Source organism: Ruegeria sp. EL01 (assembly GCF_900313035.1).
In the GTDB taxonomy this organism is placed as follows: Bacteria; Pseudomonadota; Alphaproteobacteria; order Rhodobacterales; family Rhodobacteraceae; genus Ruegeria.
Genome location: NZ_OMPS01000016.1, coordinates 113,107 through 163,307 on the forward strand (window position 1 = coordinate 113,107; position 50,201 = coordinate 163,307).

General features: G+C 56.1%; 48 protein-coding genes (1 of these 48 running past the window's edge). 22 read left to right on the top strand and 26 right to left on the bottom strand.

The annotated features are described in order from the left end of the window. Positions 1-1,763: the 3' portion of a penicillin-binding protein 1A gene (locus D9K61_RS08840; protein ID WP_120632872.1), read on the top strand. It extends 727 nt beyond the left edge of the window; the window shows 1,763 of its 2,490 coding nt (coding positions 728-2,490); its start codon lies beyond the left edge, outside the window; it ends in the stop codon at positions 1,761-1,763. Here the strand turns inward: D9K61_RS08840 and D9K61_RS08845 are convergent. Continuing rightward, positions 1,757-2,590, bottom strand: coding sequence for an aminoglycoside phosphotransferase family protein (locus D9K61_RS08845; protein WP_120632873.1), 834 nt, complete (start codon positions 2,588-2,590; stop codon positions 1,757-1,759). The two genes, D9K61_RS08840 and D9K61_RS08845, sit on opposite strands and share 7 nt — an antisense overlap. Positions 2,591-2,667: 77 nt before the next feature. Here D9K61_RS08845 and prfB point away from each other — a divergent pair, with 77 nt between their 5' ends. From prfB to D9K61_RS08865, 4 genes are all read left to right on the top strand, one after another. Further along, positions 2,668-3,795, top strand: coding sequence for a peptide chain release factor 2 (gene prfB / locus D9K61_RS08850; RefSeq protein WP_120632874.1), 1,128 nt, complete (start codon positions 2,668-2,670; stop codon positions 3,793-3,795). A gap of 12 nt (positions 3,796-3,807) precedes the next feature. Continuing rightward, on the top strand, positions 3,808-4,503 hold the full coding sequence (locus D9K61_RS08855) for a M50 family metallopeptidase (RefSeq protein ID WP_254055728.1): 696 nt from the start codon (positions 3,808-3,810) through the stop codon (positions 4,501-4,503). Between the two features lie 129 nt (positions 4,504-4,632). After that, positions 4,633-6,033, top strand: a complete 1,401-nt coding sequence (locus D9K61_RS08860) for an amidase (protein WP_120632876.1) — start codon at positions 4,633-4,635, stop codon at positions 6,031-6,033. A gap of 27 nt (positions 6,034-6,060) precedes the next feature. Beyond that, positions 6,061-6,843: a DUF2189 domain-containing protein gene (locus D9K61_RS08865; RefSeq protein WP_120632877.1), complete on the top strand. Its 783-nt coding sequence runs from the start codon at positions 6,061-6,063 to the stop codon at positions 6,841-6,843. Between the two features lie 46 nt (positions 6,844-6,889). On the opposite strand, the gene D9K61_RS08870 is transcribed toward D9K61_RS08865, so the two are convergent. The 4 genes from D9K61_RS08870 to D9K61_RS08885 form a co-directional block, all read right to left on the bottom strand. After that, a complete protein-coding gene (locus tag D9K61_RS08870) occupies positions 6,890-7,585 on the bottom strand; it encodes a helix-turn-helix transcriptional regulator (RefSeq protein WP_254055730.1) in 696 nt (231 codons plus the stop codon). Between the two features lie 314 nt (positions 7,586-7,899). Continuing rightward, complete coding sequence (ilvN, locus tag D9K61_RS08875; protein WP_120632879.1) at positions 7,900-8,460, bottom strand: acetolactate synthase small subunit; 561 nt, start codon at positions 8,458-8,460, stop codon at positions 7,900-7,902. After that, positions 8,460-8,891, bottom strand: coding sequence for a hypothetical protein (locus tag D9K61_RS08880; RefSeq protein WP_120632880.1), 432 nt, complete (start codon positions 8,889-8,891; stop codon positions 8,460-8,462). Before D9K61_RS08880 ends, ilvN begins: the two co-directional genes overlap by 1 nt. A gap of 5 nt (positions 8,892-8,896) precedes the next feature. Further along, positions 8,897-10,648: an acetolactate synthase 3 large subunit gene (locus D9K61_RS08885; protein ID WP_120632933.1), complete on the bottom strand. Its 1,752-nt coding sequence runs from the start codon at positions 10,646-10,648 to the stop codon at positions 8,897-8,899. A gap of 422 nt (positions 10,649-11,070) precedes the next feature. On the opposite strand from D9K61_RS08885, the gene D9K61_RS08890 reads away from it, so the two are divergent. Together D9K61_RS08890 and D9K61_RS08895 are read left to right on the top strand one after the other, a co-directional pair. Beyond that, a complete protein-coding gene (locus tag D9K61_RS08890) occupies positions 11,071-11,916 on the top strand; it encodes a hypothetical protein (protein WP_120632881.1) in 846 nt (281 codons plus the stop codon). A gap of 46 nt (positions 11,917-11,962) precedes the next feature. Beyond that, positions 11,963-12,346 carry a VOC family protein gene (locus D9K61_RS08895; RefSeq protein WP_120632882.1) on the top strand — a complete coding sequence of 128 codons (384 nt, stop codon included), beginning with the start codon at positions 11,963-11,965 and terminating at the stop codon, positions 12,344-12,346. Between the two features lie 83 nt (positions 12,347-12,429). Here D9K61_RS08895 and D9K61_RS08900 read toward each other — a convergent pair whose 3' ends face one another. Together D9K61_RS08900 and D9K61_RS08905 are read right to left on the bottom strand one after the other, a co-directional pair. Beyond that, positions 12,430-13,077 (bottom strand): response regulator transcription factor, encoded by a 648-nt coding sequence (locus D9K61_RS08900; RefSeq protein ID WP_120632883.1) that lies wholly within the window; start codon positions 13,075-13,077, stop codon positions 12,430-12,432. Continuing rightward, entirely contained in the window at positions 13,074-14,507 is a 1,434-nt protein-coding gene (locus D9K61_RS08905) for a cache domain-containing protein (protein ID WP_120632934.1), read from the bottom strand. Before D9K61_RS08905 ends, D9K61_RS08900 begins: the two co-directional genes overlap by 4 nt. Positions 14,508-14,753: 246 nt before the next feature. Here D9K61_RS08905 and D9K61_RS08910 point away from each other — a divergent pair, with 246 nt between their 5' ends. The 3 genes from D9K61_RS08910 (at position 14,754) to D9K61_RS08920 (ending at position 19,254) form a co-directional block, all read left to right on the top strand. Next, positions 14,754-15,836: a TRAP transporter substrate-binding protein gene (locus D9K61_RS08910; protein WP_120632884.1), complete on the top strand. Its 1,083-nt coding sequence runs from the start codon at positions 14,754-14,756 to the stop codon at positions 15,834-15,836. A 119-nt stretch (positions 15,837-15,955) separates the two neighbouring features. Continuing rightward, a complete protein-coding gene (locus tag D9K61_RS08915) occupies positions 15,956-16,882 on the top strand; it encodes a TRAP transporter small permease subunit (RefSeq protein ID WP_120632885.1) in 927 nt (308 codons plus the stop codon). A 17-nt stretch (positions 16,883-16,899) separates the two neighbouring features. Continuing rightward, entirely contained in the window at positions 16,900-19,254 is a 2,355-nt protein-coding gene (locus tag D9K61_RS08920; protein ID WP_120632886.1) for a TRAP transporter large permease subunit, read from the top strand. A 140-nt stretch (positions 19,255-19,394) separates the two neighbouring features. On the opposite strand, the gene D9K61_RS08925 is transcribed toward D9K61_RS08920, so the two are convergent. From D9K61_RS08925 to D9K61_RS08940, 4 genes are all read right to left on the bottom strand, one after another. Then, complete coding sequence (locus D9K61_RS08925; protein WP_120632887.1) at positions 19,395-19,784, bottom strand: VOC family protein; 390 nt, start codon at positions 19,782-19,784, stop codon at positions 19,395-19,397. Between the two features lie 7 nt (positions 19,785-19,791). Next, positions 19,792-20,616 carry an arginyltransferase gene (locus D9K61_RS08930; protein ID WP_120632888.1) on the bottom strand — a complete coding sequence of 275 codons (825 nt, stop codon included), beginning with the start codon at positions 20,614-20,616 and terminating at the stop codon, positions 19,792-19,794. Between the two features lie 75 nt (positions 20,617-20,691). Beyond that, positions 20,692-21,123 (bottom strand): RDD family protein, encoded by a 432-nt coding sequence (locus tag D9K61_RS08935; protein WP_120632889.1) that lies wholly within the window; start codon positions 21,121-21,123, stop codon positions 20,692-20,694. A gap of 67 nt (positions 21,124-21,190) precedes the next feature. Continuing rightward, complete coding sequence (locus tag D9K61_RS08940; RefSeq protein ID WP_120632890.1) at positions 21,191-21,613, bottom strand: DUF2852 domain-containing protein; 423 nt, start codon at positions 21,611-21,613, stop codon at positions 21,191-21,193. 142 nt (positions 21,614-21,755) lie between these two features. Here D9K61_RS08940 and D9K61_RS08945 point away from each other — a divergent pair, with 142 nt between their 5' ends. From D9K61_RS08945 to D9K61_RS08965, 5 genes are read left to right on the top strand one after another with little or no spacing between them, the layout of a single operon-like run. Beyond that, positions 21,756-22,145, top strand: coding sequence for a nuclear transport factor 2 family protein (locus D9K61_RS08945; protein WP_254055731.1), 390 nt, complete (start codon positions 21,756-21,758; stop codon positions 22,143-22,145). A gap of 49 nt (positions 22,146-22,194) precedes the next feature. After that, a complete protein-coding gene (locus D9K61_RS08950; RefSeq protein ID WP_120632892.1) occupies positions 22,195-24,990 on the top strand; it encodes a glutamine-synthetase adenylyltransferase in 2,796 nt (931 codons plus the stop codon). Further along, complete coding sequence (locus D9K61_RS08955) at positions 24,974-25,252, top strand: hypothetical protein (protein WP_120632893.1); 279 nt, start codon at positions 24,974-24,976, stop codon at positions 25,250-25,252. Before D9K61_RS08950 ends, D9K61_RS08955 begins: the two co-directional genes overlap by 17 nt. A 39-nt stretch (positions 25,253-25,291) precedes the next feature. After that, positions 25,292-26,500 carry an RSP_2647 family RNA methyltransferase gene (locus D9K61_RS08960; RefSeq protein WP_120632894.1) on the top strand — a complete coding sequence of 403 codons (1,209 nt, stop codon included), beginning with the start codon at positions 25,292-25,294 and terminating at the stop codon, positions 26,498-26,500. Next, positions 26,497-27,045, top strand: coding sequence for an RSP_2648 family PIN domain-containing protein (locus D9K61_RS08965; protein ID WP_120632895.1), 549 nt, complete (start codon positions 26,497-26,499; stop codon positions 27,043-27,045). Before D9K61_RS08960 ends, D9K61_RS08965 begins: the two co-directional genes overlap by 4 nt. 63 nt (positions 27,046-27,108) lie before the next feature. Here the strand turns inward: D9K61_RS08965 and D9K61_RS08970 are convergent, their stop codons facing one another. From D9K61_RS08970 to D9K61_RS08995, 7 genes are all read right to left on the bottom strand, one after another. After that, complete coding sequence (locus D9K61_RS08970; RefSeq protein WP_120632896.1) at positions 27,109-27,795, bottom strand: M48 family metallopeptidase; 687 nt, start codon at positions 27,793-27,795, stop codon at positions 27,109-27,111. Between the two features lie 110 nt (positions 27,796-27,905). Continuing rightward, a complete protein-coding gene (locus tag D9K61_RS08975; RefSeq protein WP_162946813.1) occupies positions 27,906-28,508 on the bottom strand; it encodes an NAD(P)H-dependent oxidoreductase in 603 nt (200 codons plus the stop codon). A 111-nt stretch (positions 28,509-28,619) separates the two neighbouring features. Then, a complete protein-coding gene (locus tag D9K61_RS08980) occupies positions 28,620-29,804 on the bottom strand; it encodes a VWA domain-containing protein (protein WP_120632898.1) in 1,185 nt (394 codons plus the stop codon). A 4-nt stretch (positions 29,805-29,808) separates the two neighbouring features. Further along, entirely contained in the window at positions 29,809-29,979 is a 171-nt protein-coding gene (locus tag D9K61_RS26920) for a hypothetical protein (protein WP_162946814.1), read from the bottom strand. A 7-nt stretch (positions 29,980-29,986) separates the two neighbouring features. After that, a complete protein-coding gene (locus D9K61_RS08985; RefSeq protein WP_120632899.1) occupies positions 29,987-31,354 on the bottom strand; it encodes a DUF2927 domain-containing protein in 1,368 nt (455 codons plus the stop codon). Next, positions 31,351-31,800: an N-acetyltransferase family protein gene (locus D9K61_RS08990; protein WP_371688465.1), complete on the bottom strand. Its 450-nt coding sequence runs from the start codon at positions 31,798-31,800 to the stop codon at positions 31,351-31,353. Before D9K61_RS08990 ends, D9K61_RS08985 begins: the two co-directional genes overlap by 4 nt. A gap of 108 nt (positions 31,801-31,908) precedes the next feature. Continuing rightward, positions 31,909-32,754 (bottom strand): MoxR family ATPase, encoded by an 846-nt coding sequence (locus D9K61_RS08995; RefSeq protein WP_120632900.1) that lies wholly within the window; start codon positions 32,752-32,754, stop codon positions 31,909-31,911. A gap of 383 nt (positions 32,755-33,137) precedes the next feature. On the opposite strand from D9K61_RS08995, the gene dksA reads away from it, so the two are divergent. Continuing rightward, on the top strand, positions 33,138-33,560 hold the full coding sequence (dksA, locus tag D9K61_RS09000; RefSeq protein ID WP_120632936.1) for an RNA polymerase-binding protein DksA: 423 nt from the start codon (positions 33,138-33,140) through the stop codon (positions 33,558-33,560). A gap of 72 nt (positions 33,561-33,632) precedes the next feature. Then, a complete protein-coding gene (locus tag D9K61_RS09005; protein ID WP_120632901.1) occupies positions 33,633-34,781 on the top strand; it encodes an FAD-dependent monooxygenase in 1,149 nt (382 codons plus the stop codon). Positions 34,782-34,785: 4 nt separating this feature from the next. Here D9K61_RS09005 and xth read toward each other — a convergent pair whose 3' ends face one another. The 3 genes from xth to D9K61_RS09020 form a co-directional block, all read right to left on the bottom strand. After that, on the bottom strand, positions 34,786-35,565 hold the full coding sequence (gene xth, locus D9K61_RS09010; RefSeq protein ID WP_120632902.1) for an exodeoxyribonuclease III: 780 nt from the start codon (positions 35,563-35,565) through the stop codon (positions 34,786-34,788). 419 nt (positions 35,566-35,984) lie between these two features. Continuing rightward, positions 35,985-36,629 (bottom strand): HAD-IA family hydrolase, encoded by a 645-nt coding sequence (locus tag D9K61_RS09015; protein WP_120632903.1) that lies wholly within the window; start codon positions 36,627-36,629, stop codon positions 35,985-35,987. 351 nt (positions 36,630-36,980) lie between these two features. Next, the gene (locus D9K61_RS09020; RefSeq protein WP_162946815.1) at positions 36,981-37,532 is read right to left on the bottom strand and encodes a pyridoxal-dependent decarboxylase; all 552 of its coding nucleotides are present in this window, start codon (positions 37,530-37,532) and stop codon (positions 36,981-36,983) included. Positions 37,533-37,822: 290 nt separating this feature from the next. Between D9K61_RS09020 and D9K61_RS09025 the strand changes: the two genes are divergently transcribed. Further along, positions 37,823-38,572 carry an alpha/beta fold hydrolase gene (locus tag D9K61_RS09025; RefSeq protein WP_162946816.1) on the top strand — a complete coding sequence of 250 codons (750 nt, stop codon included), beginning with the start codon at positions 37,823-37,825 and terminating at the stop codon, positions 38,570-38,572. A gap of 299 nt (positions 38,573-38,871) precedes the next feature. On the opposite strand, the gene D9K61_RS09030 is transcribed toward D9K61_RS09025, so the two are convergent. After that, positions 38,872-40,563 (bottom strand): thiamine pyrophosphate-binding protein, encoded by a 1,692-nt coding sequence (locus D9K61_RS09030; protein WP_120632906.1) that lies wholly within the window; start codon positions 40,561-40,563, stop codon positions 38,872-38,874. 158 nt (positions 40,564-40,721) lie between these two features. On the opposite strand from D9K61_RS09030, the gene D9K61_RS27825 reads away from it, so the two are divergent. Genes D9K61_RS27825 through D9K61_RS09040 form a run of 3 tightly spaced genes read left to right on the top strand, consistent with a single transcriptional unit; the run spans position 40,722 to position 42,137 of the window. Continuing rightward, entirely contained in the window at positions 40,722-41,009 is a 288-nt protein-coding gene (locus tag D9K61_RS27825; RefSeq protein ID WP_371688466.1) for a transposase, read from the top strand. Continuing rightward, entirely contained in the window at positions 41,010-41,519 is a 510-nt protein-coding gene (locus tag D9K61_RS27830) for an IS5 family transposase (protein WP_371688467.1), read from the top strand. It abuts the gene before it with no gap. A 51-nt stretch (positions 41,520-41,570) separates the two neighbouring features. Continuing rightward, positions 41,571-42,137: a hypothetical protein gene (locus tag D9K61_RS09040; RefSeq protein WP_120632907.1), complete on the top strand. Its 567-nt coding sequence runs from the start codon at positions 41,571-41,573 to the stop codon at positions 42,135-42,137. 849 nt (positions 42,138-42,986) lie between these two features. Here the strand turns inward: D9K61_RS09040 and D9K61_RS09045 are convergent. Continuing rightward, positions 42,987-43,856, bottom strand: coding sequence for a transporter substrate-binding domain-containing protein (locus D9K61_RS09045; protein WP_120632908.1), 870 nt, complete (start codon positions 43,854-43,856; stop codon positions 42,987-42,989). Positions 43,857-43,974: 118 nt separating this feature from the next. Then, positions 43,975-45,309 carry a hypothetical protein gene (locus D9K61_RS09050; protein ID WP_162946818.1) on the bottom strand — a complete coding sequence of 445 codons (1,335 nt, stop codon included), beginning with the start codon at positions 45,307-45,309 and terminating at the stop codon, positions 43,975-43,977. 413 nt (positions 45,310-45,722) lie between these two features. Here D9K61_RS09050 and D9K61_RS09055 point away from each other — a divergent pair, with 413 nt between their 5' ends. Further along, positions 45,723-49,034, top strand: a complete 3,312-nt coding sequence (locus D9K61_RS09055) for a hypothetical protein (RefSeq protein ID WP_162946819.1) — start codon at positions 45,723-45,725, stop codon at positions 49,032-49,034. Between the two features lie 60 nt (positions 49,035-49,094). Here the strand turns inward: D9K61_RS09055 and D9K61_RS09060 are convergent, their stop codons facing one another. Beyond that, positions 49,095-49,781: a hypothetical protein gene (locus D9K61_RS09060; protein WP_120632911.1), complete on the bottom strand. Its 687-nt coding sequence runs from the start codon at positions 49,779-49,781 to the stop codon at positions 49,095-49,097. Positions 49,782-50,013: 232 nt separating this feature from the next. After that, on the bottom strand, positions 50,014-50,201 hold a 188-nt coding region (locus tag D9K61_RS27290), incomplete at its 5' end, for a hypothetical protein (RefSeq protein ID WP_216825775.1).

A 50,201-nucleotide genomic window follows, 5' to 3' on the forward strand; every position in this document is an offset into this window, starting at 1 on the left:
AGGCGACCTATGAGGTTGAGGTCGAACAGCCGTTGCGCTCGGTCCAGAATGGCGACTTTGAAAGCTTCCGGACGGCACTGCCGCCACGGGATTACTTTACCGACGAAATCCGCCGCCAGCTGAGCGAGGATTTTGGCGAAGGCGAATTCTTCACCGGGGGGTTCACGGTGCGCGCTTCGGTCGACGAAGAAATGCAGGTCGAAGCCGCCCGATCTCTGCGTGAAGCCTTGCAGAAATACGACCGCTCACGCGGGAAGTGGCGGGGCACCGGCGAAGTAATCGCCGAGGAAACCTTGGCAGATGAAGCGCAGTGGCGCGAAACGCTGTCCATTATGGAAATTCCGCGTGATGTGGTTCTGCCCACCAAGTGGTATCCGGCGGTTGTGATGGATGTTGCGGAACAGTCCATGACGGTTGGAATCGAAGATGGCCCGGCAGATGGCGTCATCCCGCGTTCGGACATCAAGTGGATGCAGGGCGATTTCGCGGCGAATTTCAAACGTGGTGACGTGATACTTGTCGTCGCCGGGGAAGAGGGCCAATGGTCTGCGCGACAGGTGCCCGAAGTGCAGGGCGGCTTTGTCGCGATGGACGTGAACTCGGGTCGTGTTTTGGCGATGCAGGGCGGGTTCTCGTATCAGGACACGGTGTTCAACCGGGCCACACAGGCACAACGACAGCCGGGCTCAAGCTTTAAGCCCTTTGTCTATGCTGCTGCATTGGACAGCGGATACAGTCCCGCGACCATTGTTGTGGATGCGCCGATTGAAGTGAACACGCCCCAAGGGCTGTGGCGCCCCAAGAATTCGTCCAACAAATTCTATGGTCCGACGCCGCTGCGCACCGGGATCGAACAATCGCGAAACCTGATGACGATTCGTCTGGCGCAAGAGGTGACGATGCCTGTTGTCGCCGGGTATGCGGAACGGTTCGGTGTCTATGATCGTATGGGCGCGTTTCTGGCCAACTCGCTAGGGGCTGAAGAAACCACCCTGTACAAGATGGTGGCTGCCTATGCGATGTTCGCCAACGGGGGTGAGCGGGTCGAACCCACCCTGGTCGACCGTATTCAGGATCGGTTTGGCAAGACAATCTATCGGCACGACGACCGTCAGTGTCTGGATTGCAACTCCAACTGGTTGGCACCGGATGAGGCCCCGACCATTGAAACCAACCGCAGCCAGGTCATGGATGCCGTCACGGCGTATCAGTTGACGTCCATGATGAAAGGCGTTGTGGATCGCGGAACGGCCTCGCGTGTCGTAAATCTGCCGGTTCCTACCGCAGGCAAGACAGGAACGACGAATGAATCGAAGGACGCCTGGTTTATCGGCTTTACCTCAAACATCGTGGCGGGTTGCTACATCGGTTATGACCGTCCACGCCCGATGGGACGCGGCGCATATGGTGGTACGTTGTGCGGGCCGGTCTTCCAAAGCTTTATGGAACAGGCCGTTGAAAAATATGGTGGCGGTCCCTTCGACGTACCGCCGGGCGGGCGTTTCATAAAGATCGACCGTTTCAGTGGTGCACGTCTGCCAGACAACGCCAGTGGCGACTATGTCGTGGCCGAGTATTTTCGCGATGGCGTCGATGGCTTTATTGACCGGATCTACGATGGCGGTTTTGCTATCGGATCTGACTTGCCCCTGTTCGAAGAGGTGCAGCGAGCGGGCGTTGAGGTGCAGACATCTACCGGTGAGACTGTGACAGTCGGGCCCAAAGCCACGCAGGGCGATCTATCCACCGGTGGACTTTACTGATCCACTATTTTTAACAGCAAGTGCAACAGATCGGCTTCGGCATCTTCGGTGACGAGGCCGCTTGCTCGCCAGAATATTGACAAAGCGCATTTTGCTGCCGCCCATTTTGCAAGACGCTGGCGCGGTACAGCCATCGCATCAGCATAGAGTGTCAGGCACCGGTCGATTTGCTGAGTTCGGCGGACGAGGTCTTTCATGCCTTTGGGATGACGCAGCGCATTTGCCAACTCGAACGCGGGATCCCCCAGATATCCTTTGGCATCTATCACACGCGGCCCGGTTTGGGTTTGAATGACGTTGTCATGATGCAGGTCCCCATGCAGTGGAATTTGCACGGTTTGCTTATCCAAAAGAGCGCGGGCCAATCCAATCGCGTGTCTGATATCCCTTGCCAGCGGTGGGGCGCAGCGCTCGGCAAACCGACACTCAAACAGCGGGGCAAATACTTGGGCCATTGGCTTCAATCCGGTGCAGTCAATCAGTGGACCTTGGTGCAGCAGGCGCGCAGTATCCGCCAACGTTTGAACCGCTTTTTCCGGCTGTCCGGATCGTGCAATGTCGCCAAGGGTCGGCCCGTCCAGCCACTCCATCAGCACTGCGTTTTCGGCGACGTCAAGAATTCTGACCGCACCGCGATCCTGCCAAGCGGATAACAACTGGGTCCCTGGCGCTTCGTTGCCGCGATCCGGTCGGTGATACAGCTTGAACGCTCCCTGCGTTCCATCGGTGCGCTGCACTTTCCAAATCCGCGCGGCGCCGGTATCTGCAACGGCGTCAAGCGGGATAAGTGCCCATCTGTCCAGAAACTCTTGTGGTGCGCCTTGCATTCGCGCCTCGCCTGTCTTGTGGTGTCTCGCACCTCTTGCTATCACGCAGGCCTGATTGAGCAAGTTGGGACCATACCATGCGCGCCGAAACCCAGAATATCGTGGCGGAAATTGAAAAGTCGCTAGAGCTGTTGGCGCAGCGCATGGACTATGAAACCGCGCCGCACCGGTTAGAGGAATTCAACGCGCGTGTAGAAGATCCCAATCTGTGGGACAGCCCTGAAAAGGCGCAAAAACTGATGCAAGAGCGTCAGATGCTGGTGGATGCAATTGAGACCTATGAGTCGATCAAGACCGACCTTGGCGACAACATCGAGTTGATTGAGCTGGGCGAAATCGAAGAAGATGACGAGGTCGTCCAGGACGCTGAGGGCGCGATCAAAAGCCTGCAGCGAAAGGCAGCCAAGAAAGAGCTTGAGGCCCTGCTGGATGGCGAAGCTGACGGCAACGATACATTCCTTGAGATTAACTCGGGCGCAGGTGGTACCGAAAGCTGCGACTGGGCCTCGATGTTGGCGCGCATGTATGTGCGTTGGGCCGAGAAAAAAGGATACACGGTCGAACTGCAATCCGAAACCTCGGGCGAAGAGGCGGGGATCAAATCGGCAGCTTACAAAATTTCGGGCCATAATGCCTATGGATGGCTGAAATCCGAAAGCGGTGTGCACCGCCTTGTGCGCATCTCGCCCTTCGACTCGGCAGCCAAACGGCATACTTCTTTCAGTTCCGTCTGGGTCTATCCCGTCGTGGACGACAATATCGAGATTGATGTGAACCCTTCGGAAATTCGCATCGATACCTACAGGTCATCTGGTGCAGGCGGTCAGCACGTCAACACCACCGACTCGGCGGTTCGGATTACGCATATCCCGACCGGGATTGTAGTGACCAGCTCTGTCAAATCGCAGCACCAGAACCGTGACATCGCTATGAAAGCCTTGAAATCGCGCCTGTATCAGCAAGAGCTGGATCGTCGAAACGCCGATATCAACGCAGCCCACGAGGCCAAGGGTGACGCGGGCTGGGGCAACCAGATCCGGTCTTACGTGTTGCAACCCTATCAGATGGTCAAAGACCTGCGTACCAACCATGAAACATCTGACACCAAGGGCGTGTTGGATGGGGATCTGGATGAGTTTATGGCGGCGACGCTGGCGCTGAACGTGGCAGGAAAAAGCCGGTCCGAGGCGCAGGGCGACGGCTAATTGCGCCAACGCGTGACCTTTGCGGCAAACCTGATCAAAGGCCATTGGCAATTGATCACTATTGTCGCATCTGTGTTTCTATTGTGGAACACGCCAGTTGTTTTGCCGCTGAAGATCCTTGTTGTCTTCCTGCATGAGCTTTCGCACGCTCTGGCCATTGTCCTGACCGGCGGCTCTGTTGAAAGCTTCTCGGTTTCGCCCCAGCAGGGTGGGCTTGTGATCGGACGGGGCGGAAACCGGTTTATCAGCCTGTCTGCCGGATACCTCGGTTCACTTTTACTTGGGATGGGCTTGCTGATCATCGCCCTGCGCACAAATAAGGACCGGGCCGTGCTTGGCGTGTTCGGCGGCGTTATGGTGCTTGTGACGCTTCTTTACGTCCGCGATCCCTTTGCCATGGCATTCTGCGCGGGTGTTGGTGCGGTGATGCTGGGTGTTGCATGGTATCTTAGTCGCAATCTCTGCGATCTGGTTCTGCGGGTCATCGGGCTGACCAGCATGATCTACGTTCCGTTTGATATCTTTGATGACACCATAAGGCGCGCCGGTTTACGCTCGGACGCGTACATGCTGGCAGAAGAGTTTGGCGGAACGACATTGATGTGGGGCGGTTTATGGTTGGTCCTCAGCTTCGTGATGATTTTCTATTGCCTGCGAAACATGCTGGGTCGGGATAGCAATGTCCGGTTTGATGTTCGGGCCAGGTAACCAAAACCTTTCAAACATTGCGCCCAGTAGTGGGCGAAAAAAGATACATCCAATCTATGGGTTTAATTGGATTAAAGCCCCGGCTAGGCTGATCGTAGGACTGGAAAAACCATAGCCGCTGAGACCCCAATGGATCTTACCCAAACCTCTGCAACAACGTTGCTGACAGAATTGACCGCCACCCGATTGTCGGCATCGGAATTGATGCGCGCGACCTTGGACCGGATTCAAACCGCCAACGGCGAAGTCAACGCAATCGTGGCTTTGCGCGATGAAGATGAGCTGATGGTCGAAGCCAAAGCCGTAGACGTCGGGCCAAACAAGGGTGCATTGCACGGGCTGCCGATCGCCGTAAAAGATCTGGTCAATGTGGCCGGGATTGTGTCGTCGCAAGGGTCCCCGGTCTTTCGCGATTTCGTGCCGGATAAAGACGATCTGATTGCAGCCCGGATGCGACAGGCGGGGGCGATCCTGATCGGAAAGACAAACACGCCTGAATTTGGTTTGGGTTCGCACACGTTCAACCCGGTGTATGGCACCACGCGAAACCCGTATGATGGCGCGCGCACCTGCGGTGGATCATCCGGTGGAGCGGCGGTTGCACTGGCGACCGGAATGGTTGCTCTGGCAGATGGATCGGACATGATGGGCAGCCTGCGTAATCCTGCAGCCTGGAACAACGTCTATGGATTTCGCCCAAGCTGGGGAAGGGTCGCGCCCGAGCCGGTCGGCGATGCTTTCCTGCATCAGTTGTCGACGCTTGGGCCAATGGCACGCAGTCCCGAAGACTTGGGCGTACTGCTGGACGTGATTTCAGGCCCGGATCCGCGCCTTCCTCATGTTCATCGCAGCGACCCTGTTTCGCCCGTGCAGCCCGCCGATTTGAAGGGCGTGCGGATCGGGTGGCTCGGGGACTGGGGCGGTGCCTTCCCAACCGAGGCCGGAGTTCTGGATGTTTGCGAAACTGCGTTGCGCGTCTTCGAAAATCTGGGGGCCAATGTAGATCCGATTGCGCCGCCGCTTGATGCCGAACGGATCTGGGACAGCTGGATCACACTGCGATCCTGGAGCGTCGCCTCAGGGCTGGAGCCATTATCAGAGCAGCGCGCATCCTTGAAGGACACAGCAATCTGGGAACTGGATCGTGGTCTTGCCATGACAGCGATGGATGTCCACCGCGCCAGTGTTATCCGGTCCGAGTGGTTCAGGCAGGCAGCAGAGCTGTTTCGCGACTATGACGCGCTTGTGCTGCCTTCGGCGCAGGTCTGGCCATTTGAGATCGAGGTGCCTTACCCGACCCAGATTGCAGGGCAGTCGATGGACACTTACCATCGGTGGATGCACGTGACCCTTCCGGTCAGCCTGCTGGGTTTGCCCTGTCTGGCGGCACCCGCAGGCTTCGGGGCTAACGGGTTACCAATGGGTCTTCAGGTGTTTGGTCCGCGCGGCTCGGATGCAAAATTGCTCTCGATTGGCGCAGCTTACCACGCCGAGACCCAGTGGCCACAAAAGCACCCGGCGATGCCCTAGCGCCATTGGGGAGGAGGAACAGAACACATGGAAAAACCGTTTGGTGCACCACGGACGCGACCGGTAGACGCCCAAATGCTTCGCGTATCCCTTCGGCGAGCCTGGGCTGACTTTCTGCGCGCGCCGCAGTTTGGTTTGATCTTCGCAGGTTTTTATGTGCTGGCCGGTTGGGCGATCGCGTGGATCACTGTTCAGACAGGGACGACCTATTGGCTGGTTCTCGCAGCCATCGGTTTCCCGCTCATCGGTCCGTTTGCAGCCGTAGGCTTATATGAGGTTTCACATCGGTTGGAGCAGGGGGAACCGCTTGATCTGAAGTCTATTTTCGGTGTTGTCATTCAGCAAAGCCGCCGGCAGTTGCCCTCGATCTGCGCCATCATCGTTGTGATGTTTCTGTTCTGGTCCTTTCTAGGTCACATGATTTTTGCGTTGTTCATGGGGCTGTCGACTATGACCAACGTGTCTTCGTCGATTGAGGTATTCTTGACACCCAACGGGTTGACGATGTTGGCGGTGGGCAGTGTCGTCGGGGCGGTATTTGCGACCGTGCTTTACATGCTCACGGTACTGTCGATCCCGATGCTGCTGGACCGGGAATTGGATTTCGTGACTGCGATGATCTCCAGCTTTTCTTATGTCTCGGCCAATGCGTCCATTATGCTGCTCTGGGGGGCATTCGTTGCCGTGCTGACATTCGTGGCAATGGTGCCGTGGTTTTTGGGTCTGTTGGTTATTCTGCCGTTGCTGGGACATGCAAGCTGGCACTTGTATCGTCAGATCACGCAGGACAGCGAAGAAGATCCCGCATAGCGGGCGATCAGGTCGTATGAGCCTTGGACCAATTGCCTACTGGTTTTCAGACGCCCTTGTTTGATTTTCGGGCTGTGTCGAGCACGGCAGCCGTGTCAGTGCCAAGAGACCTCAGAACAACTGGCATAGGGCCTTGAACCAAAGATGGTTTGGTCACTGTGCCGCGCCATTGATCCGCGTCACGTGTAACCAAATAAACCCGGCTGTCTTCGCCGTTGCGGCGCGATATCAGCATGTAAATGTGATCATCGGCGCAGACGGCAAACCCTTGTTTCTCGCGCGCCGGGGGCGGGGCGTCGGGCATATCCCTGCGCGCAGTAAATCCACGTAAAAGCGTGCATTGCGGTAGATGTCGCGCATAAAGAAGGCTGAGCCGTCGGGCGGATGATTCACCTTCGGTGACGGCATAGAAGCCCGGCAAAAGGGTGTTTTTGCCGTTTTCCTGTGCACCCGAAGTCAGAAATCTGGTCAGGGTGGATACGGTGGGGTTTTGATCCAATGCCGGGATATCAGCGATTGGCTTCAGCAAGATACGAGCATCTACATCAAAGAACCTGCAAATCCGGTCGAGAACATCCGCTCGGGGCACACTTTCGCCAAACAGATATCTGTTGAACTGGGTGCGATTGACGCCCAACTGGCGACACAGTGCAGCGACAGACGGGTAGTCCTGTGTCAGCTGCCTTAGGTTGGCGCCAAACATGGCGCGCAATTCAGCAGGGCTGCGAATGTCGTTCGTCATAGTCGTCCCGGGCATTGGTCGATATATAGTGCAAAAGCGACAGCGCTGACCCGCAGGCCGCACGCGTATCAAAAAATCGTACAGATGACCCCAAGCAACGTTTCCCCACGTCGCGTTGCGGCACCGAAGCTAGCAACCCGGATGACAAACGCAATAGGCTTTACGTGAAAATGTGTGATCTATTGGGTGAAAAAACCGGGTTATTGCAGGCTTAACGTGCAAACCGATGGATCGCGTTGGAATCCGGATGCAATGCCGCGGGGGCAATCCCCGCCCCAGCCCTTTAGGCATTCTGGGGCAGGGAAGATGTTTGATCAGTCGCCGCGCAGCAGGGCGGCGACGCCGGTGCGGGCAATTTCGACAAGACCCAGCGGGCGCATCAGGTCGGCAAATGCATCGATTTTGTCGGGCGCGCCGGTGATTTCAAAGATGAAGGAATTCAGGGTGCTGTCGACCACATTGGCACGGAAGATATCGGCCAGGCGCAGGGCCTCGACCCGTTTGTCGCCGTCGCCCACCACTTTGATGATTGCCAGTTCGCGTTCGACCGAAGACCCCTCGACGGTCAGGTCGTGCACATCACGGACCGAAACGATCCGACCCAGTTGCGCTTTGATCTGTTCGATTACCTGCGGCGTGCCGGTTGTGACGATGGTGATCCGGCTTAGGTGACCGGTATGATCCACTTCGGCGACTGTCAGGCTTTCGATGTTATAGCCACGGCCTGAGAACAACCCGATTACACGGGCTAGAACGCCCGGTTCATTCTCGACCAGAACCGCAATCGTGTGCCGTTCCTGCACGTCCGAGAAGGTGGGTCGCAGGTTGTAGGCCGAATGGCGGGTGGAGCCTTTTTTGATATGTAGGGCAGACATTAGACGTCGTCCTTCTTTAGAGCATCCTCAGAAAATGGGCCGCGTACCATCATGACATCCAGGGCTTCTTTCGCTGCATCCCTCAGCTCCTGCCATGCAGAAAGCTTAAACACTTCCTGCCATGCAGAAAGCTTAAACACTTCCTGCAAGGCAGGCAGCAAAGCAGGTGTTTTTTGGCAAACATCATTGAGTACGCAAGAGTATTTTCGAAGCGCGATTTCCTCAGATTGTGAATACAGAGGCCCTGAGAGCTGTGATTGGTCACCATGGAAGACGTCATCACATTGATTGATGACCTCACTTGGAACCGAAACCTCGGGAGCCTCATTTTGGTATTTCAGTTGAGCAGGCCACGAAGACGCCAGTTCCAACGCCTCAATTTGACGATTTCGAAGGCGCTGCCTGACAAGTATATTCTCTTGGTCCACCATCAGCCTCAAACTAAAACCGATCCCTTGCTATCGATCACGCCCTGCGTCTCAGCCTCTCCCAACAGCATCTCGTTATGGGCTTTGCCCGACGGGATCATGGGGAAGCAGTTCTCGTGCTTTTCGACCAGACAGTCAAAGATCACCGGACCGTCATAGTTGATCATCTCCATGATCGCATCGTCCAGATCAGCAGGATCGGAACACAGGATACCCTTGGCGCCAAACGCCTCGGCGAGTTTGACGAAATCGGGCAGGGCTTCGGACCAGCTGTGCGAATAGCGCTCGCCATGCAGCAGTTCCTGCCATTGGCGCACCATGCCCAGACGTTCGTTGTTCAGGATGAACTGTTTCACCGGCAGGCGGTACTGAGCGGCAGTGCCCATTTCCTGCATGTTCATCAGCCACGAGGCCTCACCGGCCACATTGATCACCAACGCGTCTGGATGGGCCATTTGAACGCCGATGGACGCAGGGAAACCATAACCCATGGTGCCCAGCCCTCCGGATGTCATCCAGCGGTTTGGGTCTTCGAACCCAAGATACTGCGCGGCCCACATTTGATGCTGGCCGACCTCGGTGGTGATATAACGGTCGTGCTTTTTGGTCAGTTCTTCAAGCCGTTCCAGCGCGTATTGCGGTTTGATGGTCTTTTCGCTGTTGGTGTAGGCAAGGCAGTTCACCTTGCGCCAGTCGGCGATTTGACCCTGCCACTGCTTGACATTGGCCACGTCCGTCTTGCGGCCGCGCGCTTTCCAGACCTTCAGAATATCCTCCAACACATGACCCACATCGCCGACAATCGGGATGTCCACGCGGATCACCTTATTGATCGAGGACGGGTCGATATCGATATGTGCTTTTTTCGAGTTTGGTGAGAACGCATCGATCCGCCCGGTGATCCGGTCGTCAAACCGCGCACCGACATTGATCATCAGGTCGCAGTCATGCATCGCCAGATTGGCCTCATACAGACCGTGCATGCCCAGCATTCCCAACCAGTTCTCACCCGAAGCAGGATAGGCACCAAGCCCCATCAGGGTCGAGGTAATGGGAAAGCCCGTGGCATTCACAAGCTCGCGCAGCAACTGGCTGGCAGCGGGACCGGAATTGATGACGCCGCCGCCGGTGTAGAAGACGGGTTTCTTGGCCGTTTCAATCGCGGCAACCAGCTCGGTGATCTCTTCCAGATCACCTTTGACAATAGGCTGATAATGTGAGGTCGAGGGCTTCGGTGCATTGTATTCACCATTGGCAAATTGCACATCCTTGGGAATATCGACCAATACCGGACCGGGGCGGCCCGACGTGGCGACATGGAACGCCTCATGCATCGTTGCGGCCAGCGAATCCGTATCCTTCACCAGCCAGTTATGCTTGGTGCAAGGGCGGGTGATGCCAACGGTGTCGGCCTCCTGAAAGGCGTCCGAGCCGATCATGAAGGTCGGGACCTGTCCGGTCAGGACTACAATCGGGATCGAATCCAGCAGCGCATCTGTCAGGCCGGTCACCGCGTTTGTGGCACCGGGGCCCGAGGTCACAAGGGCCACACCGGGCTTGCCGGTCGAACGGGCATAGCCCTCGGCTGCGTGAACCGCGCCCTGTTCGTGCCGGACCAGAATGTGACGGATGTCGTTTTGCAGAAAGATCTCATCATAGATCGGTAGCACGGCGCCACCGGGGTATCCGAATACCGTGTCCACACCCTGATCCTTGAGGGCCTGAACTACCATCTTTGCGCCGGTCATCTCACGTGTCATCTGCTTTGCTCCGTTCGCGACATGTGTCTTGCGTTTGACAAAAAAAAGCCCCCGATCTTTCGGAGGCGCATGGGTTCGATTATGGTTTACCGTTACCGGCCCATGCGCGTTTTTCCTACGATTACGACTAGCGTTCTCATCGCCAGAGGCTCCTTTTTGCTTGGAAGGGACATTATGGGCGGGCGAAAGGGGCGTCAACAGGCAATTGCGCCAATTTTCTAACTTGAGGGCGGGATTTTGCGACATTTTATTGCGCAGATTGCCGCATGTCTGGAACATCCGGGAATTTTTAAGCAAAAATAGCCCCATGTGCGCAACTTTTGACTTGTCAGAAAGCGTCAGGCCGATGTCCAAAACTGGCATGATTTGAAGTTTCCACTGCGTCACGCTGATCCTGAGAGCGCAAACATAGGAGGCGGCGTATGTTACACGATTTGGTGGATCTTGGACGGTATCCGATCGATCGCCCGGATTCGCCGGCTTATGACCGAATGATCGAGGATTTGCGTCGCGAGCTGGATCAAGATGGATGCGCGGTGATGCCCGGATTTGTGCATCAGCAGGGGATTGAGCTGTTGGTCAGCGAGGCAGAGGCCGTCGCACCCAAGGCGCATCGCTCTTTCAATCGCACCAACGCCTATTTCACCAAGGATGATCCGCGATTTGGCGTGGGCCATCCGATCAGGCAGTTTTACGACCGTTCAAACGCTTTTGTCCCTGCCGATAATTTTGCCCGGTCTGGCCCCTTGCGGCGGATTTATGAGTTCGAAGGCTTCCTTCCCTTTATCCGCACGGCATTGGGTGAACCGGATGATCGCTTTTTCCGATATGATGACCCGCTTGCGGATGTGATCATCAACGTGGTTGAAGAAGGGAAGGGGTTTCCCTGGCATTTTGATACCAACAATTACACCGTGACGCTGGCCATCCAGAACGGCGAAGCAGGTGGGGCGTTTGAATATGTTCCCAATCTACGCACATCCGAGGATGAGAATTTCGACAAGGTTGCATCGGTCTTGGACGGTAACAGGGGTTTGGTTCATCAGCTGGAACTGCGACCTGGGGATTTGCAGATTTTCAAGGGGCGGTACTCTCTGCACCGTGTTGCGCCGGTGAAGGGCAGACGTCGCCGATACGTCGGCATATTCTCCTTTGTTGAAGCCGAAGGGATGTGTGGCGGGATCGAACGAACCCGGCAGCTCTATGGGCGTGTGTTGCGGCACCATCATGCCCGTGAAGGACTGCGCAGGGATCAGTTGCTGGATTGAGAGGCGTCGGCATGTAACATGCGCTTATTCAAGTTGGAGGTTTTCGATGGCAAAAATAGTGCAGCTCACGCCGTTTGTATTGTGTAGTTCATTGAAGGCGCAGATAGACTTCTATTGTGATCGCCTTGGTTTTACCTGCGGGTTCACGCAAGAGAACTATGCGTTTTTGCACAATGGCCCGGTGGCGATCAGGTTGCTGGAATGCCCGCCCCGTCCGGATGGCAAGCCGTTGGGGGATGACCAGTCCTTTTACATTGATGTCGAGGGGATAGACGAGCTTTTCGAAACCTTGCACCCCATGCTGGAGGATTTACCAGAGGGACGTGTTAGACCTCCGTTCGATCAACCTTATCAGCAGCGCGAGTTTCATGTGCTGGATGAGGACGGCACGCTGGTGTTTTTCGGAGAGGGCATTCAAACTGGGGAATAGTGGCTCCCGCCCATCTCAATGCGCCTTCGGCGCGTCTCCGGTGGTTGGGCCGAGCAGCGCTGCGCGCTGCGGGTGGACACAGATCAAAAGCCGACGCCGGTGCCTTGCAACACGCCATGTTCCAATGCGTAGCGGGTTAGGCCAGCAGTAGAAGAAATACCCAGTTTGCGTTTGATATTCTTGCGGTGTGTTTCGACCGTGCGCACCGAGATATCTAGCACCTGCGCGACCTGTTTGTTGGATTTCCCCTGCGCCAGCTCCAGCAGAATTGTTTGTTCCCGACCGGTAAGCGCCTCGCGCGTGGTGTCGTCCTTGGGCTGCAGCGACAGGCTGGCCCCGGTGCACAGATATTGCTCGCCGTTCATAACGGCGTCGATGGCCAGTTTGATCTCTTCCGTTGGGACATCCTTCAGGATGTACCCCTTCGCGCCGTGGCTGAGTGCGGTCGAGATGTATTCCGGGCTGTCATGCATCGACAGGATCAGGACGCGGGTTTCGGGCAATTGTTCGAGAATGATCTCAGTTGCGCTGAGCCCGCCAAGACCGGGCATGTTCAGATCCATCAGCACCACATCCGGAGCCAGCTGCGTGGCCTGATCCACAGCCGCCTGTCCGCTGCCAAGTGTGCCGACCACCTCGATCTCATCATAGGTTTCGAGGATGGACTGAATACCTTCGGCGACCATCGGATGGTCATCCACGATCAGGACCCGGATCTTCTTGGCGCTCATGTACCGGCCTTTCGGTTCGGAGTTGCGTCTGTCTGTGGCGGCAGCAAATGGCTCAGCGGCAGGCTGGCTTCGATCACCGTGCCACCACGCGGTCCGCGTGATGACAGAATGCGCAGTGATCCGTCAAGCTGTTCGATGCGTTCCTGCATGTTGCGCAGCCCGATACCTGTGCCGGATTGTCCCGGTTCTGAACGCAAGCCCCGGCCATTGTCGGTGATGCGCATGGTCGCCCCCTTTTTGTGCCCGCGCAGGTCAATGGTAACACGAGATGCATCTGCGTGGCGTTCAATGTTGGTCAGGGCTTCCTGCGCGATACGGTAGAGCGCGATCTTGCTGTCCTGATCCAGCCGGTTGCGGAAGACCACGGTTGAGAAATCTGTTTCGATTCCTGTGCGGTCGCGAAAATCATCGGTCAGCGCTTTCAGGGCGGGGCCAAGACCAAGATCATCCAGCACGCCGGGTCGTAGATCGCGGCTGATGCGGCGCACCTCGGTGATCGCCGATCCCAAATGATCGATGCCCTTGTCCAGTGGGGTGCGCGCGCCCTCATCATCGCCGCGTGACAGGCGCCGTCGGGCGTTGTCCAGCGCATAACGGACACCCACAAGGATCTGACTGATGCCGTCATGCAATTCGCGCGCCACCCGGCCGCGCTCTTCTTCCTGGGCGTCGAACACGCGTTGGGTCAGCTCTTTCAGCTTGGCGTCCGCAAGGCGCCTTTCGCGGATGTTCAGCAGCATGCCCGACGCAAAAACGATCAGAACCGCGGCTGTGACGATCCCCCCGATATACATGAATGTGCGCTGAACCCGTGCCTCAACCTCGGCCCGGGCACTGGCAACAGTTGCTACGATATCGTCAATGAATACGCCGGTGCCCACAACCCAACGCCAGTCTTGCAAGCCCACCACATAGGCGATCATCCGGGCCTCTTCCCCGGTTGACGGCTTTTGCCACATGAAACTGTGCCAACCCGCACCTTGTCGTGCGAGGCGAATGAACTCGTCGACAATTGGGGTACCGTCGCTGTCGGTCAGACCTTCCCAGTTGCGGTTGATGAATTGAGTCTGCCGCGGGCTGACCAGGTTATTGCCGTCATAGTCGTAGACAAAAAAGAACCCATCCTGACCGTAGATCATGGCCGACAGGATTTGCGAGACGAGGTTCTTTGAAATCTCGTCATCAGGGTCGGCCCGGCCATAGATATAGGCAAACCCATTTCTGGCTTGGGTCACATAGTTTCGCAATTCTTCCTTCTTGGCCTCGATCAGGCTGCGCTCCAGCGCCCGAATTTCCCGCTCGGCTGTTGCGCGGGCTTCGTATGCGACCAGCACGGCAATCGCCGCAACGGCGAGGACCAAGGGGATTGCCGCAACCAGCGACAACTTCTGCGCGTAGGTCAGCGAGACCATGTTTCGAAGTCTTTGCATGGTCGAATCGATACGCAAGCGGCGGCGAAAATGCAAAAAGATTGGGCGGGCAGGGGTGATATTGCCCCAATTACCCATCGTAGGCTGGCAAATGCCCCATATTTTTTGGCAAAACCGGACAGAAAGCCGGATCTCTACGCAGTAGTAGGTATTCCTTTTCAGGTCGCGGGCACTAGTCTGACGCTCACTGAATGCGACAGGCCCGAAGTTTATTGGGCCAGGACTATTAAGGGGAGGAATACTCATATGGATCGTCGTTCATTTCTGAAAAAATCCGCACTGGGCGGTTCGGCAGCAGCAGCCACGGCGCTGGCAGCTCCGGCCTATGCACAGGGCCAGCGCACGCTGACCATGGTGACATCGTGGGGCCGCGGTCTGGCAGGTGTGTTTGACAGTGCACAGCGTTGCGCAGACAGCATCAATACAATGTCCGATGGCAGCCTGACTGTTGAGATCAAAGCGGCTGGTGAACTGGTTGGCGCGTTCGAAGTGTTTGACGCGGTATCCTCGGGTCAGGCCGACATGTACCACGCGGCGGACTACTACTTTGTGGGTCAGCACCCGGGCTATGCCTTCTTTACGGCTGTTCCGTTTGGCATGACTGCTCAGGAACTGGTGAACTGGTACTACCACGCCGGTGGCATGGAACTGCATGACGAACTGGGTCAGATCTTTGGTCTGAAATCCTTCCTGGCCGGCAACACCGGCGCGCAGGCAGGCGGCTGGTACTCGAAAGAGATCAACAGCCCCGAAGATTTCAACGGTCTGAAGTTCCGCATGCCGGGTCTGGGCGGTAAGGCTCTGGGTAAACTGGGCGCATCTGTTCAGAACATTCCAGGCTCGGAAGTGTATCAGGCGCTGTCCTCGGGTGCGATTGACGGCACCGAATGGATTGGTCCCTGGGCCGATGAAAAGGCGGGCTTCCAGGAAATCACCAAGACCTACTACACTGCGGGCTTCCACGAGCCGGGCGCAGGTCTGTCACTGGCGACCAACCGCGACGTGTTCGAGGAACTGACACCTGCTCAGCAGAAAGTCATTGAAATCGCTGCTGCCGAAGCGCACCAGTGGAATCTGGCGCAATTCCTGGCCAACAACGGTGCCGCTCTGCAGCGTCTGCAGTCCGGTGGCGTGAAGGTCATGGAATTCCCGGACAGCGTTTGGGATGCCTTCGGTCAGGCCAGCCAGGAAGTGCTGGACGAAAACATGGGCGACGAGCTGTTCAAGAAGATCCACGACAGCGCAATGGAATCCATGGCTGCGTCGTCGGCCTGGAACAACCTGTCGTCAGGTGTCTACACCGCACAGCGCGACCGCGTTCGCGGCTAACAGCCACGTCTTCGATCAAACGGTTTCCCCGCAGATGCGGGGGAACCTTTCCTGTTGCAAATGCGCGGGTTGGACAAGCCCAATAATCAGCAAAGCAACTGACGCGACCTGGGGACAACATGCAGGACGAAAACGGTATCTCGTTCTTCGGCGCCCTGTGGAACGGACTGATCTGGTTCGTTCAGAACATTGCCGAAGCTTTCTATAATTTCGGATACGCCATCACGCATCCGCACCTCTGGCTGAACTGGTCGGACAAAGAAGCGATCATGCGCTTTGTCTATTACGGCGGGTCGGTCGAGTTCTTCTTTGTGATCTTTGCCCTGTTTCTGGTTTTGACGGCGATCGGCCTGTACTACCGGAACTTCATGTGGGGCATTGTGCGGGGTCTTGAAGGCTTTGCCAACACAACCGGGCGCTTCTTTGCCTGGGCGGGTTTGCTGATGGTGATCCAGCAGATCGTGATTGTTTTCATGCAGCGTGTGTTTACGCGTCCCGATATGTCTTTTGGATTCGGTATCCCGCTGCAGTTGGATATCAGCTGGTATGCTGAAGAATTGAAACTCTACAACGCAATGGTCGTCTGTCTGTGCTGTACTTATACATTCGTGCAGGGCGGACACGTCCGCGTAGACTTGATCTACGCCGGTATCAGTCACCGCGCCAAGCGCGTCGTTGATATGCTGGGCGCTGTTCTGTTCATGATGCCCGTCGCCGTGGTGACCTGGATGTACGGTTGGTACTTTATGTGGCGGCACCTGATCGTACCGAAACCTTCAGCTAGCAACTCGCTGGAGCAGCTGATGAAAAAATCCCAAGCGCTGCGCTGGAACGTCGAAACCATCGGGTTCAGCCCTAACGGATTCAACGGATACTTCCTGTTCAAAATCCTGCTGATTGCCTTTGCGGCGATGGTGTTCCTGCAAGCGATTGCGTTCCTGTACCGGTCGTATCTGGAATATGTGGAAGGACCGGAAAGCGTTGGAAAATACCTCGACAAGGACAGCCTTGGCGAGGGCGAAGAAGCCTACGAAGGCGCACATTAGGGACGGAGACCCAGACAATGTTATTCGGACTTGATGGCGTCGAGATAGGCCTCATTATCGTATTTTTCTGCCTTTTCGGAGGCATCCTTTCCGGTTTCCCTGTGGCCTTTGCCATCGGTGGGGCCGGGGTAATCTCATTCGGAATCATTGCTGCGCTGGACAGTTCCGGCCTGCTGATACATCAGGCGATCGATACAAGCTCGCAGATGTATCGGGATCTGGTTGCGACAGGCGTCAAGCCCGACGCGGTATCCGTTTTCCGATATCCGGACTTGCCGAGGATAGGTGAGCCTGTGTTCCCCTCGGGCTGGGAAACCGCACTGGACCGCAACGTATCCTTCATTGTGAACCGTATGAACGAACGTGTTCTTGCGGGGCAATCTATCGAAACGCTGCTGGCGGTTTTGATGTTCGTCCTAATGGGCATCACGCTGGAACGGTCGAAAATCGCCAACGATCTGCTGACCACGATGGCTCGGGTGTTTGGCCCGCTGCCAGGTGGGCTGGCCGTATCCATCGTAGTTGTGGGCGCGTTTCTTGCAGCCTCGACAGGGATCGTCGGCGCGACCGTGGTAACGATGGGATTGCTGGCCCTGCCGACCATGCTGCGCAACAACTATTCGCCAGAACTGGCGACCGGTGTGATCGCGGCGTCGGGGACCTTGGGACAGATCATTCCGCCTTCGATCGTGATCGTTTTGTTGGGAACGCTGGCCGGAGACCTGTATTCAACAGCTCAGGAAACCCGAGCGGTTGAAGCGGGATGTACCGATGCGTTGACCTATCTTGGCGAACCTGCAGTTGTCTCGGTCGGAACGCTGTTTCAGGCGGCCCTGCTGCCGGGAATCATGTTGGCGCTGCTCTATGCGCTTTATGCATTTGGCTATGCGCTGCTAAACCCAGATAAGGCACCGGCTGTGCCGATGTCCGGCGGAAGTGGCGAGCCGATCACCCGTGCAGAAGGTCTGACCTGGTTGTTGGCAGCGCCAGTGGGTCTGATCGTTGGCGCAGTGTTGCTGGGCAGTGTTGGACTGATCGGCAGTCAGAACGTCACGGTCTCTGCGTTCTCGGATGTCGGGCAGGGTGCATCGCTGCGCACTAACGTGTCTGAGCAGTGCGAGGCTTCGATGATTGACCTGCATGGTCAGGCAGCCTGGGATCAGGCGATTGCCGAGCAGGAAGAGATCGACGCGGCAGGCGGTGTATCAAATGCGGAACGCCTGAGCGAGGAAGATCTTGTTGCTGCACGTGACGCGAAGATTGCGGCTGCAGCTCCGATCGGGAATGGCGTGGCCGTTATTGTAGTTCTGCTGGGGCTGACGTTGGTTTTGGGTCGGGGCATCGCGCCATCGCGGTCACCGCAGCCGTTGATCCTGGGCGCGATAGGCTTGCTGTTGATGTTGCTGGTCGATGTCTTGCTGGTAGAACCAACCACGTCCTCAGGGGGCACCTTCGTGCTGTTGGCTTTGCCTTTTGCAGTGGCGATCTACGGCTGCAAGGAAGCTGCTGCGCGCTGCGCGACAAATGATCTGATCCGGGTGGTGTTCCCACCTTTGGTTCTGATCATAGCTGTGTTGGGCTCTATCCTTGGCGGTGTCACCAATCCGACACCAGCTGCTGCGTTGGGCGCGGGTGGCGCCATCATGCTGGCGGCCTATCGCAAGCTGCAGGATCAGGGCCGGTCCGGCAATGTGATCATCTGGTCGACCTTTGCCGTCATCATCTGTCTACTTCTGGGCGTAAACTTCGATTTGCGCGTCAATCAGGGTGGTGTGTCGTTCGAAAGCTGGGTCGCGTTCTTCTTTGCCTACGCAGCCTATATCTATGCCCTGTTTGGGTTGGTCTATGGATGTTGGGTCTTGTTCACCGGTGGCGTACTGACGCCGGTGGTGCGCGAGACGGCCAAGGTGACATCGATGGTGTTCACCATCCTGATCGGATCGCAACTGCTGAACCTGGTGGTGATCTCGTTCGGTGGCGAACACTATATACAGCAATTCCTCAAGAGCTTCGACAATGAGTTCACTGTCTTCCTGATCGTGATGCTGGTGTTGTTCTTTCTGGGCTTCGTACTGGATTTCCTTGAGATCATCTACATCGTGATCCCCATCGTGGGTCCGGTGATCTATGGTGGGTCGTTTGACCCGAAATGGGTCACGATCATGGTGGCCGTGAACCTGCAAACCTCGTTCCTGACGCCCCCGTTTGGGTTCGCGTTGTTCTATTTGCGAGGGGTGGCACCGAAAGAGGTGACGACGGGACATATCTATCGCGGGATCATCCCATTCGTGATCATTCAGGTGGTTGGAATCGCGATCTTGTGGTTCTTCCCAACGATCGTGACCATCGTGCCGGATCTGATCCCGAATTGAGGATTAACGAAGCAATTGGTTAAATGAAAAGGGGGCCTGCAGGCCCCCTTTGCTTTTTGTATCAGGATAAGAGGCTCTGCCCCTTCTTGGCCTTCGGCCAATTCATCCCCGGGATATTTTCAGCCAGATGAAGACCTGGGTCAGGTGAATTGAATCAGATCCCATCGGTTGCCAAAGGGGTCACGCCAGACTGCGACTGAGCCATAGGGTTCGTGGCGGGGGTCTTCTTCGAATGTGACGCCTTTGGCCAGCATGGCTTCGTGATCGCGGGCGAAGTCGTCCGTTTGCAGAAAGAAGCCGACCCGCCCTCCGGTCTGATTGCCGATTGCGGCGTGTTGTTCTGGCCCGACCGCTTTTGCCAGCAGAAGCGATGCGTCGTTGAACCCCCGAGGCGTCACGCGGACCCAGCGTTTCCCGCCCCCAAGATCGATATCCTGTATCAGTTTGAAATCGAGGGTTTCGGTATAGAACGCGATGGCATCATCGTAGTCAGGCACCACAAGGGTGACTGCGTGGAGGGATTGCTGCATTTGGTTGTTAGCCTTTGGTCGGGTGGCGATCCGGCAACTGAATGTTGGCGACCTGCTCGGCTATTGGGGCGGACGAGAGCGGATGATGTGACGGATCCTGATACTCGGTCGGGTCGTCGATCTTCTGCCATTGGCCCTGAACATAGGCTTCCAGCCCTGCGAACTTGGCTTTGTAACCCATCTTGGGGCTGCCGGGGACCCAGTAGCCCAGATAGATATAGGGCAGGCCAGCCTCGCGGGCGATATCGATGTGGTCGAGGATCATGTAGGTGCCCAGTGAATTCTGTGGCTGTACAGGATCATAAAAGGAATAGACCATGCTGAGCCCATCATCGAGGACGTCGGTCAGGCTGACAGCGATCAGATCGCCGCTTTCGGGATCCGTGTATTCGACGATACGACTGCGGATCGGAGTCTCTTCGATCATCGCGGCAAATTCGAACACGTCCATGTCCGCCATGCCACCATCGGCATGCCTGTTGTCGAGATATCCGCGGAACAAATCGTATTGCTCGTCCGTTGCCCATGGGGACTTCGCGCTGCGTTGCAGGTATGAATTGCGCTTGATCGCACGCTTCTGACTTTTTGAGGGCTGGAACGCTGAAACGTCGATCCGCGCGGACAAACAGGCTGAGCAATCCGTGCAGGATGGTCGATACAGGACGTTTTGAGATCGACGGAACCCTTGTTGGGAAAGCGAGTTATTCAGCTGATCCGCGCCTTCACCCTGAAGGGCGGTGAACAACTTCCGTTCCATCCTGCCCTTGAGATAAGGGCAGGGCTGGGGGGCTGTCACATAGAATTGTGGCGCAATGGGCAGCGTGTGTCGCATGAAGGTCCTGTGTAGCCTCGAACCGGATGATAGCAACGGTTTTTCTGGCCGCCAAGTGATTCACGCGAAGGATTTTCAGGCGCGTTGATTGATCATCGCAGTGCCAAGGAACGCATCTGTCAAACCCTGACAGCGCGCGCTGGTCATCATCATGACAACCGAGATGATCTGGATCACCGGAAACATCATGCTGACAAAGTAGCCGACGGTATGGGCAATCGCCTTTCCGGTATCCATCTTTTCACCGAATGCATCGCGCAGTTCGATCCCCATGAACCGCATGCCCAACGTGGCTGATCCATTCGCAATCGTGACAACGCGGTAGACAAAACTGACCACAGCATAGATCAGCGCGAGGATGAAAAATCCTAGCCCGAAGGTCAGCAGGATTGCCACGGTGCACAGCAGGGAAATAAAGGCGATATCGAACAGCCAGGCGACGAAGCGCTTCGTCGTTACGGACCTGTAAAATTCAGGTTGGCGATCGGGATCGGGCAGGTGTGTCATAGTCGGATCATCCAGGTGATGGGGTCAGATAACCCTGTCCCGAACAATCGGAACAGGGAAAGGGCGATCAGGCTGGTTCGCCTTTGTCAGGTTCTTCATGGTTCTCGCGAGCGCGATCATTCATGAACTCGTCGAATTCGGCCTTGTCCTTGGCTTCACGCAGACGGTGCAGGAAGGCTTCGAAATCCTGTTGTTCGCGTTCCAGGCGGGCCAGAGTGTCCGACTTGTATGCGTCAAACGCGCTGTTGCCGGACGGCTTCATCGTGCTCATGTGGCTTTGCCAGGATTTGCGGCGGCTGCAGGACTTGCTGAACATGCGTTTGCTCCAGATCATATAGGCCAGAAAGGCAAGGCCGATCGGCCAGAAGAAGATGAATCCAAGGACCATGGCAGCGATCCAGGCGCCTTTGCCTTTGTCGTCAAGCCAGGCCTCGGCACGATAGAACCATCCCGGGTTTTGCGGGGCGACGGGTTCAGTTAGTGCAGTCATTTGGGCTCTCCATGGTTGATGTAAATTCCTTTCACATTGTCTAGATGGGGTCCCGTTGGACGGATGCAAGAGGTCGATGTGAAAAAGATTTACATTTGGCGATTTGGTTGACGCGGCATGGGATCACGCGCAGTTTGCAGGCATGAATAGGACTGAAAACAAGGCCACCCCAACGCTTGACGCGATTCTGGATCTGGAAAAGCAGGTCTGGGCCGCGCTGGTCAATGGCGACGCTCAGGTAGATCGAGCTTTGCTGAGTCCGGATTTTCTGGGTGTCTATCCTTCGGGGTTTGCCAACCGAGACGATCACGTTGGACAATTCGCGGATGCGCCCACCATGGCGACATTCGAGCTGAGCGACGCCAAGCTGATGGTTTTGACGCCAGATATTGTCCTGCTGTCCTATCGTGCCGACTACCAAAGGCCCAATACAGCTGTGTGGGAGGCGATGCTGATATCCTCGCTTTGGGAGCGACGGAACGAGGTTTGGGTCAGCAGTTTCAGTCAGGACACGCCGCTGGAGCCAACCTGACGGGTTTGTCCCATTGACGACCTGACACAGCAATGCGCAGGTTGCGCTTATGACTGACGTTCTTGCCATCACCCGCCTGCCGCGTGCTTTTGATCCCGCTCTGGGGCACGAAACCCGAGCGCTCTTGCATGATTTGTCCCCCGAACATGGCGAGTTGATTGCGGGAACGGCCGGATCAAGCCCGTATCTGAAGGGCCTGATCGAGCACGAGAAGACATGGCTGCCCCAGGCGTTGCAGAACCCAGATCAGGCGTTGGATGATGTGATGGCAGCCGCCCGCGCCTTGCCTCCGGATCAATTGAAGCCGGGTTTGCGGAAAGCCAAACGCCGGATGGCCTTGCTGACCGCCCTTGCAGATATTGCCGGTGCTTGGCCCTTGGAAAAAGTCACATCAGCACTCACCGATTTTGGCGCATTGGCGGCGGATGTGGCGGCCAAAGCTGAAATCGCAGCCCTGGTGCGACGCGGCAAGCTGCCCGGAATGACAGAAGACGACGTCCAATCCGCCGCTGGAATGGTCATCCTGGCGATGGGCAAAATGGGCGCGCATGAGCTGAACTACAGCTCGGATATCGACCTGATCGTGTTGTTTGATGAAACGCGCTTTGACCCGGATGACTTCTACGAGGCGCGGCAAGGCATGGTGCGGGCCACGCGCAATTTCTGCGCAACGTTGAGCGAAAAGACGGCCGATGGCTACGTGTTCCGCACCGATCTGCGGTTGCGCCCCGATCCCGCGGTCACACCAGTCTGCATGGCGATGGAAGCGGCCGAGCGGTATTATGAAAGCCTGGGGCGCACGTGGGAACGTGCCGCCTACATCAAGGCACGCGCCTGTGCGGGGGATATCGCCGCCGGAGAGCGGTTTTTGGATAGCTTGCGTCCCTTTGTCTGGCGACGTCATCTGGACTTTGCGGCCATTCAGGACGCTCATGATATGCGCCTGCGCATCCGGGAGAACAAAGGGACCGGTGGGGCATTGTCGATCCCTGGCCATGACATGAAACTGGGGCAAGGCGGCATTCGCGAGATCGAGTTTTTCACCCAGACACGCCAGTTGATCGCGGGAGGTCGAGATCCTGATCTGCGTGTGCATGGCACGGTTCAGGGACTTGCCGCGTTGGCCTCGAAAGAGTGGGTTCCCAAGGATGTCGCAGACAAACTGACCGACCACTACCGCTTTCATCGCGAAGTCGAACACCGTATCCAGATGGTGCATGATGCCCAGACCCATAAGGTGCCGCAATCCCCCGACGGGATCGAACGTGTTGCCTGCCTGATGGGGATCAGCAGTGCCGAATTGGCATCGGATCTGACCCGACGCCTGACTGAAGTTCATGAGTTGACTGAAGGCTTTTTTGCTCCGGGTCAATCGGCGGCCACCGCCCCAGTGCAAGAGGTCGCATTCGACAAAAACGTCATGGCCCGCTGGACGACCTATCCGGCACTACGCTCGCAACGAGGGCGGCGCATTTTCGAACGTCTTAAGCCTGAACTCCTGTCGCGCCTTGCGAAATCGGCTCAACCCGAAGAAGCGTTGTTGGCATTGGATGGGTTTCTGGCAGGATTGCCAGCAGGTGTGCAGCTATTCTCGCTGTTCGAAGCCAATCCGCAGTTGATCGACTTGCTGATCGATATCGTCGGGACCTCTCATGCATTGGCCACGCATCTGTCGCGCAATGCAGCTGTTTTTGATGCGGTGATCGGCGGAAGCTTTTTTGCCGACTGGCCCGGTCAGGCGGCGCTGCAAGCAGAGCTGGCCGGTGCTTTGGCTGAAGAAACGGATTACGAAACGCAGTTGGATTTTGCCCGTCGCTGGTGCAAGGAATGGCATTTCCGGATCGGTGTGCATCACCTGCGTGGGTTGATCGGCGGGGCGCAGGCCGGTCAACATTACGCCGAACTGGCGCAGGCGGTTATTGCGGCGATTCTGCCTCATGTGGCGGATAGTTTCGCCCAAAAGCATGGACCAGCGCCAGGGCGCGGGGCCGCAGTGCTGGGCATGGGATCGATCGGGGCAGGGCGCATCAACTCGCAATCTGATCTGGATATGATCGTGATCTATGATCCATTGGATCAGGATATGTCCGAGGGCCCACGCCCGCTTGCAACACGCACTTACTATGCCCGGTTCACGCAGTCCCTGATTACGGCATTGTCTGCTCCGATGTCGCAAGGGCGCCTCTATGAGGTTGACATGCGCCTGCGCCCCTCGGGCAATCAGGGGCCAGTGGCGACCAGTTGGGTCAGTTTTACGAGCTATCAGCAGAAAGATGCATGGGTCTGGGAACATCTTGCCCTGACACGTGCCCATGTGGTGGCGGGGGATGCCGGCCTGGCTGAGGATATCGAAACCTTCCGCACTGACTTCCTGTCCTGCCCGCGCGACCGCGACCAGGTCCTGCATGAGGTGGCCGCGATGCGTGCCCGACTGGCGGCGGCAAAATCGCCGGCGGGAATCTGGGATGCCAAGAACGGACCAGGACGCCTGATGGACATCGAACTGATGGCCGAAACCGGGGCCCTATTGTCGGGCAGTCCGCAGCGTGATGTTCATGCCGGTCTGGACGGAGCGGTCGCTGCAGGCTTGCTGGATGTCGCCCAGGCACAAACGCTGAAAGACAGCTATGACCTATGCTGGTCAGTGCAATGTGCGGCGCGGCTGCTCTCGGGCAAGGTCATCGAAGCGGACAAGATCGGTGAAGGCGGTACGGCATTTCTATGCCGCGCCACCGGGTTCGATCAGGTCGAGCAGCTTAAATCCGCATTGCAGGACAGTTACATCACCGCCGCCGATCTGATTGGCAGCGTGATCAAGGAGGGCGAAGATGGCGCGCAGCAGTGATCCGAACGATCCCAAGGGGCTGATCCGCGAGGCTTACCGCATCGACGGTATCGCTTTGCCTGAGTGCCGCAGCATCTTTCTGGATTGGGCTTTGAGCTTGCCTGATAGCTTGGATCAGAAACAGGCGCTGGCCGATCTGCATACCGCCTATTCGGCGCAGGATGCCGATCATCCGATGACTCAGGTGCTGGCCGAGGGGTTGCAAACCGGACAAGCCCCGAAACGGCGCGGCGGATGGCGCGCGCGTGACCGAGGGACTTAAGGGCTTTTCCATCCGCGCCTTCGCGACTATGAGGGCGTCATGACGCAAAATGCCGTAACCGACCGCCCTCGTATCCGCCTGAAACCCAAAGCCAACGCGCGTGGCCTGCGCCATGGCTTCCCATGGGTCTATGCCAATGACATCGTCACCGACCGCCGCACCCGCAAGATTGCAGCCGGGGCGTTGGCCGTTCTCGAGGATGACAAGCGCGCACCGATCGCTTTGGTTGCGGTTAACCCCGAGTCAAAGATCATGTGCCGGGTCTTGGACCGTGATATCGACGCGCAATTGACCGTCGACTGGTTCGAAACCCGTCTGAGTCGCGCTTTGGCACTGCGCGCGCGCCTGTTTGACACGCCCTATTACCGGCTTGTCCATGCCGAAGCAGATGGCTTTCCCGGCGTTATCATCGATCGGTTCGGCGATGTCTGCGTGATCCAGCCCAACGCTGCCTGGGCTGAGGCACATCTGGACCTTCTGACCGATGCGTTGGTCAAGGTCACTGGCGTGACAACTGTGCTCAAGAACGCTTCGGGCCGCACGCGCGGACTGGAAGGCCTCGACGATGTGAACCTGACCCTTCGCGACTCCGCACCCGTTGCGCCACTGCCCGTGCCGATGAACGGTGCGACCTATATGGCAGACCTGACCGGCGGGCAGAAAACCGGCTTGTTCTATGATCAGCGCCCCAACCATGCCTTTGCTGCAGGGCTCGTCCATTCTGGCGCGCACGTGCTGGACGTCTTCAGCCATGTCGGTGGTTTTGGTTTGGCCATGCTGGCAGGAGGCGCGGAACACGCCTTGTCTGTGGATGGGTCCGCCCCCGCATTGGAGCTTGCGACGAAAGGCGCCGACGCCTCCGGTTTCGCTGACCAGTTCAGAACCCGACAAGGCGACGCTTTCGACGTCTTGGCCCAACTAGGCGAAGAGGGGGCGCAGTTCGATGTCGTCATCTGTGATCCGCCAGCCTTTGCGCCGTCAAGACAAGCGCTGGACGCCGGATTGCGGGCTTACGAACGCATCGCCCGTCTGGCCGCATCGTTGGTCAAACCAGGTGGATACCTTGGCCTCTGCTCATGCTCGCACGCGGCGGATCTTGGACGGTTTCGCGAGGCATCGTCCCGAGGTATTGGCCGTGCCGGGCGACAGGCGCAATTGATCCACACGGGCTTTGCTGGACCGGATCATCCGCAACTGCCGCAACTGGCCGAAAGTGGATACCTCAAAGCTGTGTTCTACCGGCTGTGAAGGCGGTTCTGGATACCTGTATCATCTACCCGACGGTGATGCGTGAAATGCTGTTGGGCGCGGCCCAATTGGGCCATTTCAGCCCAATCTGGTCCGCACGCATCCTCGAAGAATGGGCTCGTGCCGCCCGAAAAATAGGCCCGCAGGGCGAGGCTCAGGCGCGGGCAGAAATCGCGCTGGTGCAGGCACAATGGCCCAAGGCCGAACGTGCCGCTGCGCCGGGGGTCGAGCAACGACTGTGGTTGCCGGACGCCGCAGACATCCATGTTCTGGCCACCGCAGTCGCCAGTTCTGCGGATGTAATCGTCACCGTCAATGCCAAGGATTTTCCTAATAACATCCTCGCCGAAGAAGGTCTGGAACGTCATGATCCCGATAGCCTTCTACTCGGGTTCTGGCTCACTGATCCTGACGGTCTCGAACAGGTCGCGGGCCGCGTTCTGGCCGAGGCCAATCGGCTTTCAGGTGCGCAATGGACATTGCGGCCACTGATGAAAAAAGCCCGTCTGCCACGCCTGGGCAAAGCCCTCAGCAACCACGCTTAGTCCCTTCATCTGGCTAAAAATATCCCGGAGAGCACGAGAGGCTGGCCTCTCGCTGCCTGTAGATCAGCCACGCCCCCAACGCTGTTCAAGCGTCTCAAGCGCTGCAATGCGCTCATCTGTCTTCGGATGGCTCATCAACCATGCAGGCACCACGCCCGAGCGCTGCTCGGTCAGCGCTTCAAGCTTGTGGAATAGGGATTTCTGCGGCCCGATTCCGATCCCCGCTTTGGTCAGCAGCGCGGCCGCATATTCATCTGCCTCATACTCATCCGAACGGGACAGGCGCGATGCCAGTAGGGTCGTCAGGGCATTGGCTATGATGGCACCAATAAAGGGAATGAACCGGTTCAGAACCATCATCAACGCTGTGCGCATCGCATTTTGCCCGGAAAAGTCGATCATTCGACGCCGGGCGTGACCCAGCGCCACATGACCTAACTCATGCGCAATGACACTGGCCATTTCCTCAGCCGACACCTCACCATTCCGAAACTTGCGATAAAACCCGCGTGTGATGAATATCCGCCCGTCCGGTGCTGCCAGCCCGTTCACAGGATCAATTTCATAGATGTAGACGGGAACACGTTCTACATCCAACGCCGCAGCCAGCCGGTCCGTTAGGCGCTTAAGGGCAGGGTCGGCCAGCTCAGTCGATTTTGCATCCAACTCGCGATGCGTGCGCCAGACAGAAATCCGGTACATCACAACGGCATAAGCAATGGCCAACAGGATCGGGGTTAGGCGGAGCATGGGTTAGATATGGGATTTCAATGCCCCAAGAGCAAATGGAAAGTTGTGTTCTGGTCAGATAACGTCTCCAACCTCAGTTCGGTTCCGGCTGTCCGTTTGATTTTGCTATATTATAAATTCTGATCTTGCCAGGGCGATGGCAGCGTAAATCCGATGTCATAGCTTCGCTCCAAAAGCGCTTGCCGCCGTTTCGCTGATCCGGTCGACCCATGGAGCACCTCGACCCTACGGGGCGACAGGCCAAAATAGCCGAACGTTCCTCTGGTCCAGACGGTCTCAAGTGCCTGATGATACCCGGCAGATTCCATTTCGTCAGAACGCGCGCCGGCAGGCACCAGCAATACCCCGGATCGAGGCTTTTGCAGGGATTTTTCCGGATCATCCAACTGGTCATATGCCCAGCCCCACGACCAGACGCGATCCACCCAACCCTTCATCATGGAGGGCATGCCCCACCAGAACAGAGGAAACACAAGGCAGATGGCATCGGCACGGGCGATCCGCTCCTGCTCGACAGCAATGTCTGGCGGTGTTGCTGAACTTGAATCCGCGTCGATATCTGCCATCGACCAGCGCGGATCAAAACCTTCGCTATGTAAATCGGCAAGCTCGGCGGTGTGGCCTGCTGCCTTGGCACCCTCGATAAATTGTGCAGCACTGGCTGCGGTGAATGAGTTCGGGTCTGGATGATCAAGAATTGTCAGTACGTGCACGCGCAGGCTCTACGTTATTATTCAATGAACTTTGGTCACTGTGGAATCTCAACGTAGCTTGAGGTCAAGAAGAAAAATGCTCAGTTTTTTCGCACAATCTGATCAGGCCTGTTACCGCGTCAGTTCCCGCATTCCTTGCTCAAGCCCGGCCAATGTCATTGTCACCATCCGGTCCTCGAAGATCTCTTGGATCATGCCGATGGAATGGGTGTACTCCCAGTATTTCTCGGGAACCGGGTTGATCCACAGGTTTGAGGCCCATTGTTCGCGTGCACGCTGCAGCCAGACCTGTCCGGCCTCTTGGTTCCAGTGCTCATTGGCGCCGCCTGAGTAGGCGATTTCATAGGGGCTCATCGAGGCATCGCCGACGAAAATGCACTTGTAATCAGGACCGTAGGTGCGCAGCACTTCGTGCGTTGGCGTCTGCTGATCCCAGCGGCGGAGGTTATCTCGCCAGACGCCCTCATAGAGGCAGTTGTGGAAGTAGAAATATTCCAGATGTTTGAACTCGGTTCGCGCGGCCGAGAACAGTTCTTCGACCACCTTGATATGCGGATCCATGGAACCGCCTACGTCCAGGAACAACAACACTTTGACGGCGTTATGACGCTCGGGCCGGGTTTTGACATCCAGGTATCCGTGTTCGGCTGTGGCGCGGATCGTGCCGTCCAGATCCAGCTCCTCGGCCGCACCCTCGCGCGCCCAACGGCGCAGGCGTTTCAGGGCAACTTTGATGTCGCGCGTGCCTAGTTCAACTGTGTCGTCTAAGTTCTTGAATTCGCGCTTATCCCAAACTTTAACCGCGCGTTGATGGCGGCTTTCATTCTGACCGATGCGCACGCCTTCGGGATTGCAGCCATAGGCCCCGAACGGGGATGTGCCAGCGGTACCAATCCACTTGTTGCCGCCCTGATGGCGGCCCTGTTGGTCCTTAAGCCGTTCGCGCAGGGTGTCCATCAGCTTGTCGAACCCACCAAGGGCTTCGATCTCGGCCTTCTCTTCTTCCGATAGATGCTTTTCTGCCATTTTGGCCAGCCATTCGGCGGGGATATCGACGGCATCAAGCACTTGATCAAAAGTGATCTCGTTCAGACCTTCGAAACTGGCGGAAAAAGCGCGGTCGAACTTGTCGATATTACGCTCGTCCTTCACCATTGAGACGCGGGCCAAGTAGTAGAACGCCTCGACGTCATAGTTGGCCAGACCCTTTTTCATGCCTTCGAGAAAGGTCAGATACTCCCGCAAAGAAACGGGAATGCCGGCTTTTCGGAGGTTTTCAAAAAAGGGCAGGAACATCGCGCTACAACACCAGTCGGACCAGCACCATCGAGATTACGAGTCCGGCGAGCGCAAAAGCAATCCCAAACCCGGCGGCATATTGCGCCACATCGGCGGCGTTCCCGTTGCGTTTCCGCGCGGTCAATGCGCCCAGGATTGCACCCAATACCGCCATTCCCAGAACTACTAACATGGCTGTCTCATCCGCCTCTGTTGCTGTTGGAAGGTCTGACCGTCGCATCCCGCATCAGGGACTGAACCACCAAATCCGAGCCAAAGCCGTATCGCGCCCATCCCAGACTGTCCAGCCTGACGGCACGTGCCTGTTCCGGCTTGTCGGCCTGCTTGAGAGCTTCGGATTTCAACAACAATAGCGTGGCCAGAATCGAGGCGTTTTCTGCCCGTGTCATCACGTTTATTGCCTGATCAAGCTGGGGCAGAACTTTTGGGCCCTGATCTTGTGCCAACGCAAAAGCTGCAGTCTGCGTTGCAACATGGGCACGATGGACCTCGGTTCCCGGTGTTGCGCGCAGGAATTGCAGGGCGACCTGGAACTGGCGCTGCGCCGCTTGCGGGTTGTTGAACTGCAACATGCGCCCCATCAGATAGTGCGGATACGCCCGGCGGTGATCGGTCCAGCCAAGTTGCTGCCCGATTTGGGCGGCCTTTTGGGCCGCGCGCATCTGTCTGGGTGAGCCGGAACCAGGGCCCACGGATTTTTGAATCGCATCGATCCATTCGCGCGGTGTGTCCGAAATCGGCTGCGCCGGCAGCCGGTTACCACGCGGGTTCAGGCGGCTCAGGACACCGGGAATGACAGCAGCGACCTGTTCGCGGGTCATTCCGGTTCGTAACTCGGGCGCGTACGCTGCCCGCAAGATCAACATGTCAAAGCCGGTCAGAACGGTATGGATGTTATCGTCGTTGAACACGGAATCGGGCAGATGGTAGAGGTCATTCAACGGACCCAGCGCCTGTGCCAGCTCTTCATGCAGGCAATCGCGCATTTCCTGCGGGCTGACATCGTAGGGGATAAAGATACCGATCCGTTCGCGGCTACGCAGTTCGGTCCAGTTGCTTTTGGCCTTACGCCGATCGCGGCTGTATTCCTCAAAGCTTGAGGCGTTGGGCACAACGAAACAGGCTGCATTTGGTAGAATTCGGTGGATCTGCCTCTGGCTGACTGCCTCGATGGTGATATTCGCCTGACCCTCGTTGATCTGCCGAATGTCGAGCCTTGCCTCGCGACGCAGTCGGTCTAGCAATCGATTAAGGTCCTGTCGCATGCTGGCGGTGGACGCGCCTGTCAGCCGCACTGTGATCGGTGTTTCAAATCGTGTGAAAACAGGCAGTTGCGCACCGCTTTCCAATTCGAAATGCAAAGACAAAAAGTCGGCGGCAATATTCTTGTTGGATCGCGCGGGTGGGGCAGGTCGGGGGGCGGGGAAGGTTTTTGCCGGGGGCAGCGAGGCCTCGACAACCTTGACCTCGGCCGGCAATTCGATCGTCTCAACAGACGTGCATGCAGACAGTGTCAATGCCAGAACAAGAGCGCCCCACCGGATCATGAGCGGTTGTACTTTATAAACGGAGTCAGGGTTCCGATGCGATCATATAGCTGGCGCGCAGTGTGATTGAACTCTTGCGTCAGCCAATAAACTGACGGCGCGCCCTTTCGGTCTGCTTCGTCATAGACCGCCTGTATCAGGGCGCGGCCGACACCTGTTCCCCGCGTCTCAGGCCGGGCGTATAGGTCCTGAAGGTAACAAACCTGCTCCACTTTCCAAGCATGTCGGTGAAACAGGAAGTGGGTCAGACCAACAAGTTTGCCGTCTTGCTCGGCGACGAAACAGGAAAAATCCTGTGGATCGTCGCCGATCAACCGGGAAAAGGTCGTGTCATAGGTCGCGTCAGGGACAGTGGTTTCGTAAAAGGCCAGATAATCCCGCCACATCTCAGCCCATGCGTCCCTGTCGTCGGTGCGCAGGGCGCGGATTTTTGTTGCGTGAGCCAAGCGATACGTCCTGTATTTTTTAGTGTTTACGAACTGTACTCAGTCAATTCGATGCTGACACCCGGTCTGGGCCAAGGCAAGCTGCGATCACCGGATGTTCATGTCAGTTTAACCTTTGCGGCGTGCCATGAAGGCCAAGCGCTCAAAAAGATGCACATCCTGCTCATTCTTAAGCAAAGCACCGTGCAGTTTTGGCAACGCGTTTGCCCCGTCGCGTTTGAGGTCCTCGGCCGTCAGGTCTTCGGCCAGCAACAGCTTCAACCAGTCCAGAACCTCGGATGTCGACGGTTTTTTCTTCAAGCCCTGAGTCTCTCGGATCTCATAGAATTGCGTCAGCGCGGTTGTTAACAACGCGTCTTTTATACCGGGATGATGCACCTCGACGATCCGGCGCATCGTGGCGTCATCGGGAAAGCGAATGTAGTGAAAGAAACAGCGGCGCAAAAACGCGTCGGGCAGTTCTTTTTCATTGTTCGAGGTAATAATCACGATCGGTCGGTTTTTGGCCCGGACAGTCGCGCCAGTCTCGTAGACGTGGAACTCCATCTTATCGAGTTCCTGCAGCAGGTCGTTGGGGAATTCGATGTCGGCCTTGTCGATCTCATCGATCAGCAGAACCACTTTTTCATCCGCCTCAAACGCCTGCCATAGCTTACCCTTGCGGATGTAGTTCGACACGTCATGCACGCGTTCTTCACCCAACTGGCTGTCGCGCAACCGGCTGACCGCATCGTATTCATAAAGGCCCTGCTGTGCACGGGTGGTGGATTTGATATTCCACTCGATCATCTTCAATCCCAGTGCACCGGCCACCTGCTTGGCCAGTTCGGTCTTGCCGGTGCCGGGTTCCCCTTTGACCAGCAATGGGCGTTCCAGCGTCACAGCAGCATTTACAGCGATGGTCAGGTCGTCAGTGGCAACATATTCAGCTGTGCCTTGGAAACGTGCGGTCATAAGCCCCTCATGTGGTTATGCGCGATGAACGAGCAAGAGTGTGGTGTCCGGGTTACAGAGGGGCAACGTTTTTGACAACCCGGGCCCCTGCGTCGGATGCAGCGATTTTTGCAGCAAGTCCAATCTCTTTGGCTTGATTCGTCGAGAATCCGCTTTTTCGGCGCGCACAAATTGCCTTGAAATCGCCCGCTGAATTTCACAGAAAAACAAGGTTTTGTTGTTTTAAGTCTCGTGTTTAGACAGGTCCTGTCAGCAGCGTATCGGTGCGACGTTTGTGTAGTGACATTCTTACGCGCGTCGGATAAACGCTGCGCAGAAGGGGGTGCCAAATGTCAGGTGAAACGACCGCGACCGACGTTTCTGGCCATACCAAGGGAGCCAATATGAAGCAGGAAGTTTTTCTGCCGGAAGATTATCGCCCGGCCGAAGATGAACCGTTCATGAATGATCGACAGCTTGAGTATTTTCGTCGCAAGTTGTTGGATTGGAAGACTGAACTTTTAGCAGGCAGCCGCGACACCATCGAAGGATTGCAGGACAATACCCGCAACATTCCCGATGTCGCTGACCGCGCAAGCGAAGAGACTGATCGTGCGCTTGAACTGCGTACACGGGATCGTCAGCGCAAGCTGGTGTCCAAGATCGACTCCGCACTGCGCCGGATCGACGAAGGTGAGTATGGGTATTGCGAAAAGACGGGTGATCCGATTTCGCTGAAGCGTCTGGATGCGCGTCCAATCGCGACCATGACGCTTGAGGCACAGGAACGTCACGAACGCCGCGAGAAAGTCCACCGCGACGATTGATCGCCGCGACTTTGCAAAGCAAAAACGCCGGAGCTTATGGCTCCGGCGTTTTTTGTGCGATAAGTCTGCTTTATGAATGTTGAAACTCTGAAAATCGGCGTTGTTGGCGCCGGAATTGGTGGTCTGGCGGCTGCGATTGCGCTGCGCAAAAAAGGTGCCAAGGTTGTTGTCCTGGAACAAGCGCAGGAAGTCGCCGAAGTTGGGGCCGGGCTGCAGATAAGTGCAAACGGTCTGAACGTTCTTAAGGCGCTGGGGGTTCTCGGGGACGGTCCCGACAGGGGTCAACGATCCTACGGAACGATCCTGCGTGACTACAAATCCGGGCGGTTTATCAGCCGGATCGGAGAGCCCGCTGCCGGTCCGACATATTACTACCACCGTGCGGACTTGATTGACTTGCTGCTCAAATCCGCGGGTGAGGTCGGTGTTGAGGTTCGCCTTGGCAACAAAGTTCAGGAGATCCACGAACGCCCAGACATTGCCCAGGTACAGTTGGCAAATGGGGATGTCTTGTCAGTAGATGTCGTGGTTGCCGCAGATGGCGGGCGCAGTTCGATCCGTCCCATCCTGAACGGTGAGGAAATCCTTGGTTTCACCAATCAGGTGGCGTGGCGTGCGACGATCCCGTGGGATCGCGTGTCAAAACTGCCCAAAGCACATCTGACCATGGGGCCGGGGCGCCATGTGGTGACCTATCCGCTGCGCGATCAGAGCCTTCTCAATATTGTGGCCATCGAAGAGAGGTCGGACTGGCAGGATGAAGGTTGGCGCCTGAAAGGGGATCCGGACGACCTGCGCGCGCGGTTTTCGGATTTTGGCGGCAAAGTGAACGAAATACTGCAGGAGGTTCATGACACCTATCTCTGGGCTTTGTTCCTGCGGCCAGTTGCGCGAAAATGGCAGAACGGGCGCATTGCATTGCTAGGGGACGCGGCGCATCCGACGCTGCCCTTCATGGCTCAGGGTGCATGTCTCGCGCTTGAGGATGCGTGGATGCTGGCACGGTCCTTCGATGGCAACAGCGTCGCTGATGCGCTGAGCGCCTATGAGGCCGCGCGCACAGCGCGGGCTCGAAAGGTGGTCGACGCCGCATCAGCCAATGCGCGAAACTTTCACTTGCGTGGACCGGCGCGCATTGCGGCCCAAGTGGCGCTGACCGCTTTCGGGGGGCGATTGGGTCGGCGATACGACTGGATCTATAACTATGACGCGACCGCCTGAGCGATCACAGATCAAGATCGATCCAGACAGGAACATGATCTGACGGTTTCTCGTGCCCGCGAATCTCTGCATCGATCCGACAATCGCGCATCAGGTCCGCAGCCTGCGGGGTCAGCAGGAAATGATCGATGCGAATACCGTCATTCTTGTTCCACGCACCCGCCTGATAGTCCCAGAAAGAGTAATGACCGGGTCCCTTTGTGTGCGCCCGGAAGGCTTCGGTGAACCCTAGGTTCAAAATCTTGCGAAACGCCGCGCGACTTTCAGGTCGGAACAAAGCATCCTCGCGCCAGGCATCCGGGCGTTTGGCGTCTTCGGCTTGCGGAATGATATTGTAATCGCCAGCCATCAAAGCGGCATCTTCGCTGGCCAGCAAGTCGCGCGCCCGGTCGTACAAACGCTCCATCCACGCCAGCTTATAATCGTATTTAGGCCCGGGCACAGGGTTGCCATTGGGCAGGTACAACCCACAAATCCGCAACGCTTGCTTGCCAACCACCGTTGCTTCGATCCAGCGGGCCTGTTCATCCTCGCTATCACCGGGCAGGCCGCGCGTTACATCCTCCAGCGGAAGTTTCGACAGGATCGCCACGCCGTTAAAGCTTTTCTGCCCATGGGTTTCGACGTTATACCCGCGCTCTTCGAACAGTTCGCGGGGGAAGTTTTCGTCAACCGACTTGATTTCCTGAAGCAAAACAACATCCGGCTGCGCATCGTCCAACCAACGGGGCAAAGCTTCGGCCCGCGCCTTGATGCCATTGATGTTAAATGTGGCGATTTTCATGCGCGATCCTCCGAAGCACTATGGCAACCTATCGCCCAGATTAGAACCAACGGCAAGTTGGTCAGCGTTGGTGCGAGGTTCTGCCTCGCGCTCCGGGATATTTTTGGCCAGATGAAGAACGCATTCTTAACCGACTTGTCCGATCACGGATAAGCGATACAGGCGGGGACGTCGATGACCGCGCCGAGTGAAGCTCTCCGGTTGTAAAACGCCAGAGATGTTTGACTTTTCCGTCACAACATTGATCCAACAGGATCCCGGTCGAACTCTCCAATCTCCAGCATCAAACGTCAGATATTTTCGGCACCGCACCGCACCGCACCGCGCTGCACAGCCGCAAGGCCGCTTTGAGCTCGCTTTGATCAATGCTGCAAGCTGCACTAATGGCGTCTCTTGAGTTCCGTGGAGCATAGGTCAAGCTAGTTTTGTGGCTCCAGTCCTAGTACACTGCGCAACTGATTACGCGTGTAATCTGTGAAATGGAACGCGCGCCATCCGCAACGAACCGCAGCTGGGACGTTCTTTGGGCAGTCATCGAGTAGAAGCATCTGTTTTGGTTCAGCTTCAAGCGTATCCGTCACATGTTTGAAAAACGCCGGGTCCGGCTTGCGAACGCCCATTCGACCGGATGCGAACACATGCTCAACACGGTTTCCAAAACCCATCTCGCGCTCAATGAATGCCGCCCGGCGAGCCTCGTTATTGGTTACGATGATTTGACGAACGCCGCGGCTGCTCAGTGTATCCATCGCCATCGTAACGTCCGCGTCCGGTAGAGCATCATTCTTAAACCAATATGAAAGAAGCGCGTCAGCGCCTTTGGTATAGTTGACGGAGCGGGCCCAATCTTCGATGCGGTCGCGCAAATCCACCTTGCCTGTGATGACTTCGTCAAAACCCTTGCGGAAGATTATTTCTGTGAAGTCATTAAGCGAATGACCAATATCGATCTCGAACGTATCTGCCCAAATAAACCTGCCGTTCACAATGTTGCGGTTTATCACGCCGTCGAAATCCCAGGCGACAATGGTACCGGGATCATATGTACCACTAGGTTGAATCATACTATGAGGCTAAGCGACTGTTGCAACGAATACCAGCGAGAGCACGAGGCGCAGAAGCGGATTTTTGCTCGGCAGCAGTGAACTGCAGCTTTGTCCGCAGTCTGTGAGTTCGCCGATCCAGGGGTCGTGCAATTGCAGCGAACGTCTCCTTTGGCGGGCCGCATCGCAGCATCCCGAGCAGCGGGGCAATGTCTGGGATAGGCCGAACCGCATGTAGGGCAAAGGTAGCGAAAACAGAGGGATGTAGTCCTTGTGGTTACATTCTCTAAATCAACTACCAATTCGCGCCCGCGCAATTCCAATAGAGCCTCATCAGACTGCAGCCACTTTGCACAACGTTCACCAACCACATCAATGTGAAGTCGTGGGCTGCCCACCGAACTCGCCAATCCCGTTGTCACTGTAGTCGCGGCATTTCGCTTGAAGGGTGCAAAGAACAGCAGCCGAGTTGGCCTCCGCTCCACCACTGGTAAAGTGGCCGCCTGACCCCTGTGGAAGCCCTGCGCGGCGGGCCAGCTCATTGATAACATGTTGCTCAATCTCCACGGCCGCTGGAGCGTGGGAATATACACAGATCTGCGGGTTGAACGCCGAAGCAATCCGGTCAGCGCATTCCGACGCGAAACTTGGCGCAGGATTGAATAGCCCAAGATAGCCGGGATGCGTCATCTGAACGCTACCCTTGTCGAGAGCGTCCATCACCCAATCCATCAAAGGTTCCAAGTCTTCGACCTCGTCGAACTGCTTTGCCTGGAGTTCGGCCACCCATTCAGGAGACGGTTCTTCAGCGTTGGCCTTGCGACTTGAAAATTGTCGACGAACATTGCCCAGCCGTGCTGTCAGTGCGTTCTCGGCGGCATCCAATTCATCGAAACTCGGAAACAGGGCAACGCGTCCACGCATCTCATTCTCCTTCATGAGCGGTCTGGGAGTTAACTACACCAACGTGCTGACGTTTCGACCCGAAACATGCTCTTTACAAGCTGACCTGAGTGATTGACGTCCCCAAAGTCAAACGGCAGCTTTATATGACTGATCTTTGGCGAAATCGGATTTCTCAGCACCATCTCCGCTGAGCGGTCGTTCAACGCATAGATGCCCAGCGGAAATCGACAGATGACAGCTTAGAGTTCAAAGTGACGTGGATTGCGGCATGCGCATAAGGTGCGCACGACAAAAGTGGGGATCATCTTGTGACCGAAGTAGAGCAAACACCTAAATCTGATAATACAGACGACATCCGTGGCGTGCGCCCAGTGATCCTTTTGATTGCTGGTTTTGGTGACGACGCTAGTATGTTCGCAGGCCTGTCCCGCACTCATCTCGCAGACACTTATCTTTTGTTGCCGCTTGATCTTCCGGGTTTTGGCGCGCCGCCGCTAGAAGTAGATACCACGTTGGATGCTCTGGCGAAGTTTGTGGTTAAGGAAGCAAAAGAAGCCGGAGCAGAGATTATTGTGGCTCATTCGGTAGCTTCCGTAATCGCATCTATCGCCGCTAAACAACCGGAATGCCCACTAACAACCATCATATCACTTGAGGGCAATATTACCGCTGAAGACGCGTACTTCTCGGGGACCGCCGCGGATTACGACAGTCCTGACGCTTTCAGAACGGCGTTTCTGGCGCGTCTTGATGAGATGGCGGCAAAAGAGCCCATCATAACTCGTTATCGAGAAGTGGCGTCACAAGCCGATCCCCAGGCGCTTTGGCAACTTGGCACTGATGCACGCCTTTTCTCGGCCACTCATATGCCCGGCGAGATTTTGGCCGAAACTGTCCATGTAACATATTTCTACAATCCGGAGAATTGCCCGGAGACCACACTTCGTTGGCTGGATGAGCATCCTATGGATCGAATGGTTCTGGATGACGCCACTCATTGGGCGAGTGTTGATCAACCTGAAACCCTCGCTGACAAGATTGCCGAAGTGTTGAGGTGAGGCGCTCAGATACCGCCATTCATTGAGCTCTAACTGACGGCAAACTTGTCCACGCTGAAGTCGTCAAGAACACATATTGCTGCACTATGAACCAATGTCCGGTTACGGGAAGCTGGCTGATGGAATTCGAGCAGAGTTTAATGCCGGCAAAGGGCCGTGCCTGCCGAGGGCAGCGCAACCAGTCATCAAATATGCTGCGACTTCGACAGGTCGAATGACGGCAATGGGCTGCCCATGTCACTCTCAGGGATCACGGGATGATTGACCCTTTGGAGCGTTAGAGTTCGGATTGAATCTCACTAACGACACCGGTTTGCCCGACCGTTGTTTCGTGCGACCTGGTTTCCCCAACGCAACAGGTTTACATTGCAATCATCGCGGTCAATCACCACTTCGATAAAGCAAAGCCCATCGCGGCTATGTGCTTCTTTGATTGCAGTGTCCAACTCACCTTCTGTTGTTGCCTTGCAGCCCCATGCCTTGCCGTCGCCAGCACTGAATACATCGACCAGGCCAGCATAATTCCAGTTCTTGATGGTGTTATATGGACCGTCGTGGATCTCTACTTCGATCGTATAGCCACCATTGTTGATCAAAAATATGATCGGATCTGCATTGTATCGGATCATTGTCGAGATTTCTTGCGCGGTTAACTGGAATGATCCGTCGCCGATACACGAGACCAGCCTGCGACCCCTTTGGCCAAGCGCATACCCAAGCGTCGCTCCTACTGACCACCCGATTGAGCCGTATTGCATCTGGATTTCGAAACGCGCCCCTTCAGGCAGATCTATGTCGATGCCGTTGAACCAAGAGTCTCCTGTCTCAACAAGCAAGGTGCTATCACCATCAAGCATATTCTGAATGCGCGCAAACAACTGGCGCACTGCAATGGGTGTTTCGGCCGCGCCAGGTTGAGGTAAATGCCTGGGAGTTACCACTCGCTGAAAAGCTGCAATTGCTCCATTATTTGGAGTTAGATTGTCGGCCAAAGCGTCTAGAAACTCGCTCATACGAATATTGCTGAAATGTGTCTCTCCGAGTTGAACTGAGTTTGGGTCGATCATTACTGCTTTACCGGCGTCAAATCCCAGCTGATGGCCAGTCGTGGTGTAGTCAGTGAATACTGGCCCCACAAACAGCAGCGCATCCGCGGCATCAACGATCTCACCGCAGCCAGGTGTGCTGACAGGGCCCCAATAAATCCCCATGAAATTATCATTTGCTTCCGACAAGAAACTCTTGGCGTTCGGCATCGATGCTTGGGCGTAATCACTCGCAGTCGCGAGACGACGCAATGAGTTTTCTGCCTGAGCAGCGCGCACCTTGCTGCCGGCAACAAGAACCGGACGGTCCGCGGCATTCAAAAACTCAGACACTTCTTTGACGGCCGCCGCTAAGGAATTCGGGTCACTGGTCACCTGCCTCGCAAAACTGCGGGGTACGGGGGCCGATGTTTGTGCACCTGCGATGTTTGATGCGATCTCAATATACACCGGCTTTCGGCGCAACATTGCCGTGTCGATTGCCCGATCAATTGCCGCCGGAGCTAAAGAGGGGTGGTGTATTATTACCGCTTCTGCGGTGACACGGGAAAACACCTCACGCTGATAGCCGTAGTCAACTTCGCCCAATGTATGATGCAGATATTCCCATTCAGCCTCGGAATTCGTGTTGGGGCCACCTGATATGGCGATCATCGGAATGTCTTCCGCATAAGCGCCCGCAACCGCATTTAGCAGACTCAAACCACCTACAGAAAAAGTTACGACCGCTGCCGAAGGTCCTCCGGTCGCACGAGCATAACCATCCGCAGCATAACCCGCGTTGAGTTCGTTGCAGCAGCTGATCATTTGCAGATCAGGGTTGCTCAATAACTTATCAAGTAGAACCAAGTTGTAGTCGCCCGGCACGACGAAATAGTCCGAAATTCCAGCCTCTTGCAACCGCTTAGCCAAATATGACCCCACTGTCCAACGTTCTGACGTCATGTCGCGCGCTCCACTATGAATGCTAAAAATGTCTTTCAACTAGCCTAGGCGCGAAACCCGGATTCGCGCAACAGCGGTACCTTGCGAAGCACTAGGGTCAGGATGCATTGATTTTTGCTGCGCTGCGTGATTCACGGTTCCCAAAACGGAGCGGTGACATGAGAGACCTTTTTTGGCTAACCGACGAGCAGATGGCGAAGCTCGTCTCCTTCTTCCCGAAGTCGCACGGCAAGCCTCGGGTTGATGACAAACGGGTGTTGAGCGGGATTGTCTTCATCAATCGCAATGGGTTGCGCTGGCGAGACGCCCCTAGCGACTACGGGCCCCATAAGACGCTTTACAGCCGATGGAAGCGTTGGAGAGAGAAAGGCATCTTCGCGCGGATGATGGCCGGTCTCGCCGCCGGGCACGGCGAAAAGAAGACGGTCATGATCCCCTCTCATTGATTGCTTTGCAATCAACTGCCGGGCAGTGGACGCGACCTATCTAAAGGCACACCGCACCGCGACCAGTATGGTCGCGAAAAAGGGGGGCGTGGCCGCCTGATCGGCAGAACCAAGGGCGCCATGAACACCAAATTGCACGCCATCTGTGATAGCAAAGGGCGGCCTTTGAACCTCTTTGTCACCGCTGGCCAGGTTAGTGACTACATCGGTGCTCGGGCTCTGCTCAGCAGCATTCCAAACGTGGACTGGCTACTCGGTGATCGTGGCTATGACGCCGATTGGTTCCGAGAGGCGTTGAAAGACAAAGGGATACGCGCCTGCATCCCCGGCCGAAAGCAACGCAAGACGCCGGTAAAATACGACAAGCGCAGATACAAGCGGCGAAACCGCATCGAGATCATGTTTGGCAGGCTCAAGGATTGGAGGCGCGTGGCAACACGCTACGACCGTTGTCCAAAGGTCTACCTATCAGCCATCGCACTCGCGGCTCTAGTCATTTACTGGTTATGAATCCTGACCCTAAGGCGCTACTGGGTTACGGTTCGCGGCAAACCCATCCAAATGTTTGACGTGATGGCTGCTTTCAAACACGCCGGTGAGATGCAGGACCTTGCCGCAGGTCACGGTGAGGGCTGTAATTTCGAGGACGAAGACCGATCTAGCCAGGCTCGACGTCACATTCACCAAGCCATCATGTATGGCTTCCTGCGGTGCTTTGCGTCAACCTCAGTCGCTACGGTTATGCATTACGGTTTTGGACTGCACGCACCCTACGGGTTCTGGACCTTGCCTAAACTGTTCGGGATTTTTGGTGGTGTTTTGCTGACGGTGGGTTGCGGAGCCATGGCGTACCTCAAGCAAAAGTCCGACCGCGATCTCGGCGACCCCACAGCGTGGGGAGGTGATATCGGTTTTATCCTGCTGCTTGGGTTTGTCGGGCTTAGTGGGCTTGTTCTTTACATCCTCGGTTCAACGGCATTGATGCCTGCACTGCTTGCCATCCATCTGGGTTCGGTCCTGACATTTTTCCTTCTGACGCCCTATACAAAGATGGCTCATGGTTTCTATCGGCTTGCTGCCCTTATCAGGGATGCACAACACAAAAGAGATTTGCTGGCGGTCTGCTAAGAACCAGTCGTTCAGGTGCACGGTGACAGGAATTTGAACTAAATAGCTACAACAAGCGTTTTTCAAATGATCCCTCGTCTGACACCCACTTTCTTCGCGGAGAATGTGGCCAATCTACTGGTACCACAACGGTCAAGATATCAGTTTGAAACGCCTGCGCCACCATTGAGGCGAAAAGCGACTTTGATTGCAGCCAAAAAGTGTGGTGCTGTGACACAGGAGCAATAGGTAATAGTTGAGCTGGGTGATAACTGTAGTCTGAAAACTAAGGTCTGCTTTGGGGAAGCTGCATTGCGGCGTTGATAATCCCGATGGACGGCAGCTGTGGGCCGTCCACGTCGACCTGGTCATACCCTGAGCAAAGCAGTTCTCTGCGGCGCCGCAAGGCAGCGCTGAGCCCACTTTGACAGATGCTGCTAACGGTTCAAATTACGGCAACACGGAATTGAGCTCAGACCGGTCAGAAACAAAGCTTGTTTTGGTACATACGACGCCTGTCTTTCCGAACGTTCTGTGTGGATGGCTCCTACACAGCAACATATTTTTTGAGCTGATACGAGCGTCTGTCAGATGCAGTCGTGTGTCCGGCCTGTTTGCGCAGCGCACGCGGCTGCTGGCCCTGACCCCCTGTTCGAGTTGAACACTTTTGCGCAGCACCGAGAGGTTCGGCAGATAGGTTTGATCGCGCAAATCAACCCAGTCCTACCGAAAGCCATCCTTTTTACAGGTTTTTAACGCCGGTAAATCAGTCAACTCACTTCCCTGGCTTAAGGTCACGGTTCATATCACCACAGAACAAATCAACTGAACCAGCGAATGCCTGATCACCCCAACTGCGGTCTCGCAGCCTTAATCAGGTAACGATTGCATCCGAAACAACTCGGCCAAAATCGGATCGAAGCGCCGGTTTGGAACGTGCTCGACCAATATGTCGTCAATCTCTCCGCTGCGAAACAGCTCCACCAGCGTCTCATCAATTCGAATTCGAATATCGTCTGCCCCCATCGGGACAGCCAGCGCGTATGGCTCATAGCTCAGGCTTCTGAGGCCGATCTGCAGTTTGTTCTGCAGGTTCTGTGATCCTTCCAATATCGCCTCCAGAATTTCGCGATCGGCGATGTAGGCGTCCAGAATCCCACTTTCCAACTCCTGCACAGCGACATCATGGCTGGGAACACTTTTGAATTCGAAGTTCCAAGTGCTCCCACTGATCAGGTTGCCCGACTTCCATTTATTGTGGGTCGTCGTATCGCTCAGCAGACCGACGGTCAGCACCTCGTCGTTCTGGTCATTCTTTTCGGGAAGTTCACGGGGATAGAGTAGTGCGGTTCCTGTTACGAAGATGATCAGGCTGAATTCCATGTCCTTGCGACGATCCAACGTCATCGTGGTCGCTTCGCACAGCACATCACAGGTTTTGCCCAATTCCTCGAATCGATTTTCGACGCTGACCGCAATCAGTTGCGGATTGCTCTGCCCCATGTGTTCGCTTGCGCGCAAGCAGAGATCAACGCTAAATCCAGCCGGCTTTCCGGCATCGTCAATATAGGAAAACGGCGCGGCATCTTCGCGGTAACACAAAGCGAGGTCGTCACTGTCAGCCTTCGCCATCGCAGGCAATAACAACAACGCAACTGAAACGGCCCTTAACACGATGTGCATCCAGGAATAACGCTGCAATCCTTGGACCAGCCGCAGCATCCGCCGCAACAGCACCATACTTGCTCGTTCTGCGCTAACCGGATACTTGGCGCACCGCACGGAGAATACACACCGCCGCAAAAGGCGAGCGCAAGACCGGCGAGCGTAAGTCTGATCGGCAAATCTCTTGAAACTATCATGTTTCACAGGTCCCCTGTTGACGTTGCTTGCTTCTCATCTTGGCGCCGGTCTGAAAGACACTGGCCATGATCAGATGAGTGAGGTGATCGGCCATCGTTCCGATCGAAACACCCAGATTCTCGGCCGCTTCTTGGGTTTTGCCCTTTTGCCTAAGCGCCTGTCCCAGAACTGCGCGCCACATGCTGTATTCGTTGAAATCGCAAATCCGGAACAGCTTTCCGCCGTCCAGCCTTTGTTTGCGGACACGATCTGACGTTGTGCCGTACTTGTCCAGCAGGGCGTCGAACATCGCTTCGACCTTGACCACATTCAGCTCTAGCGGTCCGTTGGAAAATATCGGCGGATAATGGATGCGAAGCATGACTGGGTGAGATGGTGTCATACTGGCAGTGCATTCGACCACGAGTTCGATGTCGTGAAAAATCGGACCGTCATACAGCGAGTCGTAATCAGACCTTCCCATATGAGTGAGGTAGGTCCGGTAGTGAAACGCCTGTTGCCGGGTCGTGGTATCCAGTTCGATCTCGTCGCTGATATTGACCGGACCGTCACGTTCACGGCCCCTGCCGAGCCAGCCATAGGTCCTGTGGTCTTTGGGTACTTCCTGACCGCAGCTGATCTTGGTCAGGAACGTACCTTTGAAATTGAAGGCGCGCCGAATCACCCCATCAATGCGGCCATCCAGATGCGTCGGTGCCGTCGCCGACCAAAGCTTTCCAAACATGGCCTCGGCCAGGTCCTTGGTGACTGTCCTTACCGGCGCCGCCCGAATGATCCCATCCGGATCCCGAAAGCAATAGCGGAACCGGACCGGGTTCGGGAACTCTGCCCCACGACCGTACACATCGAGGTTTGGCTTGACACCCAACGCAAACAGATACGCCTGCCGCCTGCCGCAGGCGCTTTCATCTTCAAAGCTTGTCGGATAATCCGACGAGAACGGCCCGGGTTGTGCGGCGCCTGCCTCGTCCTGACGGCTGCGCAGAATCTCCCAATTGGCGTGTGCCTGCTGCATCACCTGAACTTCCGTGCTGTGTAGATATGACCACCGGCCGTTTAGATATGGCCAATGGCTGCCGGACGACTGGGACCATTGCAACGGAAGCTTTGCATCGCACTCGCTGTCGTTGGGTTTGCAAACCTGGTAAACAGCGTTTCCGTTGGCAAACACATAGGCGTCGTCTTCGGTGATCGGAGCAATCGCATCTTCAGATATAATAACCCGCAACCCATATTCGGTTTGAAAAATCGTGTGAACGTCGCCACCTATTTCAAGTTGTGACACCGGCCTCAGAACCAGCCCGATCGGGAAGAAGAGCGACTTGTTCACGCTTCTCGCCTTGCAATCCACCCACCGCGCAGGCCCGGTTGTGATGGTGACCCAATAAGGCGCTTGTTCCGCGAGTTGAGAATCCTTTAGCTGATCCGGTGTATCGCTCCCGAGATCTTGCCTAACCATCTGAAATAAATCTTGTTTTCTCTCATCCAGCTCTTGTGCGAATACAACGGTGCATGGATCTGGCTGTGCAAAAACAGTACGCCCCGGTATCACGAAAACGGACAGAACGGACAGTGAGAGTATGACAAAATACAGGTCTTTGAATATGTTTAAAACTCTAAATAGCATGTTGTATCTTTCTCTGATACACTCACACCTATAGCACGAACCCGACAATTTTTGAAGTCAGCACGCTGCGGGGACATTTTTTGGCAGCAGAAGAGACAACTGAACGACGTTGGATTTTGCCAAATTTCATTTGGCTGGCGCTTGTCCTGCTGACCTTTGTGATCTTGCATACGACAATTCTCAGAACCGCACTATCCCTGTTTGGGCTTCGACAGGATGTATCGCAGATCGTGCTGGTTAGGGACAGTTGCGGCAACGCATTCATGCCGCCGGTTGCGCTGACCCGCAGCGCGTCCGATTTCCCGATTTTTCGCAGCGCCTGCGATAAAGGGCGCGATACCCAGATCTGGTACACGATCCCACGCGGAAACCGGACGGGCTTGTTTCTAAACGAACGGCTTGTCGACGCCACCGATTTCAGTTCGACCAATCTGGGAAAAGCGACCCTGAGATTGCGCAAGGGCACCAACCGTCTCGTGGTTTTGGATGAAGGAAGCGAGGCGCGGCTGCCATTCGCCACGCAAATCGAATACCCGCGCTACACCCTTCCGGACAGGCGGGCGCAGGGCCTGATCCCTCCGGTAACACCAAACCCCACTTATCCAACATCCGAAATTTGGGTCGTATTGCCAGACGCCTATCGCGCAGAGCAGTCACTCGGCCTCTACAGAGCGGATGATGGGACCTTCTCGGTTGCGATCGCCTCTGATTGCGGGCTGCTACCGGGAACTGCGGAACAGGATGCCTGTTATCAACGCGCCAGCGAAAGCGGGGTCACCTCGTCAGGTTATGCGATCGCCGCCACTAAAAAAGAGGCCCCAACGGCGACGATACTAAAAAAGCTTTACCGCGAACTGACGATCCATCTAGAGCCAGATGCACTGAGATTGGAAATCAGGATCTGCCTGTCTAAGGATTTGCAGCTACAATCCACCTTCAAGGATGATCAGGACAATCTGACCCCACAGGAAGTGCTGCGCCGGGTTTTCGGTCTTTCAATCGAGAGAAGCGCGATGTTTCAGGTCGGGGATGCTCTGACCATGGCCAGGATCGTGCCCAGGCAGGGCGCGCTGGGTTGTTTCGCCTATGAAGGCGATATCGCGCTTGATATCGGACCCATAGTCTTTGATCCCGGTAACTTTCTCGCTATGCAAGGCGACCGGCTTACCATTGAGAACGCGGGCCCCCTGCTTGAATCGGAAGGGCCGTTGCCGGAAGCGCGCGTCGATGAGAACACGGTCGTTTGGAATGGTCGCTACGGTGAAACAAAGGGGCTGAGAATCTCCGATTGGGGCATCGCGGCGAGCGCTGCCAAAATAGAGTCCGCCAAGGCTGAAAACTCGTCTACGATCTTGTCGCTGGCCTTCCGTATCAGTGGAGAAGTTCCAGAAACGCTGCATGTTCTCTCATTGGGTCTCGCTGCCGCTTTGCCGGTTCTTGTGATCGCTCTGGTCGGCTATTTCGCGTTGCAAGGTGCGGACCGGACCATCTTGTTCCCGGTGATCGCTCTTTCGATCTACGTTGTGACGATCGCAGCCCAACCGCTCATGCTGTCGGCAGCGCAGTGGATCTTGTCGTTGTTTCCGGCGCTCAGGGCACCTGGCGGCGGCGTTCTCAGAGCGACCGCGATCGACTACATACCCTTGGGTGTTTTGGCGGCAACGCTCATGACCCCGGTTGCCCGCCACAAGATCGGCGGCACCAGTGGATTAAGAACGCAGGACAAGGCCTGGTTGGCTAGCTTCATACGCGCCATCGGATTTGTGGTTCTTGCCTCAGTGACGCTGACAATGTTGCGTCATCCGAACTGGATTGCAACGATCGAACAATCAGTTTCACAAGACACACGGCCGACAACAGCGCTCCTGCTGATGCTGACAATCTGGATTCTGGTCAGCACCGCATATGCCCGCTGGGCGCTGCGCCGGTTTCTCAGGAATACAGTTGATGAGCGTTCTGCCAAACCTGGCGCGCTGATCGGTGCGCTGATTGTTGTTATTCTGCCCGTTATCCCCGCCCTCACAGGCGCGACGGGTTTGATAGGAGCGTTGTCGGACACGCCGCATCCGGTTTTTGAACACTGGGGCGCAGCCAGGGTGCTGGGATTGTCCGCCATGCTGCTGCCCTGTCTGGGCTATCTTGCCGTAATGACTATCTTTGTGCACAGCTACTCTGTGGTGCTTCGCAGGGCATTGTCATACCCGCCCGAAGCACAGGTCAATTCGAACACCTTGAAGCTGTTTGCTATAGTACTGGCTACGATCCTGGCGGCTCCGGCATTCGGTCCGCTTGCTAATGGCTCAACGGCTTTTGGCAAGGCGACCCTGCAACTTCTTGTTCAGTTTCATGATATCGCCGTGCTAGCAGCATTGACCATCCCAGCAGTTTTGTTCTTCAGATGCGTACGCCGCGTCGAACCTGGCAGCGAATTCGCCAAAGATCCGTCGCTTGAACTGATGCTATCCGCGACGCTCGCGGGCTATGTGACCTCCATATCGGCCCATGACGGCGATTTTTTTGTGAATGCGCTGGCGGCGGCGGTGGCGGGATTTGGCGTCTACATGGTCGGATTGCAGCAAGACGTAATGAAACCGCCTTCCAGCTCGGTACGTGACAATCTCGGAAATCACCTCGTGGCTGCGATTGACGACAATGTTCTTTTGGACAAGCGCCTCACGCAGGAAGAAGTGCAATATGCCGAAGGTGAAATCGATTGGAACACATTTCAGCAAAGAAAGTCAGAGGTTGATAAGATCAGATCTCAAAAAGAAATCGCTCTGGGATGTGAACTGCGGGTCGCGAAAGCGCAACTTCTCAACAATGGACCAGGAGGTACGCCGCTTTCGAACGCAACACTGGGCATGGGGCTGGGCGTGATTTACGCTTTGCTTTTTGATGTCACCCGTGCCATCGAATTTGGCCCCATTGGTCAACATGGCGGCCAATGGTGGGTATGGTTGTTGCGCGGCGCAGATGCGACAGGAGTGGAACTTTCGATCTCTGAGGGCGGTGCGTTCTCCCAGCTTCAGTCCATCGTCCGTGCCTTGTTGTTCTGGCCGATTCTGGGCTTTGTGTTTGGGGGTCTGTTCCATCGGCTTCATGGTAACGACGGTTTTACCAAGGGCGCCGTATTATCAGCTATTCTTGTGATCCCTGTGGCGCTTGATGGGATGTGGAGCGGGGGGTCACAGATAGATCTGGAAACCTTCAAGATCCTGCTCAGCAGAATATTGTTGATCGGACTGTTTCTTCTGGCCGTTGGTGCACTCGCGTTCGATCTGGCGAGCATCCATCGTCAGGGCGCTTCATGGACATCCCTCAGATCAATCTACGGCGTTCCCGCACTGCTGAGCTACGCGACGATAATCGGTATCGCTTCAGCCCTTCAGAGCGCGTTTGCCCTGGTGACTCTGGCGGGCGCCAACTAGGTTCTATTGCAAAAATTGAGAGACCTGAGCCGAACGCCTCGGACCAGAGCCAACAATGCACTAAAGCACACAACTCTTACCTGCATGAACTATGCCAAACAGCAGCACACCATTGACGAGAAATACAGCCGAAACCATGTACCAAGTTTGTCGGCGTGCCTGTACGAGCTCTTCGAGCAGACCCTCAGCTCGACGATAGAATTCCATAACGGTGACAACTTCGCCGCTTACGACATTGCGGATCGGCACGTAGACGCCAAGCAACGGCAACTCTATTGATGCAACATCGGCCAAATCATGCAGTTGAATTACGTCGTACTCAGCGGCAACGTGCCCTTGCCAGGCTTGCGCCAGCGCAGCAGAGATCTGAAACTTTCGGTCTTCGAGCAAAGGATCAAACGAAGCGAGAACAGTCCCATCCCGCGCCCACACTTTGTAAGTAACAACGTGTGTCTGGAGTGCGCCATCAACGAAGACCCGACGTAATTCGTCTTTACCTTCTTCCGAGAATGAATCTGAAGTGGTTTGTAGGAATGAAAGTTGCGGAAGGAGGCTTTCAAAATAAAGCGCCGTCGCCGCACCGTAGTTTTCTGTGACACCGGCTTCAATTCGCTTGCTGGCCCATGATCCCAGTGTAAGAGCCACGCCCAATATAACAAAAAAGCCGAAAGCAAAGAACCTCATTGAGAGGGTGGATTGAGACAACACGTGTTTCAAACGCGGCAACATGTTGAACAACATGGCCATTTATTATTCACACCACAATCGACTTTGGTCTGAATGCTGATGCCAAGAGCGTCAGAGCAGTGATAACCGCCGTGCACAAAATTGATACTTCGACGCGAACCGGCGTCTATCTAAGCGGACATCTGATTTCCAAACACTAACGTCAGCAAAGTCTAAGGTTTGTGGCTGCTGTCAGCGTGAGCTGCAGCGGCGATAAATCTGACAAGGAGGAAAGCGCGGGCGGCTTTCGCTGCTATGGGGATAGTGGCTCGAGGCTTGGTTGGCGGATGCCATGACGCTTGAGGCTGACGACACCGATCCGTGCCGGCCAGCTGATCTTTCTGGGCCCATGCCGCGGGATCGTCATTTTGCTGTTGCCATTGGCCTGCTGCAACGTGGGTTTCGGTGGAGTGGCCGCAACGACTGGTCCGGTGCCTGCTG

Excerpts from the sequence above, each read along its gene's own strand:
- D9K61_RS08945 (WP_254055731.1), top strand. The coding sequence starts at position 21,756 with ATGAATAGGACTGAAAACAAGGCCACCCCAACGCTTGACGCGATTCTG.
- D9K61_RS08915 (WP_120632885.1), top strand. The coding sequence starts at position 15,956 with ATGCAGGACGAAAACGGTATCTCGTTCTTCGGCGCCCTGTGGAACGGA.
- D9K61_RS08960 (WP_120632894.1), top strand. The coding sequence starts at position 25,292 with ATGACGCAAAATGCCGTAACCGACCGCCCTCGTATCCGCCTGAAACCC.
- D9K61_RS09060 (WP_120632911.1), bottom strand. The coding sequence starts at position 49,781 with ATGGCCATGTTGTTCAACATGTTGCCGCGTTTGAAACACGTGTTGTCT.
- xth (WP_120632902.1), bottom strand. The coding sequence starts at position 35,565 with ATGAAAATCGCCACATTTAACATCAATGGCATCAAGGCGCGGGCCGAA.
- D9K61_RS08925 (WP_120632887.1), bottom strand. The coding sequence starts at position 19,784 with ATGCAGCAATCCCTCCACGCAGTCACCCTTGTGGTGCCTGACTACGAT.
- D9K61_RS09030 (WP_120632906.1), bottom strand. The coding sequence starts at position 40,563 with ATGACGTCAGAACGTTGGACAGTGGGGTCATATTTGGCTAAGCGGTTG.
- D9K61_RS09005 (WP_120632901.1), top strand. The coding sequence starts at position 33,633 with ATGAATGTTGAAACTCTGAAAATCGGCGTTGTTGGCGCCGGAATTGGT.
- D9K61_RS09015 (WP_120632903.1), bottom strand. The coding sequence starts at position 36,629 with ATGATTCAACCTAGTGGTACATATGATCCCGGTACCATTGTCGCCTGG.
- D9K61_RS09045 (WP_120632908.1), bottom strand. The coding sequence starts at position 43,856 with ATGGTGCTGTTGCGGCGGATGCTGCGGCTGGTCCAAGGATTGCAGCGT.
- D9K61_RS09020 (WP_162946815.1), bottom strand. The coding sequence starts at position 37,532 with ATGCGTGGACGCGTTGCCCTGTTTCCGAGTTTCGATGAATTGGATGCC.
- D9K61_RS08890 (WP_120632881.1), top strand. The coding sequence starts at position 11,071 with ATGTTACACGATTTGGTGGATCTTGGACGGTATCCGATCGATCGCCCG.
- D9K61_RS08880 (WP_120632880.1), bottom strand. The coding sequence starts at position 8,891 with ATGGTGGACCAAGAGAATATACTTGTCAGGCAGCGCCTTCGAAATCGT.
- D9K61_RS08930 (WP_120632888.1), bottom strand. The coding sequence starts at position 20,616 with ATGCGACACACGCTGCCCATTGCGCCACAATTCTATGTGACAGCCCCC.
- D9K61_RS08905 (WP_120632934.1), bottom strand. The coding sequence starts at position 14,507 with ATGCAAAGACTTCGAAACATGGTCTCGCTGACCTACGCGCAGAAGTTG.
- D9K61_RS08995 (WP_120632900.1), bottom strand. The coding sequence starts at position 32,754 with ATGACCGCACGTTTCCAAGGCACAGCTGAATATGTTGCCACTGACGAC.
- D9K61_RS09040 (WP_120632907.1), top strand. The coding sequence starts at position 41,571 with ATGTTTGACGTGATGGCTGCTTTCAAACACGCCGGTGAGATGCAGGAC.
- D9K61_RS08860 (WP_120632876.1), top strand. The coding sequence starts at position 4,633 with ATGGATCTTACCCAAACCTCTGCAACAACGTTGCTGACAGAATTGACC.
- D9K61_RS08970 (WP_120632896.1), bottom strand. The coding sequence starts at position 27,795 with ATGCTCCGCCTAACCCCGATCCTGTTGGCCATTGCTTATGCCGTTGTG.
- D9K61_RS08940 (WP_120632890.1), bottom strand. The coding sequence starts at position 21,613 with ATGACTGCACTAACTGAACCCGTCGCCCCGCAAAACCCGGGATGGTTC.
- D9K61_RS08895 (WP_120632882.1), top strand. The coding sequence starts at position 11,963 with ATGGCAAAAATAGTGCAGCTCACGCCGTTTGTATTGTGTAGTTCATTG.
- D9K61_RS08955 (WP_120632893.1), top strand. The coding sequence starts at position 24,974 with ATGGCGCGCAGCAGTGATCCGAACGATCCCAAGGGGCTGATCCGCGAG.
- D9K61_RS08985 (WP_120632899.1), bottom strand. The coding sequence starts at position 31,354 with ATGATCCGGTGGGGCGCTCTTGTTCTGGCATTGACACTGTCTGCATGC.
- D9K61_RS08980 (WP_120632898.1), bottom strand. The coding sequence starts at position 29,804 with ATGTTCCTGCCCTTTTTTGAAAACCTCCGAAAAGCCGGCATTCCCGTT.
- D9K61_RS08950 (WP_120632892.1), top strand. The coding sequence starts at position 22,195 with ATGACTGACGTTCTTGCCATCACCCGCCTGCCGCGTGCTTTTGATCCC.
- D9K61_RS08885 (WP_120632933.1), bottom strand. The coding sequence starts at position 10,648 with ATGACACGTGAGATGACCGGCGCAAAGATGGTAGTTCAGGCCCTCAAG.
- D9K61_RS08910 (WP_120632884.1), top strand. The coding sequence starts at position 14,754 with ATGGATCGTCGTTCATTTCTGAAAAAATCCGCACTGGGCGGTTCGGCA.
- D9K61_RS08865 (WP_120632877.1), top strand. The coding sequence starts at position 6,061 with ATGGAAAAACCGTTTGGTGCACCACGGACGCGACCGGTAGACGCCCAA.
- D9K61_RS08920 (WP_120632886.1), top strand. The coding sequence starts at position 16,900 with ATGTTATTCGGACTTGATGGCGTCGAGATAGGCCTCATTATCGTATTT.
- dksA (WP_120632936.1), top strand. The coding sequence starts at position 33,138 with ATGAAGCAGGAAGTTTTTCTGCCGGAAGATTATCGCCCGGCCGAAGAT.
- prfB (WP_120632874.1), top strand. The coding sequence starts at position 2,668 with ATGCGCGCCGAAACCCAGAATATCGTGGCGGAAATTGAAAAGTCGCTA.
- D9K61_RS26920 (WP_162946814.1), bottom strand. The coding sequence starts at position 29,979 with ATGTTAGTAGTTCTGGGAATGGCGGTATTGGGTGCAATCCTGGGCGCA.
- ilvN (WP_120632879.1), bottom strand. The coding sequence starts at position 8,460 with ATGTCTGCCCTACATATCAAAAAAGGCTCCACCCGCCATTCGGCCTAC.
- D9K61_RS08870 (WP_254055730.1), bottom strand. The coding sequence starts at position 7,585 with ATGACGAACGACATTCGCAGCCCTGCTGAATTGCGCGCCATGTTTGGC.
- D9K61_RS08935 (WP_120632889.1), bottom strand. The coding sequence starts at position 21,123 with ATGACACACCTGCCCGATCCCGATCGCCAACCTGAATTTTACAGGTCC.
- D9K61_RS08845 (WP_120632873.1), bottom strand. The coding sequence starts at position 2,590 with ATGCAAGGCGCACCACAAGAGTTTCTGGACAGATGGGCACTTATCCCG.
- D9K61_RS27825 (WP_371688466.1), top strand. The coding sequence starts at position 40,722 with ATGAGAGACCTTTTTTGGCTAACCGACGAGCAGATGGCGAAGCTCGTC.
- D9K61_RS08900 (WP_120632883.1), bottom strand. The coding sequence starts at position 13,077 with ATGAGCGCCAAGAAGATCCGGGTCCTGATCGTGGATGACCATCCGATG.